We start from the raw sequence: 57,671 nt of genomic DNA, 5'->3' as shown, positions 1-57,671 counted from the left end.
CCACTGAAAGGTTTTTGGGTTCAGTTTTTTTTGGAAGAACCAGCCTAAACATATTGGTTCAATATCATTAAAAAGAGAACGGTGAGTCAATATATCTAAATGAGAAAGAAGGGAGTAAAGGCTTAAACCAAACATACTTTGTGAAAGAATCTCTGAATTATTATGGCTAATAGCTTCGTTCCAAAAATCGTCTAAAGTTTGATCTTGAATTTTTAAAAATCCAAAATTAGCCAAAAACATTTTCAATTTATTAAAGTTCTGCTGATTCAAATCATTATTAAGAGCATCAACTAATTGGATATGATCCCAAAATAAAGAAAATTCAATATCTCTAGGGAGACGGATTACTGTAAAAAAGTTACTAAAATTTGCATCTTTATTAAAAAAATTATCCAAGTCACTATTCAATAATTTGTAATTATTATTCAAAAACTTATCTATTGTTTTTAATACAAGATTCTTTTGATTTTGATTCAAGTCATTAAAATCGGTATTACCTAGATGTACCAGTTTTTTACTTTCATTTTTTATGAGAGCTGCCTGATGTTTATCTATATTAAGTAGGATCTGGTCTAGGAACCTTTGGGTCAGCGTCATTTAACGTCTCTAAATCTATTAGCTTATTTAATTTCGCTAAAATCAACATAATACACGTTATGCGTAATTTTTTTCATTAAAAATCAATTGTATAATTATATAACAAAAAGCCCAATTACACCAGATTGAGCTTTTTGTATGAATTATTGTTGTGGCATCAATAACTACTTGGACAGTAATGGCATGATATATACCAACGGTGCATATCATGCTGGGAGAATAAAAATGGAAATTACTAAAGTTTTTCAAGCAGGTCGAAGTCAGGCTGTTAGATTGCCCAAAGCATTTCGCTTTAATGGCAACGAAGTTGCTATTAAACATTTTGGTCGTGGTGTCTTGTTACTACCTATCGATAATCCCTGGGACATTATGTTCGAGGCAATTAACGAGTTTGAAGTAGGATTTCAACTGGAACGTGCTGATCAAGGTGAGCAATTGCGTGAGGACTGAATAGCTACCAGTTTTGTAGATATCTTTTAGTTAGTCCAATAATTATCAGAAATTAATAACTATTCAGCTCAGGCATGAGAACAGATCATCACTACAAAATATAAATTTATTTAAGATTGATAACCACATCATACACAGCATGAAGAACGGGGCTGCAGTGTCCACTACCTTATGAAAACAATCTGATTTCAAGCCAATATGTAATTTTTTGTAAAAAACCAGTACGGTCGAGCCTCTTCGAGCCGTTGATAGATTTATTTCTTGTTTTACCAATATAAGTTATTGATATTTATATATTTATTTGATTAAAACTATTCTTCTTGTTATCCTGTTTTTACTTTAAGAACAGGATATAAAAATGTCTGAACTAAATTCAGGTGATTTATTCTTTGAAGAATTACATGACCAAGCTAACCTCGTTCCTGAAACACAGCAAAACACAATTGATCATAAAATCGTAATTGATGAACATATTAAAAGAACAAGCTATGTGATCATTCAGCACTTAAGGAATGTTGTCTCTTTTCAAGATAAGGTAAAGATGCCCTGGGGATATCACTCCAGATTTATTGAGCGTTTGTTACATCCTGAAGATAAGCTGATTTATAAAGGAAAATCCCAGGCGCTATTCAATGACATGAACTTGGCTCGGAGAAAAGAACATATCGTTCCCATGAACTACTTAATGTATGAATTATGGAGGTTGATAGAAGAAGATAACCATACAGATCAGGAACTAAGTAGTCTTCTACAAAGTCATCTGGGGATCGCTTATATTACTCAAGATGAAGCTAAACGACTTGACGGGAAAGAAACAGGTCTAAAATGTGCCATGCCTACAGGATGGCATTTAGGAGTAGATGATCCATTAGATCGATTGAAAGCTATTGGAATTGTTTTATTTAATGATAATGGTCAGGAAGTAAAAACATTAATAAATGTATAAGTAATTGAAATTTTTTTAAATAATACTGTATTAAATGACCTAAACTGAAAAATAGATATGCTTCTATCTATATTAAAAAGGACATTTTTTAACCTTTAAAGATTCTGACCGTTAATACTATGAAAATGAAAAAAGTCAGCCTTTTGCATGGCGACATCACCACTCTACCGGTAGATGCTTTGGTTAATTCTGCCAATAAATCTCTGCTAGGTGGTGGTGGGCTTGACTATGTCATTCATAAAAAAGCAGGCGTTTTGATGAAAAATGCCTGTATCGAGCTTAACAAAGCAAAAGGTGGGTGCAAAACTGGTTCTGCAGAGGTGACTATTGCTGGCGATCTACCAGCAAAATTTGTCATTCATGCAGTAGGTCCTCGATGGTTAGACGGAACTAAGGATGAACCTCAATTGCTCTGCGATACCTATAGTAATGCACTACTTAGAGCTGAAAAAATCACAGCAAAAACCGTTTCTTTTCCAAACATTTCCACAGGAATTTATTCTTTTCCACCGCAACTTGCTGCTGAAATTGCGATAGGAACTGTTTTATCAACCTTGATGACATATAGAACAGTAGAACATGTTTTCTTCGTTTCTAAGGAAAGAGAACATTATGAAACGTACAGGAATATACTGCTGCAACTAGAAGATCCCCATATCGATATTTTGCTTTAAACAATCAAGGCAACTTTAGAGTTTTTACCGCATTCAATACTATCTGCTTTCATTTTAATTGGCTAATGACCAAAGCTCATTAACGCTAGTTCTAATAATTTAGTCTATGAATTTTAAATATCGGTAAACAGCCTGCCGGCTGATACCAAACGCTTTTGCCAGATCAGCTTTGGATGAATACTTCCCTTCTTTCCAGGCTTGTTGTAACGCTTTGGCCTGATCAGTGGACTGCCACCACTCTCCTAGACAAATTTCGTCTATTCTTGGACTGCCACCACTTTCCTTACCAAATAGATTGATCCAATATGAAAACATCAAAGACCCCTTACACGGCAAAAAGCTTGCTGATATTTTGGATGAGTTGCTAGATTACTATAGTGGCTTTGAAGGCTTGAATCGTAAAATTGAAATTAGATGCTTTTGGCATAGACCCAAGTTTTAAATCATCATTACGATTCTTGCGTACCACACCATAAGCACGTGAAAAAGTAGAAAGCTTATATTTGTACGTCTTACGCCAAAAGGCAAAACAGAAACGTAGACCCAGGCACCCCCTCTCTCATCATAAAATTATACCAGTCAGTAAAATACCTTTAGATTAAGCATTTCTATGTTGGTTATTATTGTTGATTACTATATTGCAATTAGTGACCAAAAATCAAAGTACCCTACCCTACCTTAAATTACACCACACAAAATAAAAACCCTATATAACTGTTATATATAGGGTTTATTAAAATACAAATTATGTTATTTAGTGTATTTTATGTCGGTGACTCTTGCCAAGGTTGGGGTCGGGAGTTCGAGTCTCCTTTCCCGCTCCAAATTCGAAAAAACCCTGAATTTTTATTCAGGGTTTTTTTTCGTCTGTATGCAGAATAAGCAATCAAATAAATGCGGCGTTTAAATGAAAATGACCAAGATATAGAGCGATTTGGACGCATCTGTTTGATTTTAGCCATAACTTTGCACTTTTTTTGCTATTTTTCGCATTTTTTATGCATTTTAATTCCCAAAACAGGCGTCATAATCGGCACAGTCTTTGCTCTGCCCCTTTTCAAATTGTAATGCGCTGTGTATAACAATGACCTTTAGGGAAAATCAATAAGCATAGTCAAAACACATCTAAAAGCGTTAGACTATGCCCCATAATCAATGTAATGCAATGTCCTTGATGGACAAACAAGAAGGTGAAGGTTGATGCCGCTCAATACAGTTGAAGAGCTTGTAGCAGATATCCGTGCAGGAAAAATGGTTATCCTTATAGATGACGAAGACCGTGAGAATGAAGGTGATCTTGTGATTGCTGCCACCCACGTACGTCCTGAGGACATCAACTTTATGATCACGCATGCGCGTGGCCTTGTTTGTTTGACCTTAAGTAAGGAACGTTGTCAGCAGCTGAACTTACCACTGATGGTGGATGCCAACGGTGCCCAACACGGCACGAATTTTACCCTGTCAATTGAAGCGGCAAATGGCATCTCTACCGGCATTTCACCGGCTGAACGTGCGCATACCATTCAAACTGCAGTAGCAGCACATGCTAAACCAAGCGACATTGTGCAACCGGGACATATCTTCCCACTCATGGCACAGCCAGGTGGTGTATTGCACCGCGCCGGTCATACCGAAGCCGGTTGTGATTTATCGCGTTTAGCAGGTTTAGAACCCGCTTCTGTGATTTGTGAAATTATTAATGAAGATGGCACTATGGCGCGCCGCCCCGATTTAGAAGTGTTTGCAGAAAAGCATGGTCTTAAAATTGGTACGATTGCCGATTTAATTCATTATCGTATGACCAATGAGCAAACTGTTGAACGTATTGATCAGCAAAAATTAGACACCGAATACGGCACTTTTGACTTATATCGCTACCGTGAACTTGGTAATCCTGATATTCATTTAGCTTTGGTCAAAGGCGAGCCTGCCGAAGGTGTAACCACTGTACGTGTACATGGTTTTAGCCCCGCGCGTGACTTATTAAAACTCAATAAACAAGATGGCGAGCCGGCTTGGAATTTAGATAAAGCACTAAAAACCATTGCCAATAGTGAACGTGGTGTATTAGTGTGGATTGGTCAGCGCCATTTACAAGATTTAGGACCTGCCTTAGACAGTTTAATCGCCCCCAAAAGCGTTAAATCTAATGCAGCCTTGTCACAGCAATACCAAACCATTGGTGTGGGTGCACAAATCTTACGTGATTTAGGCGTAGAGAAAATGAAACTGTTAAGTTCACCATTACGTTTTAATGCGCTTTCAGGTTTTAACTTAGAAGTGGTGGAATACATCACCGCAAATCAAACATCTTAAGAAATTATCGAGGTTATTATGGCTGTTCGCCGTATTGAAGGTATGCTGCATCTTGCAAATGAAGACCGTTATGCGATTTTAGTGGGTCGTTTTAACAGTTTTGTGGTCGAACATTTACTAGAAGGTGCAATTGATACATTGAAACGTCATGGTGTATCAGAGGATAATATCACTGTTGTTCATGCACCCGGCGCTTGGGAACTTCCAGTTGTGGCAAAAAAACTTGCTGCAACCAATAAGTTTGATGCAATCATTGCTCTTGGCGCAGTAATTCGTGGTAGCACACCTCACTTTGACTTTGTTGCTGGTGAATGTGCCAAAGGTTTAGGCGTTGTTGGTCTAGATACCGGTTTACCCGTAATTAATGGTGTTTTAACTACGGACAGTATCGAACAAGCGATTGAACGCTCTGGTACGAAAGCAGGCAACAAAGGTAGCGAAGCTGCCTTAACTGCTATTGAAATGGTTAACTTGTTAAAGGCTATTTAACGCTATGTCGCAAACACTTCAAGCAACTTATGCAGCAAAACGTAAAGCACGTCGCTTTGCTGTACAAGGTATTTATGAATGGCAAATGAGCCACAACCCTGTGCATGAAATTGAAGCACGCACACGTGCCGACAATGCTATGCATAAAGTGGACCTTGGCTACTATCATGAATTGTTGACTCAAGTGGTTGCAAACTCAGCATCTCTTGATGAGTTATTAATCCCTGTGTTGGATCGCGAATTAACTGCCTTAGATGGCGTTGAACTTGCGACACTTCGTTTAGGCGCATATGAACTTCAAGAACATCTTGAAATTCCATATCGCGTGGTTTTAGACGAAGCGATTGAGCTTGCTAAACATTTTGGCGGTGCCGATAGCCACAAATACATCAATGGTGTATTAGATCGCTTAGCAACGACTTTACGTGCAGCAGAAAAGCAACAAGCCAACTAATTGGTGTGTTGTCATGGCTGAGTTTTCCATTATCGAAACCTACTTTAATCGACAGAATAAAAATGCTGTCGATTTAGGTGTGGGTGATGACTCAGCCGTGCTTACCCCACCCCACGGTCAACAATTGGTGATTTGTGCCGATACCTCAGTGGCAGGTCGTCATTTTCCGATCAACACCCATCCTCACTCCATTGGTTGGAAATCAGTTGCGGTAAATTTATCTGATATTGCTGCAATGGGTGCCAAACCGCATAGTATTTTATTGGCCCTGAGCCTACCCCAAATTGATCATGCTTGGCTTAGCGACTTTAGCCAAGGTTTATATGATTGTTGCGATCAATTTGGGGTGAGTTTAATTGGTGGCGACACCACGCAAAGCCCACACTTAACTATTACCGTCACTGCTCTTGGCTGGATTGAACAAGGTCAAGCAGTACAACGCTCTGGTGCAAAGCCGGGCGATTATATTTGTGTCAGTGGCACCGTCGGCGACGCTGCTTATGGACTGGCGCATTTAGGTCATCCTCTACAACAGCGTCTTGATTATCCAACCCCACGTTGCGAACTAGGCTTAGCCTTAAAAGGCTTAGCATCGAGCATGATTGATGTGTCAGATGGCCTAGCCCAAGATCTAGGGCATATTTTAAAAGCCTCTCAAGTTGGCGCTTCAATTGAGCTGAATGATTTACCTTTGAGTGAAACTTTGCGTTATTTACAGCATGAACAGCGTTATCAATACGCCTTGGCTGGCGGTGATGACTATGAGTTATGTTTTACCATTAGCCCCGAGCACTATGTAAAATTAAAACAAAGAAATTTAACAACGAATTATCGTAAAATTGGTGTAGTACAATCTAAACTTGGGCTAGAATTTACCCAAAATGGATTAGCTTACTCTCTCGATTTTCACGGATATCAACATTTTGCCTAAAAAACCGATTCAATTTAGCCATATGTCACCTTTTGAGCGCTGCATTGTGTTTTGTGGAGTAGGTTTTGGCTCAGGCTTAATGCCTAAAGCACCGGGGACATTTGGTTCTGCCTTTGCGTTGATATTTGTGCCTATTTGGCTTGTATTTGGCTTTATAAACACTATATTAGCTGTCGTCCTCATGTCTTTGATTGGAATTTATATTTGCGGAAAGACAGCTCAAATCATGCAGGTACATGATGATGGGCGCATTGTCTGGGATGAGTTTGCAGGACAATCTATTGCTTTTTTACCTCTCATTTACTTAGAGCAAATGAGTCTATTCTGGATACTGATTGGTTTTGTGCTATTCCGAATTTTTGATATTTGGAAACCGTGGCCAATCAATGTTGTCGACCGCCAAGTCAGTGGGGGCGTTGGCATCATGCTCGACGATATTATCGCAGGTATTTGGGCAGCATTTTGTATCTGGGCATACTTACATTTTACAATGACATAGATCATTAAGTAGGATTTTTCATGTCTACGACTGTTATTATCTTAGCTGCCGGTAAAGGTACGCGCATGCGTTCTAGCTTACCGAAAGTATTACAACCACTTGCAGGACGTCCTTTACTCGGGCACGTGATTGCAACAGCAAAACAATTAAATGCCAATAATATTATTACCATTTACGGTCACGGCGGTGACTTAGTTCAAAATGCCTTCCAAACGGAACATATTGACTGGGTAGAGCAAGCACAACAGTTAGGTACAGGTCATGCAGTACAAATGACATTGCCTGTGCTTAAACAAGACGGTATGGCCTTAATTTTATCTGGTGATGTGCCTTGTGTCACTCAAGACACCCTACAACGCTTACTGGATGCTTCACAACAAACAGGCATTGGTTTAGTCACCTTGACCTTACCAGATGCTTCAGGCTATGGGCGCATTGTACGTAAAAATGGCGCAATTCAAGCCATTGTTGAGCATAAAGATGCCTCTGATGAACAACGCCAAATTCAAGAAATTAATACCGGCATTTACTGTGTCAGCAATGCTAAATTGCATGAATGGCTACCAAAATTATCCAATGACAATGCCCAAGGCGAATATTACTTAACTGATATCGTGGCGATGGCATTGGCTGATGGCATGACTGTAGCCTCAGTTGAGCCAAATTTAGCTTTTGAAGTAGAAGGCGTCAATGATCGTGTGCAATTGGCTGCGCTGGAACGAGAATTTCAAAATTTCCAAGCTAAGCAATTAATGCAACAAGGCGTACATTTAATTGACCCAAGTCGTTTTGATTTACGCGGTCATTTAACTGTGGGTCAAGATGTATGCATCGACATTAATGTGATTATTGAAGGTGATGTTACTTTAGGTGACAACGTTGAAATTGGTGCAGGTTGTGTGATTAAAAATACCACCATCGCTGCAGGCACCAAAGTGCAACCCTATAGCGTTTTTGACAATGCTGTGGTGGGTGAAAATGTCCAAATTGGGCCTTTTGCACGTTTACGCCCGGGTGCCAAATTGGCTGCCGATGTGCATATTGGTAACTTTGTAGAAGTGAAAAATTCTAGCATTGGTGTTGGTTCTAAAGCCAATCATTTCACTTATCTAGGTGATGCTGAAATTGGTTCGGGTTCAAACATTGGTGCAGGTACCATTACCTGTAACTATGATGGTGCCAACAAATTTAAAACCATTATTGGTGATGCCGCTTTTATTGGCTCCAATAGTTCATTGGTTGCACCAGTCAATATTGGTCATGGTGCAACAGTTGGTGCAGGCTCGGTGATTACCCGCGATGTTGCGAATCACAGCCTTGCTTTTGAACGTAATAAACAACTCACGAAAGAAAATTATCAACGACCCCAAAAGGTTAAGAAATAAGAGGATATAAATATGTGTGGTATTGTTGGTGGCGTTGCAGAGCGTAGTATTACCGAAATTCTAATTGAAGGTCTAAAACGCCTTGAATACCGTGGTTATGACTCAGCAGGTTTGGCTTTAGTTAGCCAAGGTCAAGTGTTACGTGAGCGCCGTGTAGGTAAAGTGGCAAACTTAGCTGAAGCAGTGAAACAATCAAAAATTAGTGGTTCATTGGGGATTGCACACACACGTTGGGCAACTCATGGTAAGCCGACTGAAAATAATGCCCATCCGCATGTATCGGGTGATGTAGCCGTGGTACATAACGGAATTATTGAAAACTACGAAGAACTCAAAGCCAACTTACAAGCATTGGGCTATATCTTCACTTCACAAACAGACACAGAAGTGGTTGCACACTTGGTGGCTGAAGCACTCAAGAAAACACCGAGCCTATTAGAAGCGGTAAAATTGGTGGTACCACAGCTTAAAGGTGCTTATGCTCTTGGCATCGTACACACTGCGCATCCCGATGAACTCATCACCGTACGTGAAGGTTCACCGTTGGTGATAGGTGTCGGAATTGGCGAGAACTTTATTAGTTCAGATCAATTGGCATTACTGCCAATTACCAATCGTTTTATTTACCTAGAAGAAGGTGATATTGCACGCTTAACCCGTAATACGATTGAAGTATTTGTCGGTGGTAATGCAGTTGAACGTCCAATCAAAGAGCTAGATGCCACAGTCAGCAATGCATCTAAAGGTGAATATAAGCATTACATGCTCAAAGAAATTTATGAGCAACCTGAAGCGATCCAACAAACTATTGCACAAGCTTTAGATGGCAATGCCCTACGTAGTGATTTCTTAAAAGAAGCTGTGGCTGATTTTGAGAATATTCAGCAAGTGCAAATCATTGCATGCGGCACCAGTTACCATGCCGCTATGATTGCAAAATATTGGTTTGAGCAAATTATTGATTTGCCTTGCCAAGTGGAAATTGCAAGTGAATTCCGCTATCGCTTACCAGTTGTGGTCGGCAACACTTTGTATCTATGCATTTCACAATCCGGTGAAACAGCAGATACTTTAGCGGCCCTTCGTGATACACAAAAACGTGCTGCTGCAAAACAATTAAACATCACCACCATGGCTATTTGTAATGTGGCAACCTCATCAATGGTGCGTGAAACTAACTATAGTTTACTTACCCTTGCAGGTCCTGAAATTGGTGTGGCATCAACCAAAGCGTTTACCACTCAGCTTGCAGCCCTCATGCTTTTGGTATTAAAAATTGGTCAAGTGAAGCAAAGCATCACTGCCGATAAAATTGCTGAAATTAGCGCTGAACTTTGGCATACGCCAAAAGTGATTCTAGATACTTTGCAAAATGACACTTCGATTTTGCGTTTATCTGAATTGTTTGTTGAAAAACAACACTGCCTATTCTTAGGTCGTGGTACACAATTCCCGATTGCTCTAGAGGGTGCATTAAAGCTTAAAGAAATTTCTTATATTCACGCAGAAGGCTATGCAGCGGGTGAACTGAAACATGGTCCATTGGCTTTAGTGGACAACGAGATGCCTGTGGTGATTTTAGCTCCACAAGATGACATGTTGGATAAACTCAAATCCAATATGGAAGAAGTACAAGCACGTGGTGGTGAACTGTTTGTCTTTGCCGATGAAAACAGTGGTATTGGCTGTAAAGACCGTCAACATGTGGTACTTGTACCAAGCATTAGCGCAATTCTTGCACCAATCGTGTATAGCGTACCTGTGCAATTATTGTCGTATCATGTTGCAGTCTTGCGTGGTACTGATGTTGATCAGCCGCGTAATTTAGCAAAATCGGTTACAGTTGAATAAATGAATAAAAGGCTGGCAAATCTGTGTTCATATAATTATGTTTGTATCAAATAATTAAGTTTCTATTTAATTATTTTAGTTTGCACATTGATGAAGCACAAGAATAGCCCATTAACCCTTTAGATATGGTACTTCTCTACCAGATCTAGAGGGTTTTTTAATGTAAAAAATCTAAATTAAAACCAATATCACAAAAAAAATTTCAAATATATAATAATATACAATTATTTAAACATATTATTTAACAACCTACTAAGTATCATTTTTTAAATTCCCCTTTACACATCATTCTTCTTAAAGGTATTTCTTGCCTTTGTGAGCAAAAAATAATTTTCTAAGTATGAAAACTTTCAGACAAACTTAATTACACTAATAATTTTATTTAAAAATTATCAAACAAACTTAATTTTAAAATTAAATAAAATCACAATAATAAATATCAATGACTTACATTAAAAATCTAAACAAACTTAATTAAATTTCAATACTTAAGCATAGAATTCAGCCATAAAATTAAAATCAGAAATAAATATCTATGTTTACTAAGAAGCATTGTGAATGATTTTGCCTATCAGCAATGCATCTAAGATTTATTAATTAAGTATAAAAATACCCGATTTAATTTCAAGTTATTGATTTATATAATTAAATTATAAAAATTTGTTTGTATATAAATATATTTAAGTTTGTATTTTTTTGCCAAATACAAAATTAACCCCCTTAAGATATGATTAATTATTAATCAAAATACATAGGTCTTCTGTATGGCAAAAATTATAAAAAACTATGAAGAACTAGTAACAGAAGGGTATGGTCAAGGCCATGGACGCGATTATCAACCTTGTAGAACTGTTCAAAACTTCAGTTCAATTGGTCGCTCTCACAGAGTATTGGGTCGTGTGAGTAAACGTCTTCACCACTTGTTTTCTGATCTAGAGTTGTCCACCTTTTTGCTACTTGATTGGAATCAAAACGTTACAGACATCCGTGAACATTATCCTTTGGATATTTATGATCTCAACTCCATCTGTTCTCGTTACCGGATGAAAAAGGTATCAGTTGATTATCTACCTTTTACCCTATCTTCAGATTTTTTAGTTGATTTTGGTAAGTTTTCTATAGCCCTCGACACTCTTTATAGCAAAGATTTGAATAAAGCCCATATTATTGAATCATTAGAAATTAAAAGACGTTATTGGGAAGAAGAACACAATACGCCATTCAAACTTATTACTGAAAAAGATATTCCTACTACGGTACTAGAGAACATTAAGTGGCTATATGTAGAAAAAAATGATCTTGAAATAACAAATTATATGATCGATCAAGCAATTTATTTGATGGAAGAAATTAGCAAATATCCTCAAAGCTCATTGATCACCTTTTGTAATCACACTGACCAAACTCAAAAAAAGGATATCGGAACGACACTCGCATTGTTTAGAAAACTATTTGCTCTGCGAATACTACAATTTAATCTAGAAATTTCGTACTTGGAGCTTAAACTCTCTGATATTCATACAAGCAATTTGCTCCAGAACGAGAATACAGTCTATGCAACTTATTAATTCAGTTTATATATTGAATTCAACCCAATACCGGATACTCAAATTCTTACCACAGTACACGGTATGGATTGCAATCGATAATAAAAATGCTTTTCCTGAGCTCATTTTGTCCGAGGAACTTAAAGCTCACTTAAATGATCAAAGCCTACTACCAGTGCAAGATCCCTATGAATACTTAAAACGATTAAACTTAAGTAAGGATTCAATTCAATTTAAAAAAAGAGATGAAAACTTTTTACTTATTCAAGACTTAATTAATGATGAACAAATCCTTGTCAATGCAAAAATCAGAACTGCAAAAATTAAGACTATTCATCTAGAAAAAAAAGTATCAATTAATAAAATCTTAAGATTACTAAGACGCTACTGGCAGCGTGGTCAAACTATAAATACTTTGGTACCGGACTATGAGAACTCAGGTGGAAAAGGCCAAAAAAGAGCTATAGGTGATAAAAAAATTGGCAGACCACGCATCTATGAATCGAATGAAGGTAAGAATGTCACTGAACAGGTTGAGTTGTACTTTAAAAAAGTCATTGAAGAATATTTAGTTCCTGTCAAAAAACAATCCATTAATGAAACTTATCTTCGTTTTAGAAATTTATTTTCTAAACATTTTCATCAAGTGCAAGCGGCAGATATTCCAACGTATGCTCAATTCTATTATTTTTATAATACGCGATACAGAAGTAATAACAATTCCAAGCACATTCTGACCAATCAGAAAACTCTGAAAGATCACAAACCTCTGACTTCAACAGCAACCAAGCATGCAAATGGTCCAGGTACACGTTATGAAATAGACTCAACAGTCGCCGATATTTATCTTGTATCATCACGAGATCCATCGCAGATTATTGGCAGACCTACCGTATATATTGCTATCGATGTATTTAGCCGGATGATTACTGGGCTTTATGTCGGTATGGAAAACAGCTCGTTTAATACAGCCATACAATGCCTCAGCGTCGCAATCCAAGATAAAGTGACATTCTGTCAAAGTTATGGCTTACAAATACAAGCAGAAGACTGGCCGATTTATGGTTTACCGAGTGCCATACTTGCAGACCGCGGTGAACTAATTGGCTATCAAATTGAACTTCTTGAAAAAAACTTTTCTGTTCGAATTGAAAATGCACCACCATATCGAAGCGATGCTAAAGGTATTGTGGAAAGAGCATTCGGAATCATTCAGTCGCGCTTTAAATCCTACGATAATATCGGTGTTGTTTCTGGATTTAAGGAGAAAAAGAAAGGCGGTCATGATTATCGGCTAGAAGCTTGTCTGACTCTAGAGGAGTTCAGAAAAATCATATTAAGTTGCGTCTTATTGCGCAATAATTTTGATGTCTTGACAAAATATGATCGTAGTGCCGATATGCCAACCGATCTCCCCTCTATTCCTCTGAAGCTCTGGCAGTGGGGCTTACAGCACCGCACTGGGATATTAAGACAAGTAGATAACAAATCACTATATGTTGGCTTACTCCCTAGGATCGACGCCTCATTAAGTGACAAAGGGCTTAAAGTCAAAGGATTGGTCTATCAATGTTTAGAAATGCATCAACAAGGTTGGTTTATTCGGAATACAACTAAATCTCGCCCGAAAAAGTTGCGGATTGGTTTTGACCCATATTCAGTAAATACCATTTATGTTTTCTTTGATGAAAACAAATTGGAATATTGGGAAGCTCACTTAAGTGACTTCTCTCGTCAATATCAACATCTGACTTGGTGGGAAGCTGAGCAGATTCAAAAAGCAATCAAAACTGTTGAAAAACAGCATACACAACTTAAGTCTGTAGCCATCAGCGAATTACAGGATTTTACTGACAACATCATTAAGTCAGCACAGAGTCGGCAGGCTCAAGCGGGAGTTTACCAACTTTCTAACGCGCAACGTACTCGAAATATCCGTCAGAACAAACAAGAAGCCATGCAGATGGAACGTGCGGAACACTTACAAAATAGGCCCGCTCATTCTATCCGGACCATCTATCCCAATCAGGATACTCAAACATCCCCATCGCAAACCAGCAATCTAGATCTGACGAGTCAACCAGATTTAATGAGACAATTATTTGAAGAGGACGATGAAGAATGAATAACAATGAAATCGCGATTAATACATCAATAGCAGACATCTATGGAGATAATCCTCTCATTACTCAATTGCCGCCCATTCTTGACACGAAGTCGGTTATTAAACATCTACGAGGGAAACTAAAATTCGTTCCAGAGCAGCGTTTTTTGCCTCAACCGGAAAGAATTCATCTCATTGCCCAACTGCCTCATGATTTTTTCCAACCACTCACCAAGCATCTCTCGCTTGAACAGAAAATTTCTATCATGATTCGGCAAGGCTACGTGAGTAGAAACATCAATAATGGTGACAGACACAGACATTTACACTCGGCTTTTCAAGAACTAGAACCTTCAAAGGAAAGCTCTTATCGCTACGCTCCTCCGGAATCGACAGCAACGAGTATGTCTATTATAGGATGTTCTGGGAGTGGGAAAACGACGACCATGAACAAGATTTTACGTTATTATCCACAAGTGATTGAGCATAAAGAACTCGGGCTAAAACAAATAGTTTATCTTAAAATTGATTGCCCACATGATAGCTCTTTGAAAAACCTATGCTCCAACTTTTTTAGAGCAGTAGATTTAGCGTTAGGAGATACTAACTTCGAGCATCGTTTCACCAGAAGCCGCTTAAATGTGAATGCCATGCTGCAGCAGATGAAAATCATCGCAAATAATTATTCAATTGGACTTTTAATCATTGATGAAATCCAGCATTTAAATACAAAAAAATCTGGTGGGGCTGAGATTATTCTTAATTTCTTTGTTACGCTTGTGAATGTAGCATCAATTCCAATCGTGATGATTGGGACACCTAAAGCCAATGAAATTTTACAAGAAGACTTGAGATCAGCTAGACGAAGCGCAGGATTAGGCTCTTTAATCTGGGAGCCTATGCGTAATGAGGCCCCTACCTCCGATCCTAGTACCCCAGATCAGATGATTATTTCCGAATGGCATGCTTTTACAAATAAGCTATGGCAATATCAATGGGTTCAACAACCGGCTGAACTGACCGATGAGTTAAGAAATACTTGGTATTATTACAGTCAAGGTATTCCCGATCTAGTCGTTAAGTTGTTCTGTCTGATACAAATTCATGCAATCACCATTGGTCTGGAAAAAATCACCTCAGAATTATTTAAAAAAGTCTACGAAGAACAATTGCAGCCAGTGCACGATATTCTAGATGCACTGCGTTCAGGCAATCCCGCACGTATTGCACGATATTCAGACCTCACTATTCCTCAAGTTCAAATTGAGGAGTATGTTGAACAACATCGTTTAAAAGCAGCATTAAAAGCAGAGAAACAACATGAAAATCTAGGCCCTCATTATTCTACCCTAATCGGCATGCTGACGGCCTTGGGTCATCCTGCTACGATAATAGAACCACATGTCACCTCTACATTAAAAAGATATCCAAATGAAAGCTTACAGGTACTACTTCAGCATATTCTAGAAGTATTAGACAGCTCTGATAAATTGAAACAACCTCAGACTGCAACACCATTAAAAAAGCCACGGACATCTCGCAAGGTCATGAAAGCAGAGGAATGGAAAGGGACTGAAAGCAATGACTTACGAAATTTTTTTAGTCAGGCACAAGAACAGGGAGTAGATGTTTATGAGTTATTAAAATCATCGCACTACTTGTTTGATCCAACTCGTCCTACTTTGCATTAACTAGAGGACATGGGAGAGTCAAACATTATGATTTCGAATTTTCCAACACCCTATCCAGACGAATTAATTTATAGTGTGATTGCGCGTTATGCTGTGCATAATGGGATTTTAAGTCCAAAATATCTCACCGAAGAGTTATTCAATAAAAGAAGCTTAACCCCAACTTATGATCTACCCTCTCATCTAGACAAGCTGGCTAGTTATTTACCAGCTCAATATGATGCACTTATTTTAATTAACCAACATACCTTATTACCTCTCTATCAACCCTTTCAACCTGAGACCGTCATACGTTATGCGGTGCAGGCACTAAAAAATGAGAAGTATCAATCATTACACACTAAATTGGGAAAAAATGCATCGCGCATCAAATCCCTAAGTTTTTTTCGATTCTGCCCCTTTTGCTGGGAAGAACAAATCGAGCAGTATGGGGAAGTGTACTGGAAACGTAGCTGGCAGATTACAGGATATGAGTATTGCACAAAACATCAGCAACCTCTTTTTTTGAGTTCAATTCCTTGTAACGGATTAGACCGAAAATTCTATATCGCTCATTTGAACGTACTTAAGGACTCTTCCCAACTTGTACTACATCACCAAGATTTACACCATCACATTGAACTTGCTGAACTCATCGAAGAACTAATGAGTCAGGCCTCCTGTGTTAATTTGCGGGATTTCTCCCTCTTATCAAATCTCTATTTTTTTATATTAAAAGACCACGGTTTGTTATCAGGTTGCAAAAATATTAACTACGAAAAAGTCCGTCAGCGTGTTATTGAGTATTGGGGTGAAAGCTTTCTTCAATATTATCACCTAGACGACCTATGCTCTGAAAACTGTTGGCTCAAGAATATGTGCCGGAAGCACCGTAAATCCTTTTCTTATCTTGAACATTTAATGGTGTTAAAGGCTCTTGTTCCTACACAAAGTGCAATGAACACCTATCAAAAATACCTTGGTCTAGCGGTAGCAATACAAGAGCCCGAAACGATTCTAGTCTCTGTCAAATATGAGGCAGAGCAACTCCTGTCGCAAGATCAATTGAAGTGGAGTCAGCTCATCCAAGAAATGCCAGTGAAACAGGCTCGCCAACGAGATGGCTCATTATATGCTCGTTTATATCGTAATCATAAAGATTGGCTCTTAAGTATCAATGAATCAGCTCTGACTCCCCTCACTTCTACTACTAAACCGCGTGTGAACTGGGAAAAGCGAGATCGGCAGTTCGTTAAGCAGCTTATTGCAATACGTAATAGCTTATTAGATGACCTAGACTCACCGCAACAAACTAAGAAGTTTTTCATCAAAAAATTAGGGTCTGTAAGTACTATTGAGAAAAACTGGAATGCTTTACCATTAACCAAAGCTTTTCTAAATCGTTATTCTGAAGCAGTCAGTTGTTACCAGATAAGAAGACTGACGAAAACTTTTATAAGGCAAAAAATGAGACAGCGATTCAGTTCTCCTAGTGTTTTTTTAAGAGAGTCCGGTCTAAGTCCAGCTCGACTAATGCCCGAAACAAAGCGTTTTTTTGATTATATTATGGGGGAAGTAAATAATGCGTGATTGTCGTAGTGGCTGTTTACCAGATCATTTAATCTATTTAATCGCGACCGAGATTAGTCGATATAGACAAACTCGTTTCAATATTAATACACATTTATTTGAACCTAACAACCAACGCTTTATCAAAACTCAACTACCTATTGAGAGCATCCTTCTTTACTCTTATAAGACCCCACTTTCCGATGATCGTCCAGAAAGATTGTTCAGTCATAAACTTGAGGGAATAGATTTTTCAGATTTTGCATCTTCTCATGAATCTGAGGACACTAACAATAAAGGACACGATAGTAGACGTCATTTTGTATTTGATTATTATTCGTCAACATTAGATAAAAATCTTAAGATTGTTTTACCTAAGCTGATTTTAGCTCGAGATTTATTTTTTTCTCATCCGTATCTTTTGCGTGCAGCCTTGTTTGCTGAAAATTATTCCACAGATCTTGTAGTAGACATGAATGATCCAACTGCAATTCACATTTTTATTGCAAAAAATAAAAAAATTTTAAAACAGGATATTGCCGACCCACATTTCTTAAAAAAATTGGCACTCATTTTATTACACCCTGATCTAAATCAAGCATTTCTTAGCATCTATAAGCGCACTATCGAGGATCAAAAAAATTTTAAAAGTTTTAGATTTGATATGGATGCTCCACAAATTAATAATATCAATTTAGCAGTAAATGGAATTTACAAACCAAGTACAGGTATTTACAAAATTGAGCGGATCACATCTTTCGCAAACCTGGAAACCCATATCAATCGCCCTATTCACTTCCATTTTTGCCCCAAAAAACTCATACAACTTGCCAAAGATTTTCAAGGACAAAGCTCAGAAAAATCAAAAATTGCTACGCAGGATAAAAGCCAATTACATCCAAAAGCAGATGCTAATATTGATAAACTACTGACCAAATTAAGAAATATACCTGGGGAAATATATACGGTAGAAGAGCTTAATATTGTATTAGACACTCCTTCGGGGGATATTCAGGCATATAGAAGACGCAAACAATTGGCAAAGGAAAGTGATCAAGAAGAAAGATTTGCTGGAGGAGAAGGCGATATAGAGGGGACGCTGCCTGGATTCACAAATGAGTCAGAAGTTCAATTAGAACGAGCTAGCCACCAAGATTTACTCAAGGTACTTAAAAAAATTGAGCAAAATGGATATGAGATTCAAGAGATCAGAAACTCGCCTTTTGATAGATATGAACGTTTTAGAGGGCACAAGTTAGCAAATCATCAGTCACGCTACTTCTATATCTATAAAATTTCACATACCCAAACTGATGAGCAATTTTATCTCTGTGAAATTGATACATCAGATGGTAAAAAGAACATTTCTACCTTATTACTCAAGTATGACGAAAAAACTCAATCACTAATGGAAAACAATTTGAAGAATTTCAATAATGCCATACTTGCTCGGTCGCTTAGTTGGCCAAAAACATTCTTATCCGAGGTATTGGGGATTACAACCTTTACCACTATTAATCATCCTTCAAAAAAGGAACAGGTCGAACAAGTAAATTATTATGCTGATTGGGCTAAACGGATTATCGAAAAGTTAAAATCCATATGATTTTCATTATAGATTAGCATATAAGACAATATGTTATAAGGTCTCAAGCCTTAAAACAACCAAATTAAAAAGCGCAGCATGAACTGCCCATTTTGGGGCCCATTGGTCAAAAGGAATGCATGGGCCTTACAATAGGATCTTCAATATCTGGAAAATTTCAGTACAGGCTTTGAGGCATTCAAACAAGTAATTTTTAGTTTAAATAATTCGCAGATCATTAGCCTCCCCCTTCAATCATATTATCCCAGCCTAACTCAAGTAGGTGCTAATCCACCCTATAACGAATATGCTTGGGTATTTTTACACTTTATGTAGTAGCCTCCAATTAAAAAGGACACTCAAAATTTAAAGCTAAACCAAGCCGATATTGATGAACTTACCCAATTATTTAAATTATTGATCTATGTTTGATAATTATGATGGTTCACGATATCCATTGGGATTGTTTTTTTGCCAATTCCAGCTATCGCGTAACATATCGGATAATCCAAATTTCGGTTGCCAACCTAGCTCGCTGACTGCTTTGCTATTATCTGCAAAACAAGTTGCGATATCACCATCACGCCGTGGCGCAAACTCATAATTGACTTTTACACCATTCACTTGCTCAAAGGCAGCAATGACTTCTAATACCGATACGCCTTTTCCAGTACCAATATTCCACGCATCGCAACCGGTTTGTTTTAAACGATATTGTAGCGCTGCTAAGTGTGCACTGGCTAAGTCAACAACATGAATATAATCACGTACACCCGTGCCATCTATAGTGGCATAATCATTACCAAAAATAGCCAATTTCTCTCTTAAACCTACCGCAACTTGGGTCACATATGGCATGAGATTATTAGGAGTCCCTTGCGGATCTTCACCAATTTGACCACTGTGATGTGCACCTACAGGGTTAAAATAACGCAATAAAGCAATGGACCAACGTGGCTCACTGAAAGCTAATTTTTGTAGCAGTTGCTCAACAATCAGTTTGGTATAACCATAGTTATTGGTGGTATTGCCCGTAGACATGCTTTCATTCAGCGGTGATTGATGCTGCTCACCATAAACGGTAGCAGATGAACTAAAGACTAAATTAAAAACCTGTGCCTTTTGCATTGCATTCAATAAAGTCACTGAACCTGAAATATTATTGTCAAAATATTCAAGTGGCTTGGTCTGACTCTCACCTACCGCTTTTAAACCCGCAAAATGAATGACGGCATCAATTTGATAGTCATTAAAAATTTGATCAAGCAGATAACTATCGCGAATATCACCCTCAATAAACGTCAGCACTTTATTCGCAAGGCGTTGTACACGATGAAGCGCTTCAATCGAACTATTGGCTAGATTATCTAAGACGACAACCTGATAATCTTGCTCTAACAGTTGTAAACAAGTGTGTGAGCCAATATAACCTGCTCCACCTGTAACTAAAATTGTACTCATATTGACCCTTAATTGACTCTAATCTCTTTGCCACGTTGATAACCATCAACATAATGCTCAAGCTGAGTAAGTGCCCATTGAATATCATCATCTACTGCAGTTAACTGATTTAAACGTTCAAATACAACGAGTAACTCATCTAAAGGATACTGTTTTTCAAATGAACGTAAAATTCGGCTGTGTTCAGTAATTTCGGTATCTTCCTGATCGATCAATAGCTCTTCATAGAGTTTTTCACCCGGACGTAAACCTGAATATTCAATTGCAATATCACCGCTCATACTGCCCTCTTCACGCACTTTTAAACCACTTAAAGCAATCATTTGGCGTGCTAGATCTTGAATACGCACAGGCTCACCCATGTCTAATAAAAATACATCACCGCCCGTACCCAAAGCACCCGCTTGAATCACCAACTGTGATGCTTCAGGAATAGTCATAAAGTAACGCGTCACATCTGGATGCGTCACAGTAATTGGGCCACCTTTGGCAATTTGCTGCTTAAATAATGGCACGACCGAACCTGATGAGCCGAGTACATTGCCAAAACGCACAATACTAATCTGCGTTTTTTGTTGTGCCGCTGCCATAGCCTGACAATAGAGCTCTGCCATACGTTTGGATGCACCCATCACATTGGTTGGACGCACAGCTTTATCGGTGGAAATGAGTACAAAAGTTTCTACACCTTTTTTAACCGCAGCATTTACGCTAAATGCCGTACCTACTGAGTTATTTTGTAAACCTGCAATAGGGTTACATTCCACCAAGGGTACATGCTTATAAGCTGCCGCATGGTAAACCGTTTGCACTGCATACTGTTCAATCACACGTTCTAATTTAGCTTGCTCAAGCACAGAGCCTAAAACCGGAATAATCTCAATTTGGGTATTTAAACCTAATTCTTTGTCGATACTATATAGCGCAAATTCAGTTAATTCATAGATAATTAACTGTTTAGGCTGGTTTTTAATAATTTGACGACACAGTTCTGAACCGATAGAACCACCCGCGCCTGTGACCATCACCACTTTATTTTTAATATTCTTAGTCAGCAAATGCTGTACTGGTGGCACAGGATCACGACCAAGTAAATCAATAATATCCACTTCTTGAATATCAGAGATACGAATTTCACCATCTACCAATTTGGTTAAACCTGGAATTTCGGTAATTTTGATATGTGCTGGTTCTAAAAATTTTACAATTTCACTTTTACGCACCCGACTAACCGAAGGTAGTGCAATTAAAATTTCATCAATATTTTGTTTTTCAAACTGTGCTAAAGCATCTTTAGGCGCATAAACACGTAAACCACCAATCATTTGACGTGCTAAAGATGGATTATCATCTAAGAAAAATACGGCCGTATGCTCATCAGAACGCTGTAGAGTTGCGGCAACTTGCTGACCTGCATAGCCTGCACCGTAAATAGCCACACGTTTACGCAAGGTATTACTATGCGTATAAGCGCGCACCAAAAAGCGAATGACACCGCGGCTCAACCAAATCCAAGCAAACATCATAAAACCAAACATCAATGGAATTGAAGTTGGAATAAAAGCATGGCTTAGATAAGCTAAAACAAATAAGCTAATCACCGCTAAACCCGTAGCCAAGGCTAAACGGGTAATAAATGCTTCGTTAAAGCTCCGTACAATAAAACGATAAATACCACAGATAGCCAAAGCAGACACTGCAAGTCCACTTACCCAACCTGAACCCAAAGCAAGGTTAGGTACGACTTCTGCCCCTAAGTTAAACGCTCTTAATGCATAACATAGCCAAATTAATACTGGAAAAATAGCTAAATCTAATAAAATTAAAAATAATTGTTTTGCTAAGCGTGGCGATTCTACCAAACGAATAATGATGGACTTCACAGAATTTTTCTACTCAATGCGGTGCATAAAAATTATAAGTCTTGCAACTTATGGATATAGCAAAATTTTAAATTAGGTCAGGTCTTACCTGACCCTATTGTTATATTGGATTTAGATACGAGCAATCACTTCATGAATTGCAGCTAAGGTTTTATCCATACTGTCAGTGCTTAAAGTTGGATGTACCAAGAACATTAAACTGCTTTCACCCAATTGTTGTGCATTGGCTAAACGCTGGGCTGGACGCCATGGTGTATCATCAAAAGCATGTTCTAAATACACTTCTGAGCATGAACCACTAAAGCATGGCACACCCAGTGCATTGATTTCCGCCATAATACGATCACGCGACCAACCTTGTGGCAATTGTTCAATATTCACTTGAACATAGCATTTATATGCTGCATGTTCATACTGCTCTGAAGGCTGATGCACCGTAAAATATGGGCTATCGGCAAATGCTGCATAGATGGTTTGCATATTGGCATTACGCTGAGCTGTCCATTCTGGCATTTGCTTTAACTGTAAACGACCAATGACCGCTTGCATTTCCATCATACGCCAGTTGGTACCAAACGAGTCATGCAACCAACGGAAACCCGGTGGGTGTTGTTTGTTGTAAATGCTGTCAAAGTTTTTACCATGGTCTTTATATGACCACATTTTTTTCCATAGGCTTTCATCATTGGTGGTGACCATGCCACCCTCGCCACCCGTGGTCATAATTTTGTCTTGGCAAAATGACCATGCTGCAATATGACCAATAGAACCCGCAGATTTACCTTTGTATTTAGCACCATGCGCTTGGGCACAGTCTTCAATCACATAAAGACCTTTTTCTTGCGCCAATTGCATAATTGGATCCATATCACACATCCAACCTGCCAAATGCACACAAATAATGGCTTTGGTATTTGGCGTTAATACTGCTTCAATAGTGCGACGTGAAATGTTTTGTGAATCCAGCTCTACATCGGCAAAAATTGGATTTGCGCCTGCGGTTACAATTGAACTTGCCGAAGCTAAAAAGGTACGTGAGGTAACAATCACGTCATCACCTGCACCCACACCTAATGCTTTTAAAGCCACATCTAATGCAACAGTACCATTGGCAAGTGCCACTGCATATTGAGTCTCGGCAAATTGTGCAAACTCTTTTTCAAACTCACGGCACTCTTGTCCCGTCCAATAATTAACTTTATTAGAGAGTAAAACTTGAGATACAGCATTAGCCTCTTGTTGACTAAAGCTTGGCCATGGTTCAAATGCAGTGTTTAACATGATGGTTCCTAAAATATTTAAAAGCTAAATTTATTTTTTCTCTAAAATTCGTGCGGGGTTACCCACAACAGTCACGCCTGCGGGTACGCTTTTGGTCACCACTGCGCCCATACCTACAATGGCGCCTTTACCAATGACTAAAGGTTTGTCTGGTGTACCTTGTTTAATCACGGCACCAGTACCAATATAGGCATGATCTTGAATATGAATATTGCCATTACATTTTACCCCTGGGGCAAAGGTAACATAATCACCAATGACACAGTCATGCTCAACATAGCTGTATAAGTTAGCGTGAAAACATTTACCAATTTTAATATTTGAAGTCACTGTAACAAATGGACTTAATGCCGCCCCTTCAGCAATATCTATATTATCCATAAAGATCACGTTATCCGCTGAGATTGACCACAGAAAAATATTATCTTGAGCGAGTTTATTGGCAATTTTTTCACGGACAGCACTATTAGCAATCGCAATTTGTACGTACTTATGGGCAGCGGGTTGGCTTAGAAATTGTTGATAGTTCATTGCACGATGACCATTGACCAAAGTGATTTCTGTTAATGCATCATCAATAAATACAATTTCAGCATTATTGTTTTCACGCAGCAATTGTTGCCGCGCAACTGGTATAAGGCTACGCCCACAACCTGAAGCTCCATAAATGGCGTATAGCTTAGTCATGTTTGGAATCCGGTGTCCCTGTAAACTTGGTCATAGTTGCCTCACCTTCGGCACTAATATCATCTTTAGCAATGACTTTATGTATGGTTTTAAACATGATTTTAAAATCAAGCCATGTAGAACGATTTTCGACATACCAGGTATCAAGTTTAAATTTTTCTTCCCAGCTAATGGCATTACGACCATTGACCTGAGCATGCCCTGTCATACCGGGGCGTACATTATGACGTTTGGCTTGTTCTGTATTATATAAAGGTAAATATTCCATAAGTAATGGACGCGGCCCAACTACGCTCATATCACCTTTAATCACATTCCAAAGCTCTGGCATTTCATCTAAGCTTGTTGCACGTAGCATTTTGCCAAATGGGGTTAAACGCTCACTATCTGGCAAGGGGTTACCCTGCTCGTCCACAGCATCTTTCATGGTGCGGAACTTGATCATTTCAAAGGGCTTGCCATGTAACCCGGGACGCACCTGGCGAAACAAGACCGGAGAGCCCAGATTTTTTTTCACTTTGTAAGCAACAAAGGCATAAAGTGGTGAAAGTAGGATCAGGGCGATGGAAGCAATGATAATATCGAGAAGGCGTTTTAGCATTTAGATCAAACCCATTTCTTGCATCATATGTGTGTTTACCTGATGTACATCGTATTTATGAAGTGCGATTTCTCGGGAGCGACTTCCCATTTTAGCGATAAGCTCTGGTTGAACAATCAGTTTCTCCATTGCTTTTACTAAACTTTCCACGGATTTTACTTCAACCAGAAAGCCGTTATCGCCATCGGTAACAGTTTCACGACAACCTGGTGCATCCGTGGTTATAATTGCCCGGCCCATTGCCATGGCTTCTAAAACTGTACGGGGTGTGCCTTCACGATACGATGGCAACACATACACCGAGCTTTCTGCAATTGCAGGGCGAACATCGGATAGTTTCCCCCAGTAGTTTAATGTGTTACTGGCCATCCATTGATCCAATTCTTGCTGGCGAATGGCCGAAGGATTTTCATCAATCCAGCCCACCAGATTAAATTCTACATGCGGATATTTATGTTTGATAATTTTTGCTGCTTCGGCATATTCACGGACACCTTTATCTACCAGTAAACGCGCAATCAGCAAGAAGGATATTTTAATTTCTTGATCAGCCGTTACAGGTAAAGGTAATACATTAAAGTCGGCAACATTAACCCCGGAACCGTTCACTACCACTGTAGGTGTTTGAGCATTTAAAAGCTTTAAATCCTGAAAAAGTTTTAAGTCATCCGGGTTTTGAAAAAATGCCTTATGACTGCGCGATAATGCCTGCTGGTATAAACCATGAACCAGTTTCTGGAAAATACTACGCTTAGTCTGAGTTTCTACATTTTGAAATGCATAACCTAAACCTGTAATTAAGGCATACCGATTTGGTACTCTTGCCAGCCACGCTGCGAGTGTTCCATAGATCACCGGCTTGATCGTATAAGATAGAACATAATCAGGTTTTATTTTTTTTATAAGCGTGTACATGCTCCCTAAAGTTTTTAAGTCTGCTACCGGGTTGGTACCTGTACGCTGCATGGAAACTTCATGTACGTAATAACCTAAACCTAGTAGTTTTTCATGCTCGGCAGGAAAAGAAGCCAAATCAGGGGCAATAATGTGGATTTCATAGCCTTGCTGATGGATGGCTTCGAGTAACTTTCCACGGAAATTTAATACTGAAGGTAAAAAACTAGATATTATTAAGAATTTCATTTTTTAGTACTATTCGTATGCTGAGATTGTTTGTAACGATAGAAAGCATAAACTAATAAATAAATTAAAATTGGCATAAACATCCATTTTTGACGAGTAGCAATACCTAAATTTGCTGTAGTAATTGCTAACATACTACATGTCAAAAATGCATAAATTAATAACCAGGTATTTTTACCCTCTACAAAATAATTTAGTCTAAACTTATTTTTAAACAAGACATATAAAAATAATATTAACAGTATAGTATTTTCAATACTGGTAAATAAAGCTAATGCACTATGAGCATCAAAAGGTAAAGGTCTAAATACATAAGTAAATATTTGTACAGGATAACTCATGGATTGTAAATCTATAGAAGAACCTCCACTTTGGTTATAGTTTTGACGCTGATCAACATAACTATTAACACTATCAATAGATGCTTCATCCAAACCTACATACTTCTGTACAAAACTAGAAGAAAAGATAATTGCAGAAAAAATAATTGGCAATGTTATAAACTTAACTAACAAATGGGCTCTAGAACGAATAATAAAATAAATTACAAATGAAACAATCATCATGAGTGCAATATGAGGCCGTACCATAAACATCGCAAAAAAAGATAATGGTAAGAAAATATATAGCTTTTTATTGGTAGTGATTGTATATAAAAACAAACAGACAGCAAAAAATGAAATAGAATCTTTACCTAATCCAGAACTCCAAAAACTCATAGATGGGATAAATAATAAAAATACCCAATACCAAGAAATTTTAGTAAGAATTTTTTTAAGAGAAAGATACAATAGAACAAGCCCTAAAGTACCAAAAAAGCCAAAATAGAGAGTTGTATTTAGATAGTTTGCATCTATTCCTTTAGAAAAAAGAGAAGAAAAATAATAAATAAAAGATGACCCTGGATAAAAGGTCAAGCCGTCTTCTGTCGAACGCCGATAATAAACCACAGCATCAGCGGCATTCGATAGTGTAAAAAAATAATAAAATATTGAGAAAAAAGTATGCCAAAAGAAAAGCGAGATAATAATAACAATATCTTTTTTTTGCTTACAACCTGAAATAAAAATAATTAAAAAACTTAAAATTAGTATAACTACGAATAACATTATTTGATAATAATCAATACTTAACATACTACTTACCAATTAAGTTCTTAACAATTCTAAATTTACCACTTTTTTCTCTTTCAATGGCTTCAACATATACAATATCTAATTCAATCTCATCCCCAATTCTTTCACGCAGTGAAGAAATGAAATTTAACTCTTGTTTTTTATTAAAATCTTTACTTGCTACAATTCTGACTTCAAGATGATCAATTTTATCTTGAATTAACTGAAAACAGACTATACCTGTAGTATCTTTAGTCGAATTACTGATATTGCCTAGGTTAACTTTACCGTGGGTGGGGGAAAGAATATAATCGTTTGTACGCCCTTCAATACGCTCAACTAAAGGAAAAATAGAACCACAATCACATTTTTTTGAGTTATCAGCCAAAGTGATTGAATCCCCAATTCTATATCTTATGAGTGGAGTTCCATGAGTAGTGAAAGAAGTCACTAACATCTGTCCAGATTGAGCAGGGCTTAAATCTTCATCGACAACTTCAAAGATGCCAGTTAAAGGATGAATATGTAAATGGCCTTTACTACATTCTAAAATAAAAGGTGCACCTTCTGAAGATGCATATTGATCTACCAGTTTACAACCCAGTATTTCGGATATTACTTCTCGATGTTCTGGTAAAACAGTTTCTGCTGTCGGGAAAAAAACTTTTGCTTTCCCTTTATATTTTAATCCCCTATCTCGAGCAATTTGACAAATCTCGAAAACACTAGAGGGAAAACCTACTAGAAATTCAGGCTGGAATTCATTTAAGGATTTCCAATAAACATCAAAGTTCTTTTCATTAATTAAGAAAGTAGAATAAAATCTGATTTTATTCACGAAATCATAATGAGAACAAATTCCCCTATCTATATCCTTTTGAGTAATAAGATTTTTACCAGAGAACCAAGCTGTTTTCTTACCCAGCTCATAACCATGCTGTGCACGAAAGTGATCCAAAATTGCAAATCTTTCTTGCATATCTTTTTTTGTATAAATTACTTTCATAGAGGCACCTGTAGTACCTCCTGTCAAACTAACAATACCTTCTGACTCACTTATTGTTTTTATCTTATCTAAATTATTAATTATATCTATTTTTTCAAGAGGATGAACTTGTTCAAAACCTTCCGAATTTTGACATTTATACCATTCTGATTTAGACAGAACATATGTAAAAAAATCTTCTTTCTTTTTAAGAATTTCATTATTTAAATCTTGCTGATTTAAATAATCTACTTTTCTATAAAATTTACGAAAGTAAGCATAATGGTCACCATGTCGTATCTTATATTGGTAAACGTTAAACAAAGTCACAGCAATATTTTGTACTAGATACGGACTTAATCTGATTAGACTTTCCTTCAAAGACATAATAATATACCTAAAACTGATTAATATAATTTCTCAAAATCTGAAACAATTTTTTCCAGAGAATATTTTTCAATAACCTCTAATCTTGCTGTATCTCCAACTTTTTTTAGATTATAGCCTTCTTTACTTAGTATATTAACCTCTATTGATTTAGCTATTTCATTAAATGTAAAACCATTGATATGATAACCACAGTTACCTAATATTTCTCTCGCATCCCCTGCATCTGTAGTTAAACATATTCTTTTAGTTGCCATCGCCTCTCCTAATACATTAGGAAATCCTTCAGTTATTGAAGATAGACAAAATACATCAATCGCATTATAAAACTTTTCTGGCTGATCAATTTCACCTACTAACTTAAAATTCTCTTTATCACCAACCAATTTCTTAATTTCAAGATTATTTAATGATATATCTCGTCCTGCCATAATAACATCAAAATCATAACCTTTATCTAGCAATAGTAAGCATGCTTTTATAAAATTCACTTGATTTTTTGCTGGAGTAAATCTACCAATATTTCCTATGACTAACTTATTATGCTGAATCTTCAATTCATCTCTATATCTATAACGTAATTCATTATCAACATTAAATCGGCGTATATCGAATCCATTAGGAATCACCAACATTTTCTCTTCGCAATAACCAACATTTCCATGTACAGTTTTTGCTTTACTAGCTACACATATTATTTTTTTTGGAATTTTATCAGATAGTAATGCACATGCTTTACGGATAGCTTTCTTTATAATCCCACTATTACTATCTAGCTCAGTATTACGAATACCCCAAATAACATTATTAATGCCCACACTTTTAGCAGCTAGACCACCTATTAAATCGGAATGATACATCCATGTTTGAACTACGTCTGATTTATTTTTTTTTAATATCTTTTTTAAAGAAATATATACTCTTAATAAGTCAAGACTAGACTTCATATTTAATATGTGTACAGGAATACCAGCTTGCTTCAGATCAAAGCCCAAAGTACCTAAGTCTGTAAGTGATATCACCTCATGTTTAAATTTCCCCTTAGCTTGACTAGTTAAAACCAACCTTTTTAGCATGAGTTCTGCACCACCAACATTTAAACCTATAATAATATGTGTAATCTTCATAATTAAGTCTTACATAACCTTTTCATAGGATTTAAAAATAACTGATTCAGAGAAGTCGCTAGATCTATTTAAAATATCTTCTTTATTAAATCTATTCGGGTTAGATAATAAATTATGAATTTCTTCAGATAAAGCTTTTGGATCATCTCTAGGTACTAAAACTCCAAACCTACCATCTTGTAAAATTTCTCTAGGTCCCACACAATCAGTAGATACGATATTTAAACCATAAGCCATAGCTTCTACAATCGCATTCCCAAAACCTTCACGTTCTGAAGATGATACAAATAGATCACAGGAATTGATCCAAACAAATGGATCTTTAACGAAGCCTGGCAAAATAACTTTATCCGTAAGCTTATTATCAATTATATAAGTCTCTAATAATTTTCTTTCTTTACCCTCACCTAATATTACTAATCCTAAATTATCATTTTCTAAATTTCTGAATGCTTTTAATAGATTAATGTAGTTTTTTTCTTTCTCCAATCTACCAATTGATAAAATAACTTTATGTTTTTTATTTTTAAAAAAATTATTAAAGTTTATTCTTAGCTCTGTTTTCACATTCGGATATACGGGATTATTGATAACAATAATCTTATTAGGATTAATATTTAGTGTTTTAGAAAGATCATCTTTAACACCTTTAGAAACTGCTACGATGTGGTCTGCTTGACTATAAAAAAAACTAAAAATGAACTTATATAGTTTTTTATTTAAAATAAAAGCATCAGAAATCGTACTATGTTCACTGATTATTAAGTTACAAGGATGTCTGCTAATTTTTTTAGCGAGAGCAACTGCTACATTCACATGACTTAATGCAGAAAAGATTACATCTGGCTTATTTAATCTAATCCAATTAGATAATGGTAATATACCTTTTAATACTCTATTTTGGTTAAGATTTACTATCTTAACTTTTTTATCAATAAACTCCCAATAGACACCTTCAGAGCGTAAAACAACTAAGAAAACTTCGGTATTTTCTTTCTTTGATAAAAAGTTAGCCAAAAGAGCTACAACTTTTTCTGCTCCCCCACCACCTAAAGAAGGAATAAAAAGACAATACTTTTTTTTCATCAATATATCTCACACTTAAATAGTTCGTAGTTTAAATTTTGGAAATCAAACTAAATTTCGGTTAAACCATTAAAAAAGCTATTAATAATTAAATCATCGCTTTTAAACATTCATCCACATTTTCTTTTACTTTACTTTCTAGTTCCCAACTAGAAATTGATAAAATCTTCGAATACTCAAATGATTTTTCTACTTTATTCCAAGGATTTTGATCCTTTAAAATACTAGAATCAATAACAATATCAGCACCTCCTATAGCGTTCCAAACATCGGGTATTTTCTGATCCCAAGCTAATGTTGCTACATTTTTTCCAAAAGCTTGTGCAATTATCCCAGCATGCATACGCATCGCAACTAAATAATCAACCATATGAATTTGCTTATAAAGTTCATTCGGTTGCTCCGGCCTATCAAATAGAGTTACATCAATATTACTCGCTAATAGAGATTGATAGACCATCTTTGCTTGTTCATGATCACCTGGATTACCATTAGTCATAATAGCAATTTTCATACCTGCATTAACGGCACCTTGTGCAAGTCTTTTCCAAAACAGCAAATATTCTGCTTCATTCATATCTTTTAAAGAAGAATCAAATTTTTTAAAAAAAGATAATGGTATTACATTAAAACCACAGAGGATATTTTGACTTAAAGTAATATTATTTAGCACTGGTTTTTTCAAAGCAAATGCCAAATCAGGATATACTTGTAATGAGATATTGTTATCAAGATAAGATTGCATTTTTTTTGCGGAACCGTTATCGCGAAAAGAAACATATTTAGCATTATTTAATATATTATTATATATCTTTCTTGCATAACTTCCAATATTATCACCCACCCCACATCCTACTATAGCAAACGGTTTATTATTTCTCTGAGCTATCTCTACAATTTTATTTAACTTTGGGTAAAAAAATGAGGTATTATCAGTTATTAATTGTCCTCCTCCAATAATCACTCCATCAGAATTTTTAATAAGACTTTCCCAGTATTGATCTGATTTTTCCTTAATTAAAAAATACCATAAAACTCGAGATATTAAATATTGAGTCAATTTAATGTTTTTCACAGTTTTTGGTAATCCTCTATTCCATTTTTTTTTATTTTTAGAAGATAAGGAAACATCCTTATTACTATTAGGTAAATTTTTTCTAAAGGAGATATCCAGGGGAATAACATTAATATCTTTTGATTTCAAAATTTTGCTAAGACTATCAAATATAGCGTAATCACCTAGATTTGAACTAAAAACCTCACCAGCAACTACTATTCTTTTTTTACTCATATATATTTTCTCCAAAAAAGCCAAATAAATGTACTATCAATTCCTATTTGATGTCGTATCGCCACCCACAAGTATAAATTCCATACAACAATTGATATTGATGCACTAATAGCAGCACCATCAATACCCATCTTAGGTATTAAAATTAAGTTTAAAATAGTATTAATAATAGCTGACCAAAACATACCCTTAATAACGAATTTTTCATTACCAGACATAGTTAAAATAGAAATTGAAGAGCCAAAAAAGGCATTTATTGCTTGACCAATAGCAATGATATAAAGTGCTCGATGACCTATAATAAACTCATTTCCAAAAACCAACTCAAGTATTCCTGAACCCCAAAAAAATAAAATAGGAACTAAAGGTAATGTAAAAAAGAAACTGACTAATGACCCAATAGAGGCTATTTTCTGTGCTTCCAAATAATTTTTTTTGGCAAAAGCACTAGCTAATCGCGGTGTAATGACTGTACTTACAATCTGCAAGCCAAATAGTGCTAAAGATGCACCTGATACTACAACCTTATATACACCAACATCTTTAATTGAGGCCAAAAGGCCTAACATTAGGATATCAATTTGACCACTTATTGATTGCATTCCTGTCATCACCGCTAAAGGTATGACTGTTAAAAACCAAGTACGTCCATGAATAACTGGTTGAACCTTTTGTAATTCTTTAGGTTTTGCTCTAATTAACAAGCATGCTCCAACAATAAAAGCTATTATTGCTGCAAAAAGGTGGAAACTCATCGCAACATTAGGACTTAGTTCAATATTTAAGATAACTGCGATTAGAAGAAAAAATGTTAAGCATAAAGGACGTATCAATCCTTCTGGTAGCTGCCCTTGTATTATAAAGCCCAGCCCCCTTAAAGCAGCTCCGCGTACATTTCCCATTGCCACCAAGAGCGACATAACAAGCCCAAGAGCGAATATTTCAAACCCACCAGAAATATCGTTAAAAAAAGTCTTATGTACAAAAAAAGCTAAAGTACAAATAAATAAAGAAAAAATAATTAACATAGAGCCCGCCCATACCCAAATGCCTTTCATTTGAGTCCAGTCACTTAAGGCTTTTGCTTTTGCAGTTTCTCTTAAAACCAATGTAGGCATTCCTGCCTGAGCCGGTAATGCCAAAATACTTACTAATGCAAATATATACGAATATATGCCAAAACCTTCAACTCCGAGTGTTCTAGCCAACAAGACAGAGCTTGCAAAAGTTGTACCCACGGCTAATATACGGAATAAAAAAGTTCCAAAAAACACCCTAAACAGTCCTGAATTTAATATCTTAGTGATATTCATAATAAAAGTTCAATCACTTTTAAAAAACCTTATATTTCATGGACTTCATCTTATATAATAAAAAATGAATAAAATTTCATTAACCAGAAAAGCGTCAAGTGATTAGAAAAAAGTATTTAATTCCTTGTTATACATTCATTACTTTTTCTACATACCATGACATTGCGTTTTTAAGACCTTGTGCAATTACAAATTCTGGTTTATATCCTAGTAAACTCTTAATCTTTTCAATACTGGCTTGTGAATGTCGAACATCCCCAGCACGGAAATCATGGTATACGGGCTCTTTCGTATAAGTCACATCATTTTCATTTAATGCAGCTTTAATGGCATTAAACAAATCATTTAGAGTCGTACGATCCCCTACTGCAACATTATAAACCTGATTTTTAGCTTCATCATTTTGCGTAGTGGCTGCCAGAATATTGGCCTGAACCGTGTTTTCAATAAAACAAAAATCACGACTGGTTTCACCATCACCATTAATAAACACATCATCACCGGCAATCATGGCCGCTGTCCATTTTGGAATCACAGCTGCATAGGCACCATTCGGATCCTGACGCTTGCCAAAAACATTAAAGTAACGCAGACCAATCGTTTTAAAACCATAAGTCCGTGCAAAGACTTCAGCATACAGCTCATTTACATATTTGGTGACCGCATAAGGTGAAAGTGGCTTGCCGATATTTTCTTCCACTTTAGGCAGTGCCGGATGGTCACCATAAGTTGAACTACTTGCTGCATAAGTAAAGCTTTTTACCTCTGCATCACGTGCAGCCGTCAGCATATTTAAAAAGCCGGTAATATTGGCTGCATTGGTGGTAATCGGGTCGGCAATCGAACGGGGCACAGAACCTAAAGCTGCTTCATGCAAGACATAGTCCACTCCTGCACATGCTTTCTGGCAGTCTGCAAAATTACGGATATCACCTTCATAAAACTTGAAGTTTGCCCATTGCTCAGGTTTGACCAAACTTTGCACTTCATCCAGATTATGCTGATGACCTGTCGCAAAATTATCCAGACCCACCACGTTTTGGTTTAGCTTTAATAAGGTTTCCAGTAAATTTGAGCCAATAAAGCCTGCCACACCGGTAATTAACCAGGTTTTTGGTACTTGTTGTAATTGCTCGCATACAGTTTGATATTGGCTCATGTTTAAAGTCCCTATAATTACAGACGAAGGTCAGATTCAGATTGATCCAGTACATATTTTAGGTCATATAAAATATGTGCGGACTTGCCCAAGGCACGTAATGCTTCAGCACCCATGGCTTTAAACTGATCATGGGCAACGGCCAGAATCACAGCATCATACTGACCTTGCTCTAACTGCTGTACTGGCGTGATGTTATATTCATGCTCAGCTTCTGCGGCATCTACCCAAGGATCATAGACGTCAGCTTGAATATGGTATTCTTGCAATTCCTGCACAATATCAATAATTTTCGTATTACGAATATCTGGGCAGTTCTCTTTAAAACTCAAACCAAGCACTAAAACTTTAGCGCCTTCAACTTGAATTTTTTTCTTAATCATGCCTTTAACTAGCTGAGTGACCACATAAGCCCCCATCGCATCATTTAAACGACGACCGGCTAAAATAATTTCTGGGTGGTAACCAATGGCTTGTGCTTTATGGGTTAAGTAATACGGGTCTACACCAATACAGTGACCGCCAACCAAGCCCGGACGGAAAGGCAAGAAGTTCCATTTGGTACCGGCAGCTTTAAGCACCGCTTCGGTATCAATCCCCATTTTATTAAAGATCACCGCCAATTCATTAATTAAAGCAATATTGACATCACGTTGCGTGTTTTCAATGACTTTAGCAGCTTCAGCCACTTTAATACTTTCGGCTTTATGTGTACCGGCTTCAATAATAAGGTTATACACCTCATCCACAAAATCGGCTACTTCAGGGGTAGAACCTGAGGTGATTTTTAAAATATTGGTCACGCGGTGTAATTTATCACCCGGGTTGATACGCTCAGGGCTATAACCAGCAAAGAAGTCTTGGTTAAATTTTAAACCTGACACTTGCTCTAACACAGGAATACAGGTTTCTTCTGTCGCACCCGGATAAACCGTGGATTCATACACCACAATATCACCAGCTTTAAGTACCTGACCAATACTTTGTGAAGCTTTAATTAGTGGCGTTAAATCGGGTTGTTTAAATTCATCAATCGGTGTTGGTACAGTCACAATAAAAAAGTTACATTGTTTTAAGTCTTCTAAATTGGCGCTATAGCTTAAATATTGTGATTGTGCTAATTCCTCTGGAGACACTTCTAAAGTGTGATCTTGGCCACTTTTCAGTTCATCAATACGTTTTTGATGAATATCAAAACCAACAACGGGTACTTTTTTCCCAAATTCTACTGCCAAAGGCAGACCAACATAGCCCAAACCAATAATTGCAATTTTAATTTCTGATAGTTGTAACATCCGACAGCCTTTTATTTATCGAGTCAAGCAGCTAAATCCGCGCATAATATAGCAGAAATTATATTGAGTTTTACTTTATTGAAAATAAAATCACATCAACAGAGTATGTGTATAACAAGCCATTCTGATTAAAATACAACCCACAAAAACTATTGAAAAATTATTTTTGCGTATATCTTTAGGATTTATATAAATATTTTAAATGAAAATATTTTGTTACTTTTTCTGTTTAAATATTAAACGCTTCGATTATTTAAAAGATAAACTTGATCTTATGAAAAGACACTATATGATTAAGCCTTAAGAAGAATGCGCATGCCAAAAGCTTTCGTTAAAAATTGAAAAATTAATGATCTATATAGGACTTCGAGTGAAACTTTACCAATCTTTATTTCTACTCACTTTTGGTGTAGCCGTAACAGGTTGCGCAGTTACTTCTGGTCTGCAAACCTATGATTTACCTCAACAAGGTATTTATCAAACCGAACTTGGCTCACAAGTCAATGTAGTGAAAATTACTGCTGAGTCATTACCTAGTGTACAAACTGCACAGGTCAATATTCGTCAAAACTACGCGCATCTTTTTAATAACAGCCATAAAAATTACCGTCTAGGTAGTGGTGATATTTTATCGATCTATCTTTGGGCACACCCAGAACTCTCGAGCAGCGAAAGCTCTGGCTACCAAATTGACTCGCAAGGCTATATTCAGTTTCCGATTATTGGGCGTTATAAAGCCAGTGGTAAAACTATTCAGCAAGTCAACCAAGAATTACGCAGTCAATTGGCGCGCTATTTAAAGACTCCCGATGTGATTGCACGGGTATTGTCTTATGAAGGACAACGCTACTCTGTTCAAGGCAACGTCATGAAAGGTGGTCAGTTTTATTTAAATGATCAACCGACCAGTGTCTATACTGCATTAGGTCTTGCTGGCGGTATCAACAACCAATTGGGGGATAACACCTCAATTACCCTGGTGCGCCAAGGTCAAAGCTACCAACTCAATAGCTTAGAACTTGAAAAACAAGGTTTATCGCTGCATAAGTTGTTGATCCAACCTAATGACACACTGTATGTCAATTCACGTGAGAATCAAAAAATTTACGTCATGGGTGAAGCAGGAAAAAATCAGTCTTTGCCTTTACGTGATCAAGGTATGAGCTTAGGTGATGTGTTGGGTGAAAGCCAAGGCTTAAATCCCTTGTCGGCAAGTCGTAGTAAAATTTATGTGGTGCGTAGTCACCCCACAGATGGTAGCACCGAAGTCTATCACTTAGATTTAAGCAGTCTTGGTGACTTTGGATTGGCCAATCAGTTTAGTATGCGCTCCAATGATATTGTTTATATTGATGCCTCTGGATTGGTGCGTTGGCAACGTGTTTTGAACCAAATCATTCCATTTTCAAACGCCTTGTATAATTTAGATCGTTTGGGTCAGTAATGCAGATCAATAATATTTTAGTGGTCTGTGTGGGCAATATTTGCCGTAGTCCAATGGCAGAATATTTACTCAAACAAGAATTTCCAGAGCTACAGATTCATTCAGCTGGTATTCAAGGCTTAACAGGTCATCCTGCTGATGAAAAAGCGCTGCTGTGTATGCAGCGTTTAAATCTTGATATGCACAATCATATTGCCAAAAAGCTCGATGCTCAGATGCTAAAACAAGCCGACTTAGTTTTGGTGATGAGTCAAAATCAACAAAAACATATTGAACGCACTTGGCCTTTTACAAAAGGGAAAACCTTTCGTTTAGGACATTGGCAACAGTGTGATGTTGCCGATCCTTATCAACATGACCAAGCCATGTTTGATCAAACCTGTCAGTTGATACAGACCTGTATTGCTGATTGGAAAAACTATATTTAACTTTGATAATTTACGATTATGAGCCAAAGCGATAAAACTGAAGATACGATTGATCTAAAAGAGCTGTTCTTTTCTTTAATAGCGCAGTGGAAATTAATCGCGCTATGTACAATTTTAAGTTTGGTGTGTGCCTTACTGTATTTACGTGCTACACCTGATACTTACGCAGTCAATGCTTTGGTACAAGTTGAAGAAAGCAAAGGGGCTTCAGCAGCATTGCTTGGCGATTTATCCAGTATGGTCGAGCAAAAACAGCCTGCTCAAGCTGAGATTGAAATTCTAAAATCGCGCTTGGTTTTAGGTTCGGTCATTCAAGATTTAAATTTAGATATTCATATTCAAGGTTTAGAAAATGGTTTGATTGACCGTTTAGCCACTAAAAATCAGTACCATGTCGAGCATCATAAAGATGCGGTGATGTTTCGTGATAATCAATCACGCTTTAATGTACGTGAATTTAAAATACCGGCAAATTTTATTGATACCAACTTATTACTCAATATTGATGGGCAAAATTTCAGTTTAAGTGATAGTAATAATCAGCAAGTACTGGTACAAGGTAAGCTCAATCAAAATAATGAATTAAGTTCTGAATATGGTGTTTGGAATATTTCCATTTATAGCCAAGACCAGATTAATAATAGTTATTTAATTAAAAAGATGTCTTTACCTGCTGCCATGAATCAACTGACTGCCCATTATTCAGTGGCTGAAAAAGGTAAAATGACGGGTATTTTAAGCTTAAATTATCAAGGTCAAGATAAAGTACAAATCACACGTATTTTAAATGAAATTTTAGCGGCCTATAGCAAACAAAATATTGAACGTCGTTCTGCCGAAACTGCACAAACCTTAAGTTTTCTTGACGAGCAATTGCCTGAACTCAAAGATAAATTAGACACAGCCGAACGTGCTTTTAACAGTTTCCGTGAACAATCTAACACCGTAGATGTAACCAAAGAGTCTGAGTTGTATTTAAGTCAAAGTATTGCCTTAGAACAACAAAAAGCGCAATTACAACAGCGCCAAGCAGAACTTTCAGCCAAATATACCAATGAACATCCTGCCATGCAGGAAATTAATGCACAGCTTGGAGTAGTCACACAAAAAGTCACTGAGTTAGAAAGCACTTTAAAGCAACTACCTGATTTACAACGTCGTTATTTACAACTGTATCGCGAAGTTGAAGTGAATCAGCAGTTGTATACTGGTTTATTAAACTCATATCAACAACTTCGTATTGCTAAAGCAGGCGAAATTGGTAATGTGCGTATTATTGATCAAGCCATTGCCCCAATTCAGCCGATTGCACCAAAAAAATTACAGATCTTAATTTTAAGTATTTTCTTAGGTGGCTTTTTAGGTACTTTACTCGCCTTGTTACGTAATATGCTACGTTCTGGGGTTAAAGACTCAACCCAAATTGAGACTGAACTGGACTTGCCTGTTTATGCCACTGTGCCACGTTCTGAAATTCAAGAAAGTCACTTTAAATTATTAAAGAAAAAGAAATTCTTACCAATTTTAGCCATTAAAAATAGCGATGACCTTGCAATTGAAAGCCTACGTAGCATGCGTACCGCAATTCACTTTGCCTTGAGCAATGCTAAAAATAACGTGATTATGGTGACAGGTCCGGCTCCTGAAGTGGGTAAATCATTTGTTTCTGTCAATTTGGCGACCATTTTAGCGCAAAGTGGTAAATGTGTATTATTGATTGACGGTGATATGCGCCGTGGTTATATGCACCAATATTTTAAAGAATCAACTAATCAGTACGGATTGGCCACTTATCTAAATGGACAAAATAGCGATTTAGAACAATTGATTCAAAAATCAGAAGTGGTCAATTTAGACTTTATTGCACGTGGCAAAAGCCCAAGTAATCCATCTGAATTATTAAGTACAGAAACTTTTGCCAAGTTTATTGAAGAAGTTTCACAGCGTTATGATCATATTATTATTGATACACCACCTGTATTGGCAGTGACCGATAGCGTGATTATTTCTCAATTTAGTGGTGTCAATTTAGTGGTGGCCCGTTATGCTAAATCACAAATGAAAGAGTTAGAGCTAGTAGTGAATCGTTTTGACCAAGTAGGCGTTAAGGTCAATGGTTTAATCTTAAATGATGTACAACGTGAAGTTGGCTCACCTTATGGTTATGGCTATAACTATGCTTATACCTCTAAAAAAGATTAAGCAAAATACAACATAAAAAACCCGCCAATGGCGGGTTTTTTTTAAAGCTTAATGTTTAGGTTTTAATATCATTAAAACCTAACACATCTTTCATATCGTATTTTTTCGCATCACGACCGACCACCCAAGCCGCAGCACGCACTGCACCTGAAGCAAAGTTCATACGGTTGGTGGCTTTATGCGTAATCTCTACACGCTCACCTTCACCAATAAACATGGCAGTATGTTCACCCACAATATCGCCACCACGAATGGTTTGAAAACCAATGCTTTGACGCTCACGCGGACCAGTATGCCCTTCACGGTGATATACGGCATCTTGTTTTAAGTCACGCCCTAAAGCATCGGCAATGGCTTCACCCATCATTAGAGCTGTACCTGATGGTGCATCAACTTTGTGACGGTGATGCGCTTCAATCACTTCGATATCTACCGTGTCACCAAATACTTTAGAGGCAAGTTCTAATAGTTTAATCGACACGTTGACACCGACTGAGTAGTTTGCCGCATACACGACAGGTGTTTGAGCTGCTGATTCGTCTAAGTAAGCTTTTTGCTCATCGTTCATGCCCGTTGTACCAATGACAATCGCAACACCATGCTCACGGCAAATTTTTAAATGGTTGATGGTTGCAGCAGGTGCAGTAAAATCAATCACCACATCGCAGTTTTTTACCACTTCTTCTAAGCTGCCAACAACTTTAACACCTAAAGTGCCAACGCCTGCCAATTCGCCTGCATCTGCGCCAAGCAAAGTGCTTTCAGGGCGTTCAACGGCAGCTGCCAATTGGTAACCTGCTTCTTGCACAGCTTGAATTAAAATACGGCCCATACGACCGCCGGCACCCAAGATCCCAATACGTGGAGTTGCTGACATCACATTTTCCTAATGTTGCGTTTTAATGCGTTTAACTATAACAAAACTCGCGCCCAACACTCATCATAATTGAGCAATTCTTAATATAAAAAAGGCATCTATAGATGCCTTTTTTAAGTTCAAGCTTTAGTCAAATAAACGATCAAAGAATGATTTCTTCTTTGGCGATGACTTACCACCTTCTTCACCTTCAAATGTGGCTTGTAACTCTTTGAGCAATTCACGTTGACGCGAAGTTAAGTTGACTGGCGTTTCCACCACAATACGACACAGCAAATCACCCTGCATATTATGACGTACAGGTTTTACCCCTTTACCACGTAAACGGAACAGTTTGCCCGTTTGTGTACCTTCAGGTACTTTCAGGCTCACACGGCCATCGAGGGTTGGAATTTCAATTTCTTTACCCAACGCAGCATCAACAATAGACACGGGTACGTCCATATACAAATCGGCGCCGTCACGCTGGAAGATTTCATGCTCGCGCACTTGTACTTCTACATATAAGTCGCCTGATTGACCGCCACGAATCGCTTCACCTTTACCAGTTAAACGTACGCGGTCGCCATTATCTACGCCCGCAGGAATAGTCACTTCTAAAGTCTGTTGACGATCAGACACCCCTAAACCATGGCATGAGTTGCATGGGTTTTTAATGACCTTACCTTGACCACGACAAGTGCTACAGGTTTGCTGTACTGCAAAGAAACCTTGCTGCATACGCACTTGACCTGAACCATGACAGGTCTTACAGGTTTCTACATCATTCGGTGACTGTGAACCTTGACCATTACACGGCTCACACGGTGCAGGTGCAGTAAAGGTAATGGTTTTCTTTACGCCACGCACAGCCTCTTCAAGGGTTAACTCGGTGACATAGCGTAAGTCCGAACCACGGCGTTGACGTTGTTGCTGACGACCGCCACCACCACCGAATGCCCCACCGAAAATATCACCAAATTGGCTAAAGATGTCTTCGGCGCTAAAACCGCCGCCACCACCACCGCCACCCATACCACCTTCAAAGGCTTGATGCCCCATACGGTCGTACATGCTACGCTTTTGACCATCTGATAATACTTCGTAAGCTTCAGATGCTTCTTTAAACTTTTCTTCAGCCTCCGGATTGTCCGGATTACGGTCTGGGTGATATTTCATCGCCAACTTACGGTAGGCTTTTTTAATTTCATCATCACCAGCGGTTTTAGCAACACCTAAAACCTCATAATAATCACGTTTAGCCATAGCAGGCGATGCTCCTCACGGAATAATTAAAATACTGAACTGAGCTTTCAAATTGGGGTAGTCAGGCGCTTTTACAAGGGGACGTACATAAAAATTTATAGCTGCTTAAAAAACTGGCTTATTTTTCATAAAACGTACAATGCCTTTTAACCAAGCATTGAGTAAATATAAAAAGGCAATCAGTGCAAAGACCACACCAATCACAGTACAGGCTGTCACCCATAAATAGCTATCCCAATAATAAAAATTAAGTGGAATAAACCAAAGTGATGCAAACGCTGCCAAGATTAAATACAGCAAGGTACTGCGCATCACCCATAAGGCTTGGGCATTAAGCCAAACTTCAGTTTGTGGGGTTTGGCTAACATTACGTGCCAAAAAATAGGCAATCACGCCGCTAATGAGTGTGAATAATGCGAAAAACATCAGTACGTAAGCCACGGCGATCTTACGACGCTGTTGTTTTAAACTGTCTTGAGACATTTAGATGAACCTCAGAAAACGGCATCTTGTTATTATCGATGTCGCCTATTTGCCGATGTGTTGCAAGCATGCGCGGCTACTATATTGAAATTTTCAATCTTTCGCACGCAATTATATAAAATTCTCTAATACAAAGAAGCATTTATTTTTTGAAATATGCTATAAATTGGCTACTTTATGCACGCGCCCTGCAATCAATGCACTTGTCAGCTCAAGTCATAAAATAAAAAGCCATTCTCTTACAATATATAGCCATTAGACTATCGACTTTTGTAGGACACGGCTATTTTCAACAATAAATCAAGCTATATTCAAGACAACAAGAACAAGGAGAACACAACCATGGTTCAACAAATTGACGCTCCTTTGCGTGAAGATGTACGTTTACTGGGCAATTTACTCGGTGAAACTTTAAAAGAACATGCCGGACAAGATTTGTTTAATCAGGTTGAGCAAATTCGTGCTTTATCTAAAGGCGCACGAGATGGTCAAGTTGAAGCCGAAAAACAACTCGAACAACTGTTATCGAGTTTAGATGACCATGAAATTTTACCGCTGACGCGTGCTTTTACCCATTTCTTAAACTTTGCCAATATTGCCGAACAATATCATGTGGTGCGTAGCCGTCGTCAAAGTGAATTTGATGCCAATGCACCCTCGCCTAATCCGCTTGATCATTTATTTGAAAAATTTAAACAACAACAAATTTCAAGCGAGACCTTATTTGAGCAAATTTGTCAGCTGAAAATTGAATTGGTGCTCACCGCACATCCAACCGAAGTCAGCCGCCGAACTTTAATTCAAAAATATGATGGCATTAATGACTGCTTAAGCAAATTTGATCAGCAAAAGCTGACTCCGCGTGAGCGTCAAGCCACCTTAAATGAACTAAAACAATTAGTTTGCTCGGCTTGGCAGACCGATGAAATCCGTCAGCATCGTCCAACGCCTGTGGATGAAGCTAAATGGGGTTTTACCACCATTGAGCAAACCTTGTGGAATGCGGTACCTAAATTTATTCGTGAACTCGATCAAATGGTGGTAGAGCATTGTGGGCAAACTTTACCTTTAAATGTTGCCCCAGTACGTTTTGCCTCTTGGATGGGCGGTGACCGTGATGGCAACCCGAATGTTACGCATAAAATTACTCAAGAAGTGCTGTGGTTGTCACGTTGGAAAGCTGCTGATTTATATTTACGTGATATTGAAGCGTTGCGTTGGGAATTATCGCTTAAAGAATGTAGTCCGGAATTACGCAGCATATTAGGCAAAGAGCATGCCGAGCCATACCGCGAAGCCTTACGTGATATTCGTGACCGTTTAAAAGCCACCCGTAATTGGTTGGCGCAAAAACTCCAAGGCAATGATGTGGTGGATGATCCACGGGTGATTTTAAGTAAAGAGCAAATCTTAGCGCCTTTATTGCTGTGTCATCGCTCTTTAATGCAATGTAATTTAGCTGAAATTGCCAATGCGCAATTGCTTGATTTTATTCATCGCGTGAATTGTTTTGGGATTGAATTACTCAAACTCGATATTCGCCAAGAATCGGGTCGTCATCGTCAAGCTATCTCTGCCATTACCGAATATTTAGGTTTAGGTAATTTTGAAACATGGACTGAACAAGCGCGTCAAAATTTCTTACTCCAAGAGCTACAAAGCAAGCGTCCTTTGTTGCCCAAACATTTAAATGAACCTGCGCAAAGCCTAATTGAGCATCCCGATGTGCAAGAAGTCTTTGCTACGATGCGTACCTTGGCCGAGCAACCAAGTGAATCTTTGGGCGCTTATATTATTTCTATGGCGGAATATCCAAGTGATGTTTTGGCCGTGTTGTTATTGCAAAAAGAAGCTGGCATCAAAAAAGCCTTACGTGTAGTCCCTTTATTTGAAACCTTAAAAGATCTAGATGGTGCGGCCACCACCATGAATACCCTGTTTAATATGCATTGGTATAAACAGCATATTCAGGGCAAACATGAAGTGATGATTGGCTATTCTGACTCGGCCAAAGATGCAGGCTTTATGTCCGCCAATTGGGCACAGTATCGTGCCCAAGAAGAATTAACCGCAGTGGCAAAAACCCACGGCGTACAATTGACCTTGTTCCATGGTCGTGGCGGTTCAATTAGTCGTGGCGGTGCACCAACCCAACAAGCTTTGTTTTCACAACCACCAGGGTCTATTTCAGGTGCTATTCGTGTTACCGAACAAGGTGAGATGATTCGCTTTAAGTTTGGTTTAGAAGGCATTGCGCTACAAAACCTTGAAATTTATACCGCAGCCACCTTAGAAGCGACTTTGTTGCCACCACCAGAACCCAAACCAGAGTGGCGCGAGTTGATGCACAAAATGACCGATTTATCGGTGCAGGTGTATCGTCAAACCGTACGTGAAAATCCGCACTTTGTGCAATATTTACGCACCGTGACGCCTGAGCTTGAGTTACAGATGTTGCCACTGGGCTCTCGTCCGGCAAAACGTAAAGTCAGTGGCGGTATTGAATCTTTACGTGCTATCCCATGGGTGTTTGCATGGACTCAAATTCGTTTAATGTTACCGGCATGGCTTGGTACAGGTGCTGCCATCAATCAAGTCACCGAGCAAGGTCATAAGGCTTTACTGGATGAAATGTTGCAACAATGGCCCTATTTCCAAACCTTGGTGGATATGTTGGAAATGGTCTTGTCTAAAGCCGATGGCAACATTGCCTTATATTATGAAGCTCACTTAACAGATGACGAACATTTAAAAATTTTAGGTGAAGAGCTACGTCAGCGTTTACGTGATGCTGTAGAGAGCTTATTGAGCTTAAAAGGTGAGTCGAAATTACTCAGCAGCAATGATGTACTTGATCAATCCATGAAAGTACGTAAGCCGTATATCCTGCCGTTACACTTGTTACAAGCTGAACTGATGAAACGTCGCCGTGAATATTTAGTCAATAATGCCGCCGAACATACCCCTGTCGATCATGCTTTAATGGTCAGTATTGCCGGAATTGCTGCCGGATTACGTAATACCGGTTAAGTTTTTTTTAGCCACATCGTGAAGCACATCTAATTGATGTGCTTTTTTTTGTTCAATAAAACAACAAACCCATCTTTTTTTTATAAGTATGATTAAAGAAGATTATAAGTGAATCTTCTATAGAAAAATTCGATTAATGCACTGATTTTGGTGAATTTTTAACAAAAATTACTTTTACCAAGCGGTAAAAATATAATAAAAGTCATAGAATTAGTTTTACTCAATCACGCAAAATCACCCTAGAAAATTATAAAAATAGGCGTATGATGTGTCCAATTTGTCTATTGAGTGTACATTTTATGACCAATTGGTTTCCCAAATGGCGCCCTTATGAGGGCAGTATCGATGCACGACCAGTAGGCACAAATGAATATCTCCCAATCTCCCAAAGCGTTTTACTCGGTATTCAACATGCCTTTGCAATGTTTGGTGCGACCGTTCTTGCACCTTACTTAATGGGCTTTGACCCCAACTTGGCAATTTTAATGTCAGGTCTATGTACCATTTTGTTCTTTTTTATGACAGGTGGTCGTGTGCCGAGTTATCTCGGTTCTAGTTTTGCCTTTATTGGTGTCGTAATTGCCGCAACTGGCTATGCTGCATCAGGTACAGGTGCACCAAATGCCAATTTAGGTGTGGCGGCTGGTGGCATTATGGCCTGTGGCGTACTGTATGCATTGTTTGGTTTATTGGTCATGGCAACCGGCACCCGTTGGATTGAAAAACTCATGCCACCCGTGGTCACAGGTGCCGTGGTAATGATCATTGGTCTTAACCTTGCGCCGGTCACAGTGAAAGGGGTCATGGGTGACAACTTTAATATGTGGATGTCTTTAGTCACTGTGATGTGTATGGGGACAATTGCGGTATTTACCCGTGGCTTATTACAGCGTTTATTGCTAATTCTTGGTTTGTTGTCGGCATATTTAATCTACTTTATTGTGGCCAATGTTTTAGGCTTAGGTAAAGCGATTGATTTTGCTACGGTACAACAAGCGGCATGGTTTGGTGTGCCTACCTTCCATTCACCGGTGTTTGATGCCAATGCTATGCTGATTATTGCCCCAATCGCTTTAATTTTAGTGGCGGAAAATTTAGGTCATATTAAAGCAGTAAGCGCCATGACGGGTGAAAATCTTGATCCACATATTGGTAAAGCCTTTGTGGCCGATGGTGTTGCCACCACTTTAGCAGGTGGTGTCGGTGCACCGGGCATGACCACCTATGGTGAAAATATTGGTGTGATGGCAGTGACTCGCGTGTATTCCACCATCATTTTTGCCATTGCTGGGATTTTTGCTGTGTTTTTAGGTTTATCGCCTAAGTTTGGTGCAATTATTCATACCATTCCGACTGCCATTTTAACCGGTGCATCTATTGTGGTATTTGGTTTAATCACCATTGCTGGTGCCAAAATTTGGATTGAAAACAAAGTCGATTTCTCGCAAAACAAAAACTTAATGGTCGCTGCGGTTACCATTATTTTAGGCACAGGTGACTTTGCTCTACAAATTGGTAGCTTTAATTTAGGTGGTATTGGTACCGCAACCTTTGCTGCTTTATTTTTAAATTGGTTCTTTAGTTTAGCCGATAAAAAATAAACTAGATTGCTATAAAAAAGCAGCCCACGGGCTGCTTTTTTTGTCTTGGCTTTATACAGACTACAAAGCTCAAGCTAATGATGTTGTGAGTGTTAAGGACGAATTTCTTTGAGTTCACGTTGAATAATATGTTCGGTAATTTGTTGATAAATACGCTCAACCAAAACTGGATCTAAAGCATAACTTTGGGCTTCGGCACGAACTTTATTCAGTACTTGTTCGGTACGCTCTGGTGATTGTAGTTCATAACCACTACGTTTAAATTTTAAGGCGCGATCCACATAAAATTGACGCTTGGCCAACAATTCTACTAAGGCGGTGTCAATCGCGTCGATCTGGGCGCGGGCTTGTTCGAGAGTTTGAGGCTTTTCTTTGTTCATTATCGCTTTCATTTTCACTCTTATATAATTCTTCTAACACATTACTAAAAATACTTTCAATCATCCATACCCGATATAAACTATTAAATACATAGCTTTGTCCGGCAATTCTTAATTCAAGTACAGGTAAACTAGGCTGCGATTTCATTTCACAGTACATATCATTTTGCTGTAAACGTGAATGAATATCCTGTGGCTGTAACTCAACCAGATCTAAGTCGCGACATAATTGCTGCATATGTTGGGCATAAGATAAATCTCGACCCTTGGTCCATACTTGACGCAACATTTCATACATCACATCGACTTGCTGTTCCGGTGCAACGCTATAAAACAACTTGGCCATTTGTAGGGTTGCTGCTTCAGTTGGACGGCAAAATGGCGTGAATTTAACTTCGCTACGTTTAGATAAACGTGTGGCAAGGCTCCAGTCAAATTGATCTCGTCCTTGATAACTTAACGGATAAATATTCAATTGAATATTATAATAATCTGCCAATTCTTCTTTAATATACGCCAATAACAACCAAGAAATCGGATCTTCTAAGGCAATATATAAATCAAGCTCTGGATCAAGCGCCTGAATTTCATTGAGTTCTTCGGCATCACTAATTAAATGCTCACGCCATTCGATATGATTAATTAGAAAAATGGGATTATCAGTTAAAAGTTTTTGTTGTTTTAAACGACGTGCTAAACGCAATAAGTCATCTACAGCATGATACTTGCGATCGGCCAATTCAAAATAAGCACTTAATACAGGTGTGTCATTAAAAATACGTTCTGGAAAATCTTGGGTTTGCGCTTGGCGGCTGGCCATCGCATATAAGGTAGCCAATTTACCTTCTTGTTTTTGCCACAACATATGAAATACATCTTCAAGCAAATACAGAAAATCTTGGCCACGTAAGGGCGTGTGCCGCAAAATAGTTTCGGCTTGTTGTAAGGCTTCTTGGGAGGGTTGTTCTGGAGTGTCGTGAAAACTAAAACGATGTTGCTTAGATAAAATTTTGGCATCATTTAAACAATAATTTTGCCATTCTAAAGCTGACATTTGGTTGGGTGGTTCGGCACTTTCATTTGAGATCACCACTTTAAGCGGTTTCATCTCTTCGGTTAATATTTCTTCTAATTGTGGCAATTGTTGTGCGGCTAAATAGCTATACACGTCATCAAGGCGTAAATAAATGCTTAAACCCTGATCCGTAGGCAACAACTCTTGGCGAACTGGTTTTTGATAAAACCAACTCGATCGGAGCGGATCGAACCAACGGCGCAGCAGTGACATGTAACTAGCCTCAACAATAAAAATGCAAGCTTAAAACTCAAAACAGCATAGCACTTGGTGGTGCAATGATGAAAATATAATTTTCATTTGCTGGCAAAATTTATAGCAAGTTCAGCTTCTATGTTCAATGCTTTGACCTTGCAACTTAAGTCCATGTGACATACAAAAAAAAGCACCCCATTTGGAGTGCTTTTTTTATTTATAGATTAGATATCGCGAACTGCGCCTTTAGCTGCACTGGTTGCATGCATGGCATACGCTTTAAGCGCTTTAGAGATTTTACGTGGACGCTCTTTGGCTGGCTTCCAACCTTTGGCTTCTTGCACTTCACGGCGCGCTGCCAATACATCCTCAGCAACAGCAAGGTGAATAGTACGGTTTGGAATATCAATTTCGATACGGTCGCCATCTTCAACTAAGGCAATTGCCCCACCTTCAGCCGCTTCGGGAGACACGTGACCAATAGACAAACCTGATGAACCACCAGAGAAACGACCATCTGTTACCAGCGCACAATCTTTACCTAAACCTTTTGATTTTAGGTAACTGGTTGGGTACAACATTTCTTGCATACCCGGACCACCTTGTGGACCTTCATAGCGAATCAGTACCACATCGCCTGCCACGATTTTGCCACCTAAAATGGCTTCTACTGCATCATCTTGGCTTTCAAATACACGTGCTGTACCGTTGAATTTTAAAATCGATTCATCTACACCCGCAGTTTTTACGATACAACCATCTAATGCAATGTTGCCGTAAAGTACTGCTAAGCCACCATCTTGTGAGAAAGCATGTTCAACATTACGGATTACGCCCTTTTCACGGTCGCCATCAAGACGTGTGTAGTAACGGTCTTGTGAGAATGCAGTTTGCGTTGGTACGCCACCCGGTGCTGATTTAAAGAAGTTATATACATCTTCATCTTCGGTACGGATAATGTCCCACTTATCTAAAGCATCTTTTAAAGTGGCTTCATGTACGGTAGGTACAGAAGTGTCTAATAAACCACCACGGTCTAATTCGCCAAGGATTGACATAATGCCGCCCGCGCGGTGGATGTCTTCCATATGTACATTTTTCACCGCAGGTGCAACTTTACAAAGTACAGGTACTTTACGCGATAAACGATCAATGTCGTCCATGGTAAAGTCAACTTCTGCTTCGTGTGCAGCAGCCAATAAGTGAAGTACAGTGTTAGTTGAGCCGCCCATTGCGATGTCTAAAGTCATGGCATTTTCATACGCAGCTTTTGTTGCAATGTTACGTGGCAACACGTTGTAATCATTTTGTTCGTAATGACGTTTGGTGATTTCAACGATCAACTGACCCGCTTTTTCAAATAATTTTTTACGGTTGGCGTGTGTTGCAAGTGTTGAACCATTACCCGGTAACGATAGACCTAAAGCTTCTGTTAAGCAGTTCATTGAGTTGGCAGTGAACATACCTGAACATGAACCACAGGTTGGACATGCAGAACGCTCATACGCTTTTACTTCTTCGTCGGTGTAGTTGTCATCTGCCGCAACAATCATCGCATCAACAAGGTCAATCGCTTGTTCGCCACCGCGGATTTGTACTTTACCTGCTTCCATTGGGCCGCCTGAAACAAATACTACTGGAATGTTTAGGCGCATTGCTGCCATCAACATCCCCGGTGTAATTTTGTCACAGTTAGAAATACACACCATCGCATCAGCGCAGTGTGCATTGACCATGTATTCTACTGAGTCTGCAATCAAGTCACGTGATGGCAATGAATACAACATGCCGTCATGACCCATTGCAATACCGTCATCAACTGCAATGGTGTTAAATTCTTTTGCTACGCCGCCTGCTTGTTCAATTTGACGTGCCACCAACTGACCTAAGTCTTTTAAATGCACGTGACCCGGTACAAATTGCGTAAATGAGTTGACCACTGCAATAATTGGTTTACCGAAGTCTTCATCTTTCATACCAGTTGCGCGCCATAAGCCACGCGCACCAGCCATATTTCTTCCGTGTGTCGATGTTTTTGAACGATAGTCAGGCATTGTGTAGTTCCAACAAATGTTATGCTTGAGATGAATTGAACATTCACTCTGGCTAAATAGACTGCTTGTAATAAAGATCAGTCGGAATAATAAGTCATACGCTTGTATTGAGATTAAAGCAGCGTCACACGCAGATGACTAGCCTTAAGCGCACTTTTATTCCAAAAAATATTACACGCGTCAGCAAAAGAATAAAATCTACTATAAACCGAAGATTAATTTTTAAATACAAAACTTCTATGAATATTTTTACTTTTTTACATAAATTTTATTTATACAAATCTAGCTTTCTTGATCTTTAAAGTTTGGCCAATCATCGAGCCGCTTGCAATAACGACATCTTTTCATCACTCATTGGCATACCACAACAATTTGCTTTACACGTATAGTTTTAATAAGAAACGCTAAGCATCTGATCGGCTTATAAATTCACTCGTGACTAGTCTTTGCTCAGATAAAATTGCCCGTGAATTTTCGCAATTTGCTATAATTTACAAAACCACTGTACGGGCTGTTGAATTGAAAATCATCTTTGCGGGCACACCAGAATTTGCTGCCACTGCATTAGCGGCATTATTAAAGACTGAACATGAAATTGTTGCGGTGTATACACAACCTGACCGCAAAGCAGGTCGTGGGCAAAAACTCAGCGCATCTGCGGTAAAACAATTGGCTTTGGCACATGATTTACCGGTGTATCAACCTCTACATTTTAAATCATCGACTGAAGAAGGTTTGGCAGCTCAAGCTGAGTTAAAAGCACTAAATGCCGATGTGATGGTAGTGGCTGCATATGGTTTAATTTTACCGCAAGTGGTTTTAGATACACCTAAATATGGCTGTTTAAACATTCATGGTTCATTGCTGCCACGTTGGCGTGGTGCAGCACCCATCCAACGTGCCATTGCCACAGGTGATCAAGAAACGGGCGTGACCATTATGAAAATGGCCGCAGGTTTAGATACAGGCGACATGATGTTTAAAACATTGTGCCCTATTGAAGCCAGCGACACCTCAGCCACTTTACATGACAAATTGGCGGTTCAAGGTGCTGAAGCGATTGTGGCTGTGCTTGAATCAGAACAAAGCTTACAGCGCTATTTAGCCGAGCGTGAAGTGCAAAACGAAGATGCAACCGTATATGCACATAAACTCAGTAAAGCTGAAGCACAAATTGATTGGTCGCAATCGGCAGTACAAATTGATCGAAACATTCGTGCCTTTAATCCTTGGCCGGTGGCATTTATTCGTTTAGATGAAGAAAATAACTTACGCGTTTGGCATTGCACAATTTCTCAAGAGCAAGTGACTGCTCAAGCGGGTGAAATTATTGCAATTAGCAAACACGGCGTGAGCGTGGCATGTGGCGATGGTCAGGTGATTATCTTGACCTCATTGCAATGGCCGGGCGCAAAAGCCTTAAATGCAGTACAAATTCTACAAACTCAAAAATTGACTATTGGACAAATTTTATAATGAAGCAATCTCCCCACGCCTCAGCTAAAAACCTTAATTTACGTGCTCAGGTGGTGAAGACGTTATTGGCTGTCCAAAATGGTCAATCATTACAGTCTGTTTTGGCACAGCACATCAATATTGTCTCGGACAAAGACCGTGCGTTGTATCATGAATTGGTGTTGGGCTGTTTACGCCAATGGCATTCATTAAAGCAATTGACCTTACCACTTTTATCTAAACCCTTAGAAAACCAAGTGGTTGAAACTTGTCTTTACCTTGGTTTATATCAGCTTTTATGTACCCGTGTTGCAGCGCATGCTGCCATTTCAGAAACGGTAGAAGCATGTAAACAGTTGGGCATGGAAAGTTTAAGTGGCGTGGTCAATGCAATTTTACGTCGTGCCACACGTGAAACCGAACAATTCTACGATGTACTTGAAAATGCACCGGGCTTACCAAGTTGGTTATCAAAACGCTTGAAAAAAGATTGGGGCGAACAACTGGCTGAAATCAGTTATGAACTCAAACAGCTTGCACCACTGACCTTACGTGTCAATACCCGCCAAGTCAGCCGTGATGAATACTTAGATATCTTAGAAGATGAAGGCATTGAAGCGCATCGCTGTGAGATTTCTGAAGTAGGCATTGTCATGGACGAAAGCCTACATATTCCAAGCCTACCGGGTTTTGAAGCCGGTGGTTTTTCTGTTCAAGACGAACATGCTCAACTGTGTGCAACCTTATTGCCAAACTTAGATGGCAAGTTTGTGATTGATGCATGTGCAGCACCGGGTGGGAAAACTGCGCACATCTTAGAAACCTTTGATGTGAAAAAGCTGATTGCGTTAGATCAAGACGAAAAACGCTTAAAACGCCTCTCTGAAAACTTAGAGCGTTTGGTATTAGACGGTGAACATGTTCAAGTGATCACAGCAGATGCCATTAAGTGGCAAGCCCCTGAATTGGCAGATTGCATTGTATTAGATGCACCATGTACTGCTGTAGGTGTGATTCGTCGTCATCCAGACATTCGTTTACTGCGCCAATCAACAGACATTAAACAAACTGTAGAACTGCAAAAGCAGATTTTAGACAATATGTGGCAGCAGCTTAAAGTGGGCGGCACGCTGCTTTATATTACCTGCTCAATTTTAAAAGCTGAAAATGAACAGCAAATGGTAGAGTTCTTTAGCACCCACAGCGATGCTCAAGAAATTAAGATTGATGCAGATTGGGGTGTCGAGCAAATCCATGGTCGCCAATTGTTCCCAAAAGTGGGACGCGGTGATGGTTTCTTCTATTGCTTAATGCAAAAAACTGCATAATTAAAAAGGTGGCTTAAGCCACCTTTTTTATAATTTCAAGACTCCACTCATTCAAAATTCTATGAATAGATCCTCAAATGAGTAGAATCTTGATCAGCCAGTATCCTCGTAATCATGCAAAGTATGCAGCGATATTAATCTTCAGCTTCATCTGGATTTTTGACCAAATGAATAGTTGCCAAAATCAGACCACCCCATAGTAGGACTATAGAAATAATCATCATCATTAAAGCAGATGTATTCATATTATTTCTCCTCAGGATGACGGTCTTTTAACAAGCTTAACGCAATGGCACCCACAACAAAGAATGCCAAAGTACCACCGCCAACAATCCATAAAATATGTGCAGGGTAACCACCATAACCTTCTGAAATAATCGAGTTAATGGTCAAACCTAACGCCACCAATAAAGACACAGGGGTCACAATGGTCAATAAAAAGTTCCAACTTGCGCCTAACTGAATACTGGCATATTGGTTAATATGCGCTTGCAGTTGTTTCAGTAATGGACGACGTAACCACGACACCAAAATAATAGACACTAAACCACCACCTACAATACCAATATTGTTGGCAAAGTAATCAATGATATCAACAAAGGTAATTGCGCTATGCGTTGAGAACATTAAAGTGGATATTACCGCAGAACCACCAGCAATAATGCTGACTGACTTTTTATGTGACCAACCGAGTTTGTCTTGGAATGCAGCAATCGGTACTTGCAAGATACTCACCATTGAGGTGATGCCTGCTACGGTCAGTGATGCAAAAAATAAGAAACCAAATAAATCGCCACCCGCTCCTAAGCTTGAAATAATCTTAGGAAAAGCAATAAAGGCTAAACCAATACCACCAGAGACAACATCCTCAACTTTAGCACCTGAACTAAACGCCATAAAGCCAAGCGCCGCAAATACGCCAATACCCGCTAAAATTTCAAATGATGAGTTAGCCAAAGCCACTACAACACCTGAGCCAGTTAAATTGGTTTTACGCTTTAAGTAAGATGCATAGGTTAACATAATCCCGAAACCAACCGATAACGAGAAGAAGATATGACCAAAAGCGGCCAACCAAACTTTATAATTGCCCATCGCTTCCCAATTTGGGGTAAAGAAGGCATTTAAGCCGTCGACAGCGCCGGGTAAACGCACCGCTTGAATCACAAGAATAGAGAATAAGATTACCAACAATGGCATAAAGATTTTATTGGCCAGTTCTACCCCACGACGTACACCGCCATACAGGATCAACATCACCGCAACCCAAACACAGACTAAGCCCCAAAATAGCGTGGGTACAAAGCCTAAACTCAAGCCTTCGCCATTTTGTAAGTAAGTATTGAAGAAGAAGGCTTGGGTATCTGCACCCCATTGTTGCCCAAATGAGTAGAACATATAGCTGCCTGCCCATGACAATACGCTGGCATAGTAAATCCCAATCATCAGGGTGACCATCACTTGCCACCAACCCAAAGACTCAGCATTCATGAGCTTTTTATATGCCGTTGGCGGTGCTTTACGAAACTTATGCCCCACTGCATAATCTAAAAACAAAAGCGGTAAACCGGCTGCAAAAATAGCCACTAAATACGGGATTAAAAATGCCCCGCCACCATTTTCATAGGCTACATATGGAAAACGCCAAATATTACCTAAACCTACAGCCGAGCCAATCGCAGCAATAATAAAGCCGGATCGCGCTGACCAATTCTCACGAGTATCTGTCATAGAACACCTAAACCTTGGTGATTTTTTTAGCATTTGTTATAGGATTAATTACTGCCAAAAAAATACCATTTCAATATTAATCTTGTTGTGTTTGAAGTTAGATTTTTCACCTTTTGGGCGTTGCGTTCTAAATTTCAAACAGAGAAACATCACGCCAATTTTTTTGAAATCTGACGCCATTTTTCTCCTTTGATGGAACCACAATACCGATTTTTGCTGTGTTTGGCTTAGACTTCTGTCGCCTTTGTTGTTTATTTATCCTTTATTTTTTGTCATTTGTTCAAAATATGATTGTTTGTCTACAACCACAAGCCTATTAGTTATTATTAATAGTTTATTAATGTAATTTAGCTATTCTATTTTTTTATCAATTTAGCTAGTTTTTTTATACGACTTGAGCATAAAAAAAGCCCCCATACGGAGGCTTTTTCTAGATTAAAGATTATGTAGTTTGTTTAATCGGTTCGATTGAAGCTTTGGTAGTGACCACTTCTTCTTGCTCTTTTGCAGGACGAATAAATGCAATTGCAATCACCGCCAATACCGCAGGAACAGCCACAGCCAAGAAGTTAAATTTATGTGGTAACTCTAAACCCAGTAAGAAGCCAATCACGATTGGGCCTACAATCGCACCCATACGACCCACACCCGATGCCCAACCTAAGCCAGTAGAACGTACTGCCAATGGATAGAATTGCGCAACATAGCTGTATAGCAAGATACTACAACCTACTGAGGATGCACCTGCTAGAGAAACTAGGAAGTAAATCACAGGTTGAGGTGAGTTAAAGCCAAGACCAATGAGTGCCAAAATACCCACAGTTAACATCGAGATAATTACGGGTTTAATATGGAAGCGGTCAGCTAACATACCACCACCCGCTGTCCCAATAACTGCACCAATATTCAGTGCAAGTAAGAAGGTTAAACTGCTACCTAAAGAATAGCCCGCTGCCATCATCAGTTTTGGTAACCAACTGCCTAGAGCATACAGCATTAATAAACACATAAAGAAGGCAAGCCAAAACAACAATGTACCTGGTAAACGACCTTGTTTAAAAAGTGCAGAGATTGATGCAGCAGGTACTTTGCTTTCGTTAAAGACCAACACTGTTTGCGGAGTCACTTTATCTTCAGGCGAAAGTTTTTGCACAATCGCAAGTGCTTTTTCAGTTTTTTGTTGTTTAACTAAAAATGCTAATGATTCTGGTAAGAAAATAAATAAAAGTGGTAATACCAATAATGGAATACCTGCAATCCAGAACATGATTTGCCAACCAAAACTTGGCGTCAACCACGTTCCTAATAATGCTGCCATAATACCGCCCATGGCATAACCACTGAACATACCAGTCACAAGTGTACTACGTAGCTTTTGTGGGGCATATTCCGATGTTAAAGCCACAAGGTTAGGTAAAACACCACCGATACCTAAACCAGCAATAAAGCGTAATACACCAAATTGCGTTGGATTTTCAGCAAATCCACCTAAAAAAGTGAAACCACTAAATAACGTAACGCAGATTAAAATAACTTTTTTACGACCAATTTTATCTGCAAGCATGCCAAAGAACATGGCACCAAACATCATACCTGCCAGTGCAGTACTGGCCAGCATACCTGCTTGTACTGCTGACATGCCCCATTCTTGCATCAGCAATGGCAGTACTACACCATTAATTGCAAGATCGTAGCCATCAAATAGTACAACAAAGAGACACCAAAGCACGACTGTCATATGAAAAGGCTTAAACTTGGCCTTATCGACTACAGCATTAACATTCATTGTATGCGCTGTCATTTTTACTCACCTCCAAATGTGAGATCTTTTTTTATTTTTTATATAAAATGAACAATCATTCATTTTTTCATAACATAAGAATGGACATCAAATTAGACTTTGTCCAAAACCCTAAAGGTATAAATTTATCTAAATAAGGTATATTAAGCTTAATTTTTGAATAAAAATTACTCATAAAACTTTTTTGAGCAAATCTGTTTTTATAAAATATTGAATTTTTTTTAAACTATCCTATATAAATTAGTGAGTTAGAGAATATTCATACCAATATGCGACTAAAGATTTAAAAGTTAAGAAAATTTAATGTCTTTCATCGGAAAAATTTTGTTTCAATAATAAATTTCAGGCATAAAAAAAGCCCCCCTGATCAATGATCAGGGGGGACTTTTTAGAATAATGAGCTGGCGATGACTTACTCTCACATGGGTAACCCCACACTACCATCAGCGCTAAGAGGTTTC

General features: G+C 38.3%; 46 protein-coding genes and 2 pseudogenes (1 of these 48 running past the window's edge). 23 read left to right on the top strand and 25 right to left on the bottom strand.

Annotated features, from left to right (window positions below; all coding sequences use genetic code 11):
- Nucleotides 1–597, bottom strand: the 5' portion of a protein-coding gene (locus Q0017_RS03960; protein ID WP_298142979.1) for a hypothetical protein. The gene continues 549 nt to the left of window position 1, outside the view; only the first 597 of its 1,146 coding nucleotides appear in the window; the start codon lies at nucleotides 595–597; its stop codon lies off the left edge, out of view.
- A gap of 225 nt (nucleotides 598–822) precedes the next feature.
- On the opposite strand from Q0017_RS03960, the gene Q0017_RS03955 reads away from it, so the two are divergent.
- The 3 genes from Q0017_RS03955 to Q0017_RS03945 all read left to right on the top strand — a co-directional run bounded on the left by Q0017_RS03955 (nucleotide 823) and on the right by Q0017_RS03945 (nucleotide 2,667).
- On the top strand, nucleotides 823–1,047 hold the full coding sequence (locus Q0017_RS03955; RefSeq protein ID WP_004668032.1) for an antitoxin: 225 nt from the start codon (nucleotides 823–825) through the stop codon (nucleotides 1,045–1,047).
- A gap of 358 nt (nucleotides 1,048–1,405) precedes the next feature.
- Nucleotides 1,406–1,993, top strand: coding sequence for a hypothetical protein (locus Q0017_RS03950; RefSeq protein WP_004668031.1), 588 nt, complete (start codon nucleotides 1,406–1,408; stop codon nucleotides 1,991–1,993).
- A gap of 125 nt (nucleotides 1,994–2,118) precedes the next feature.
- On the top strand, nucleotides 2,119–2,667 hold the full coding sequence (locus Q0017_RS03945) for a macro domain-containing protein (protein WP_034595341.1): 549 nt from the start codon (nucleotides 2,119–2,121) through the stop codon (nucleotides 2,665–2,667).
- Between the two features lie 99 nt (nucleotides 2,668–2,766).
- Here the strand turns inward: Q0017_RS03945 and Q0017_RS03940 are convergent.
- Nucleotides 2,767–2,889: pseudogene (locus tag Q0017_RS03940) on the bottom strand (helix-turn-helix domain-containing protein); the annotation flags it as partial.
- A 91-nt stretch (nucleotides 2,890–2,980) separates the two neighbouring features.
- Between Q0017_RS03940 and Q0017_RS03935 the strand changes: the two are divergent.
- The 13 genes and pseudogenes from Q0017_RS03935 to Q0017_RS03875 all read left to right on the top strand — a co-directional run bounded on the left by Q0017_RS03935 (nucleotide 2,981) and on the right by Q0017_RS03875 (nucleotide 19,088).
- Nucleotides 2,981–3,269: pseudogene (locus Q0017_RS03935) on the top strand (VF530 family DNA-binding protein).
- Nucleotides 3,270–3,867: 598 nt separating this feature from the next.
- Entirely contained in the window at nucleotides 3,868–4,983 is a 1,116-nt protein-coding gene (ribBA, locus tag Q0017_RS03930; protein ID WP_297426862.1) for a bifunctional 3,4-dihydroxy-2-butanone-4-phosphate synthase/GTP cyclohydrolase II, read from the top strand.
- An 18-nt stretch (nucleotides 4,984–5,001) separates the two neighbouring features.
- Nucleotides 5,002–5,472, top strand: a complete 471-nt coding sequence (ribE, locus tag Q0017_RS03925) for a 6,7-dimethyl-8-ribityllumazine synthase (RefSeq protein ID WP_122900914.1) — start codon at nucleotides 5,002–5,004, stop codon at nucleotides 5,470–5,472.
- Between the two features lie 4 nt (nucleotides 5,473–5,476).
- Nucleotides 5,477–5,926 carry a transcription antitermination factor NusB gene (gene nusB / locus Q0017_RS03920; protein ID WP_297426867.1) on the top strand — a complete coding sequence of 150 codons (450 nt, stop codon included), beginning with the start codon at nucleotides 5,477–5,479 and terminating at the stop codon, nucleotides 5,924–5,926.
- A gap of 13 nt (nucleotides 5,927–5,939) precedes the next feature.
- The gene (gene thiL, locus Q0017_RS03915) at nucleotides 5,940–6,857 is read left to right on the top strand and encodes a thiamine-phosphate kinase (RefSeq protein ID WP_297426870.1); all 918 of its coding nucleotides are present in this window, start codon (nucleotides 5,940–5,942) and stop codon (nucleotides 6,855–6,857) included.
- Between the two features lie 22 nt (nucleotides 6,858–6,879).
- Entirely contained in the window at nucleotides 6,880–7,356 is a 477-nt protein-coding gene (locus Q0017_RS03910; protein WP_298142985.1) for a phosphatidylglycerophosphatase A, read from the top strand.
- A gap of 20 nt (nucleotides 7,357–7,376) precedes the next feature.
- A complete protein-coding gene (gene glmU / locus Q0017_RS03905) occupies nucleotides 7,377–8,741 on the top strand; it encodes a bifunctional UDP-N-acetylglucosamine diphosphorylase/glucosamine-1-phosphate N-acetyltransferase GlmU (protein WP_298142972.1) in 1,365 nt (454 codons plus the stop codon).
- A gap of 12 nt (nucleotides 8,742–8,753) precedes the next feature.
- Nucleotides 8,754–10,592, top strand: a complete 1,839-nt coding sequence (glmS, locus tag Q0017_RS03900) for a glutamine--fructose-6-phosphate transaminase (isomerizing) (protein ID WP_298142969.1) — start codon at nucleotides 8,754–8,756, stop codon at nucleotides 10,590–10,592.
- 764 nt (nucleotides 10,593–11,356) lie between these two features.
- Nucleotides 11,357–12,160: a TnsA endonuclease C-terminal domain-containing protein gene (locus Q0017_RS03895; RefSeq protein WP_298142965.1), complete on the top strand. Its 804-nt coding sequence runs from the start codon at nucleotides 11,357–11,359 to the stop codon at nucleotides 12,158–12,160.
- On the top strand, nucleotides 12,147–14,264 hold the full coding sequence (locus Q0017_RS03890; protein WP_298142962.1) for a Mu transposase C-terminal domain-containing protein: 2,118 nt from the start codon (nucleotides 12,147–12,149) through the stop codon (nucleotides 14,262–14,264). The genes Q0017_RS03895 and Q0017_RS03890 overlap by 14 nt, the downstream gene beginning before the upstream one ends.
- Nucleotides 14,261–15,934, top strand: coding sequence for an AAA family ATPase (locus Q0017_RS03885; RefSeq protein WP_168401708.1), 1,674 nt, complete (start codon nucleotides 14,261–14,263; stop codon nucleotides 15,932–15,934). The genes Q0017_RS03890 and Q0017_RS03885 overlap by 4 nt, the downstream gene beginning before the upstream one ends.
- Before the next feature lie 27 nt (nucleotides 15,935–15,961).
- On the top strand, nucleotides 15,962–17,503 hold the full coding sequence (locus tag Q0017_RS03880; protein WP_298142955.1) for a TnsD family Tn7-like transposition protein: 1,542 nt from the start codon (nucleotides 15,962–15,964) through the stop codon (nucleotides 17,501–17,503).
- A complete protein-coding gene (locus Q0017_RS03875) occupies nucleotides 17,496–19,088 on the top strand; it encodes a Tn7-like element transposition protein TnsE (protein WP_298142952.1) in 1,593 nt (530 codons plus the stop codon). Before Q0017_RS03880 ends, Q0017_RS03875 begins: the two co-directional genes overlap by 8 nt.
- 414 nt (nucleotides 19,089–19,502) lie before the next feature.
- Here the strand turns inward: Q0017_RS03875 and galE are convergent, their stop codons facing one another.
- The 14 genes from galE to tviB all read right to left on the bottom strand — a co-directional run bounded on the left by galE (nucleotide 19,503) and on the right by tviB (nucleotide 35,881).
- Nucleotides 19,503–20,528, bottom strand: coding sequence for a UDP-glucose 4-epimerase GalE (gene galE, locus Q0017_RS03870; RefSeq protein ID WP_298142949.1), 1,026 nt, complete (start codon nucleotides 20,526–20,528; stop codon nucleotides 19,503–19,505).
- Nucleotides 20,529–20,536: 8 nt separating this feature from the next.
- Entirely contained in the window at nucleotides 20,537–22,411 is a 1,875-nt protein-coding gene (locus Q0017_RS03865; RefSeq protein WP_298142947.1) for a nucleoside-diphosphate sugar epimerase/dehydratase, read from the bottom strand.
- Between the two features lie 111 nt (nucleotides 22,412–22,522).
- Nucleotides 22,523–23,692 carry a DegT/DnrJ/EryC1/StrS aminotransferase family protein gene (locus Q0017_RS03860; RefSeq protein ID WP_298142944.1) on the bottom strand — a complete coding sequence of 390 codons (1,170 nt, stop codon included), beginning with the start codon at nucleotides 23,690–23,692 and terminating at the stop codon, nucleotides 22,523–22,525.
- Between the two features lie 30 nt (nucleotides 23,693–23,722).
- Nucleotides 23,723–24,379, bottom strand: coding sequence for a NeuD/PglB/VioB family sugar acetyltransferase (locus Q0017_RS03855; protein WP_298142942.1), 657 nt, complete (start codon nucleotides 24,377–24,379; stop codon nucleotides 23,723–23,725).
- On the bottom strand, nucleotides 24,372–24,980 hold the full coding sequence (locus Q0017_RS03850) for a sugar transferase (RefSeq protein ID WP_298142937.1): 609 nt from the start codon (nucleotides 24,978–24,980) through the stop codon (nucleotides 24,372–24,374). Before Q0017_RS03850 ends, Q0017_RS03855 begins: the two co-directional genes overlap by 8 nt.
- On the bottom strand, nucleotides 24,981–26,123 hold the full coding sequence (locus tag Q0017_RS03845) for a glycosyltransferase family 4 protein (RefSeq protein ID WP_298142934.1): 1,143 nt from the start codon (nucleotides 26,121–26,123) through the stop codon (nucleotides 24,981–24,983).
- Entirely contained in the window at nucleotides 26,120–27,259 is a 1,140-nt protein-coding gene (locus Q0017_RS03840; protein ID WP_298142930.1) for a hypothetical protein, read from the bottom strand. The genes Q0017_RS03845 and Q0017_RS03840 overlap by 4 nt, the downstream gene beginning before the upstream one ends.
- Before the next feature lies 1 nt (nucleotide 27,260).
- The gene (locus Q0017_RS03835) at nucleotides 27,261–28,610 is read right to left on the bottom strand and encodes a phenylacetate--CoA ligase family protein (protein ID WP_298142928.1); all 1,350 of its coding nucleotides are present in this window, start codon (nucleotides 28,608–28,610) and stop codon (nucleotides 27,261–27,263) included.
- 20 nt (nucleotides 28,611–28,630) lie between these two features.
- Nucleotides 28,631–29,737 (bottom strand): glycosyltransferase, encoded by a 1,107-nt coding sequence (locus Q0017_RS03830; RefSeq protein WP_298142925.1) that lies wholly within the window; start codon nucleotides 29,735–29,737, stop codon nucleotides 28,631–28,633.
- A 9-nt stretch (nucleotides 29,738–29,746) separates the two neighbouring features.
- Nucleotides 29,747–30,823 carry a glycosyltransferase gene (locus Q0017_RS03825; protein ID WP_298142922.1) on the bottom strand — a complete coding sequence of 359 codons (1,077 nt, stop codon included), beginning with the start codon at nucleotides 30,821–30,823 and terminating at the stop codon, nucleotides 29,747–29,749.
- Between the two features lie 88 nt (nucleotides 30,824–30,911).
- Nucleotides 30,912–32,114: a polysaccharide pyruvyl transferase family protein gene (locus tag Q0017_RS03820; protein ID WP_298142920.1), complete on the bottom strand. Its 1,203-nt coding sequence runs from the start codon at nucleotides 32,112–32,114 to the stop codon at nucleotides 30,912–30,914.
- Nucleotides 32,111–33,427: a polysaccharide biosynthesis C-terminal domain-containing protein gene (locus Q0017_RS03815; protein WP_298142918.1), complete on the bottom strand. Its 1,317-nt coding sequence runs from the start codon at nucleotides 33,425–33,427 to the stop codon at nucleotides 32,111–32,113. The genes Q0017_RS03820 and Q0017_RS03815 overlap by 4 nt, the downstream gene beginning before the upstream one ends.
- 127 nt (nucleotides 33,428–33,554) lie before the next feature.
- Complete coding sequence (locus tag Q0017_RS03810) at nucleotides 33,555–34,586, bottom strand: NAD-dependent epimerase/dehydratase family protein (protein ID WP_298142916.1); 1,032 nt, start codon at nucleotides 34,584–34,586, stop codon at nucleotides 33,555–33,557.
- A 17-nt stretch (nucleotides 34,587–34,603) separates the two neighbouring features.
- A complete protein-coding gene (gene tviB, locus Q0017_RS03805) occupies nucleotides 34,604–35,881 on the bottom strand; it encodes a Vi polysaccharide biosynthesis UDP-N-acetylglucosamine C-6 dehydrogenase TviB (RefSeq protein ID WP_298142914.1) in 1,278 nt (425 codons plus the stop codon).
- A 370-nt stretch (nucleotides 35,882–36,251) separates the two neighbouring features.
- Between tviB and Q0017_RS03800 the strand changes: the two genes are divergently transcribed.
- Genes Q0017_RS03800 through Q0017_RS03790 form a run of 3 tightly spaced genes read left to right on the top strand, consistent with a single transcriptional unit; the run spans nucleotide 36,252 to nucleotide 39,955 of the window.
- Nucleotides 36,252–37,325: a polysaccharide biosynthesis/export family protein gene (locus Q0017_RS03800; RefSeq protein WP_298142911.1), complete on the top strand. Its 1,074-nt coding sequence runs from the start codon at nucleotides 36,252–36,254 to the stop codon at nucleotides 37,323–37,325.
- Complete coding sequence (locus Q0017_RS03795; protein ID WP_298142907.1) at nucleotides 37,325–37,753, top strand: low molecular weight protein-tyrosine-phosphatase; 429 nt, start codon at nucleotides 37,325–37,327, stop codon at nucleotides 37,751–37,753. Before Q0017_RS03800 ends, Q0017_RS03795 begins: the two co-directional genes overlap by 1 nt.
- Before the next feature lie 18 nt (nucleotides 37,754–37,771).
- Nucleotides 37,772–39,955, top strand: coding sequence for a polysaccharide biosynthesis tyrosine autokinase (locus Q0017_RS03790; RefSeq protein WP_298142903.1), 2,184 nt, complete (start codon nucleotides 37,772–37,774; stop codon nucleotides 39,953–39,955).
- 55 nt (nucleotides 39,956–40,010) lie between these two features.
- Here Q0017_RS03790 and dapB read toward each other — a convergent pair whose 3' ends face one another.
- The 3 genes from dapB to Q0017_RS03775 all read right to left on the bottom strand — a co-directional run bounded on the left by dapB (nucleotide 40,011) and on the right by Q0017_RS03775 (nucleotide 42,560).
- The gene (gene dapB, locus Q0017_RS03785; RefSeq protein WP_298142900.1) at nucleotides 40,011–40,832 is read right to left on the bottom strand and encodes a 4-hydroxy-tetrahydrodipicolinate reductase; all 822 of its coding nucleotides are present in this window, start codon (nucleotides 40,830–40,832) and stop codon (nucleotides 40,011–40,013) included.
- 126 nt (nucleotides 40,833–40,958) lie between these two features.
- Complete coding sequence (gene dnaJ / locus Q0017_RS03780) at nucleotides 40,959–42,077, bottom strand: molecular chaperone DnaJ (RefSeq protein ID WP_298142896.1); 1,119 nt, start codon at nucleotides 42,075–42,077, stop codon at nucleotides 40,959–40,961.
- 105 nt (nucleotides 42,078–42,182) lie between these two features.
- Nucleotides 42,183–42,560 carry a hypothetical protein gene (locus Q0017_RS03775; protein WP_298142893.1) on the bottom strand — a complete coding sequence of 126 codons (378 nt, stop codon included), beginning with the start codon at nucleotides 42,558–42,560 and terminating at the stop codon, nucleotides 42,183–42,185.
- A gap of 342 nt (nucleotides 42,561–42,902) precedes the next feature.
- Here Q0017_RS03775 and ppc point away from each other — a divergent pair, with 342 nt between their 5' ends.
- Both ppc and Q0017_RS03765 read left to right on the top strand, forming a co-directional pair.
- Nucleotides 42,903–45,590 carry a phosphoenolpyruvate carboxylase gene (gene ppc, locus Q0017_RS03770; RefSeq protein ID WP_298142890.1) on the top strand — a complete coding sequence of 896 codons (2,688 nt, stop codon included), beginning with the start codon at nucleotides 42,903–42,905 and terminating at the stop codon, nucleotides 45,588–45,590.
- 299 nt (nucleotides 45,591–45,889) lie between these two features.
- Nucleotides 45,890–47,191: a solute carrier family 23 protein gene (locus Q0017_RS03765; protein ID WP_298142888.1), complete on the top strand. Its 1,302-nt coding sequence runs from the start codon at nucleotides 45,890–45,892 to the stop codon at nucleotides 47,189–47,191.
- Nucleotides 47,192–47,283: 92 nt separating this feature from the next.
- Here the strand turns inward: Q0017_RS03765 and Q0017_RS03760 are convergent, their stop codons facing one another.
- The 3 genes from Q0017_RS03760 to ilvD form a co-directional block, all read right to left on the bottom strand.
- Nucleotides 47,284–47,571 carry a chorismate mutase gene (locus tag Q0017_RS03760; protein ID WP_298142885.1) on the bottom strand — a complete coding sequence of 96 codons (288 nt, stop codon included), beginning with the start codon at nucleotides 47,569–47,571 and terminating at the stop codon, nucleotides 47,284–47,286.
- Nucleotides 47,513–48,859, bottom strand: coding sequence for a hypothetical protein (locus tag Q0017_RS03755; RefSeq protein ID WP_298142883.1), 1,347 nt, complete (start codon nucleotides 48,857–48,859; stop codon nucleotides 47,513–47,515). The genes Q0017_RS03760 and Q0017_RS03755 overlap by 59 nt, the downstream gene beginning before the upstream one ends.
- A 206-nt stretch (nucleotides 48,860–49,065) precedes the next feature.
- Entirely contained in the window at nucleotides 49,066–50,895 is a 1,830-nt protein-coding gene (ilvD, locus tag Q0017_RS03750) for a dihydroxy-acid dehydratase (RefSeq protein ID WP_298142881.1), read from the bottom strand.
- Nucleotides 50,896–51,414: 519 nt separating this feature from the next.
- Between ilvD and fmt the strand changes: the two genes are divergently transcribed.
- Together fmt and rsmB are read left to right on the top strand one after the other, a co-directional pair.
- Entirely contained in the window at nucleotides 51,415–52,371 is a 957-nt protein-coding gene (gene fmt / locus Q0017_RS03745) for a methionyl-tRNA formyltransferase (protein ID WP_298142982.1), read from the top strand.
- Entirely contained in the window at nucleotides 52,371–53,678 is a 1,308-nt protein-coding gene (gene rsmB / locus Q0017_RS03740; protein ID WP_298142878.1) for a 16S rRNA (cytosine(967)-C(5))-methyltransferase RsmB, read from the top strand. The genes fmt and rsmB overlap by 1 nt, the downstream gene beginning before the upstream one ends.
- 134 nt (nucleotides 53,679–53,812) lie before the next feature.
- On the opposite strand, the gene Q0017_RS03735 is transcribed toward rsmB, so the two are convergent.
- From Q0017_RS03735 to Q0017_RS03725, 3 genes are all read right to left on the bottom strand, one after another.
- Nucleotides 53,813–53,923 (bottom strand): methionine/alanine import family NSS transporter small subunit, encoded by a 111-nt coding sequence (locus tag Q0017_RS03735; RefSeq protein ID WP_298142875.1) that lies wholly within the window; start codon nucleotides 53,921–53,923, stop codon nucleotides 53,813–53,815.
- 1 nt (nucleotide 53,924) lies between these two features.
- Nucleotides 53,925–55,409 carry a sodium-dependent transporter gene (locus tag Q0017_RS03730; RefSeq protein WP_298142871.1) on the bottom strand — a complete coding sequence of 495 codons (1,485 nt, stop codon included), beginning with the start codon at nucleotides 55,407–55,409 and terminating at the stop codon, nucleotides 53,925–53,927.
- Nucleotides 55,410–55,851: 442 nt separating this feature from the next.
- Nucleotides 55,852–57,210 (bottom strand): MFS transporter, encoded by a 1,359-nt coding sequence (locus tag Q0017_RS03725; RefSeq protein ID WP_298142869.1) that lies wholly within the window; start codon nucleotides 57,208–57,210, stop codon nucleotides 55,852–55,854.
- Nucleotides 57,211–57,671: the final 461 nt, after the last annotated feature.

This window comes from uncultured Acinetobacter sp. (assembly GCF_947624825.1).
GTDB lineage: Bacteria > Pseudomonadota > Gammaproteobacteria > Pseudomonadales > Moraxellaceae > Acinetobacter.
The sequence above is the reverse complement of the archived record's forward strand: the minus strand, read 5'-3'. Positions and strand labels throughout refer to the sequence as shown.

Excerpts from the sequence above, each read along its gene's own strand:
- Q0017_RS03955 (WP_004668032.1), top strand. The coding sequence starts at position 823 with ATGGAAATTACTAAAGTTTTTCAAGCAGGTCGAAGTCAGGCTGTTAGA.
- Q0017_RS03950 (WP_004668031.1), top strand. The coding sequence starts at position 1,406 with ATGTCTGAACTAAATTCAGGTGATTTATTCTTTGAAGAATTACATGAC.
- Q0017_RS03945 (WP_034595341.1), top strand. The coding sequence starts at position 2,119 with ATGAAAAAAGTCAGCCTTTTGCATGGCGACATCACCACTCTACCGGTA.
- ribBA (WP_297426862.1), top strand. The coding sequence starts at position 3,868 with ATGCCGCTCAATACAGTTGAAGAGCTTGTAGCAGATATCCGTGCAGGA.
- ribE (WP_122900914.1), top strand. The coding sequence starts at position 5,002 with ATGGCTGTTCGCCGTATTGAAGGTATGCTGCATCTTGCAAATGAAGAC.
- nusB (WP_297426867.1), top strand. The coding sequence starts at position 5,477 with ATGTCGCAAACACTTCAAGCAACTTATGCAGCAAAACGTAAAGCACGT.
- thiL (WP_297426870.1), top strand. The coding sequence starts at position 5,940 with ATGGCTGAGTTTTCCATTATCGAAACCTACTTTAATCGACAGAATAAA.
- Q0017_RS03910 (WP_298142985.1), top strand. The coding sequence starts at position 6,880 with ATGTCACCTTTTGAGCGCTGCATTGTGTTTTGTGGAGTAGGTTTTGGC.
- glmU (WP_298142972.1), top strand. The coding sequence starts at position 7,377 with ATGTCTACGACTGTTATTATCTTAGCTGCCGGTAAAGGTACGCGCATG.
- glmS (WP_298142969.1), top strand. The coding sequence starts at position 8,754 with ATGTGTGGTATTGTTGGTGGCGTTGCAGAGCGTAGTATTACCGAAATT.
- Q0017_RS03895 (WP_298142965.1), top strand. The coding sequence starts at position 11,357 with ATGGCAAAAATTATAAAAAACTATGAAGAACTAGTAACAGAAGGGTAT.
- Q0017_RS03890 (WP_298142962.1), top strand. The coding sequence starts at position 12,147 with ATGCAACTTATTAATTCAGTTTATATATTGAATTCAACCCAATACCGG.
- Q0017_RS03885 (WP_168401708.1), top strand. The coding sequence starts at position 14,261 with ATGAATAACAATGAAATCGCGATTAATACATCAATAGCAGACATCTAT.
- Q0017_RS03880 (WP_298142955.1), top strand. The coding sequence starts at position 15,962 with ATGATTTCGAATTTTCCAACACCCTATCCAGACGAATTAATTTATAGT.
- Q0017_RS03875 (WP_298142952.1), top strand. The coding sequence starts at position 17,496 with ATGCGTGATTGTCGTAGTGGCTGTTTACCAGATCATTTAATCTATTTA.
- galE (WP_298142949.1), bottom strand. The coding sequence starts at position 20,528 with ATGAGTACAATTTTAGTTACAGGTGGAGCAGGTTATATTGGCTCACAC.
- Q0017_RS03860 (WP_298142944.1), bottom strand. The coding sequence starts at position 23,692 with ATGTTAAACACTGCATTTGAACCATGGCCAAGCTTTAGTCAACAAGAG.
- Q0017_RS03855 (WP_298142942.1), bottom strand. The coding sequence starts at position 24,379 with ATGACTAAGCTATACGCCATTTATGGAGCTTCAGGTTGTGGGCGTAGC.
- Q0017_RS03850 (WP_298142937.1), bottom strand. The coding sequence starts at position 24,980 with ATGCTAAAACGCCTTCTCGATATTATCATTGCTTCCATCGCCCTGATC.
- Q0017_RS03845 (WP_298142934.1), bottom strand. The coding sequence starts at position 26,123 with ATGAAATTCTTAATAATATCTAGTTTTTTACCTTCAGTATTAAATTTC.
- Q0017_RS03840 (WP_298142930.1), bottom strand. The coding sequence starts at position 27,259 with ATGTTAAGTATTGATTATTATCAAATAATGTTATTCGTAGTTATACTA.
- Q0017_RS03835 (WP_298142928.1), bottom strand. The coding sequence starts at position 28,610 with ATGTCTTTGAAGGAAAGTCTAATCAGATTAAGTCCGTATCTAGTACAA.
- Q0017_RS03830 (WP_298142925.1), bottom strand. The coding sequence starts at position 29,737 with ATGAAGATTACACATATTATTATAGGTTTAAATGTTGGTGGTGCAGAA.
- Q0017_RS03825 (WP_298142922.1), bottom strand. The coding sequence starts at position 30,823 with ATGAAAAAAAAGTATTGTCTTTTTATTCCTTCTTTAGGTGGTGGGGGA.
- Q0017_RS03820 (WP_298142920.1), bottom strand. The coding sequence starts at position 32,114 with ATGAGTAAAAAAAGAATAGTAGTTGCTGGTGAGGTTTTTAGTTCAAAT.
- Q0017_RS03815 (WP_298142918.1), bottom strand. The coding sequence starts at position 33,427 with ATGAATATCACTAAGATATTAAATTCAGGACTGTTTAGGGTGTTTTTT.
- Q0017_RS03810 (WP_298142916.1), bottom strand. The coding sequence starts at position 34,586 with ATGAGCCAATATCAAACTGTATGCGAGCAATTACAACAAGTACCAAAA.
- tviB (WP_298142914.1), bottom strand. The coding sequence starts at position 35,881 with ATGTTACAACTATCAGAAATTAAAATTGCAATTATTGGTTTGGGCTAT.
- Q0017_RS03795 (WP_298142907.1), top strand. The coding sequence starts at position 37,325 with ATGCAGATCAATAATATTTTAGTGGTCTGTGTGGGCAATATTTGCCGT.
- Q0017_RS03790 (WP_298142903.1), top strand. The coding sequence starts at position 37,772 with ATGAGCCAAAGCGATAAAACTGAAGATACGATTGATCTAAAAGAGCTG.
- dapB (WP_298142900.1), bottom strand. The coding sequence starts at position 40,832 with ATGTCAGCAACTCCACGTATTGGGATCTTGGGTGCCGGCGGTCGTATG.
- dnaJ (WP_298142896.1), bottom strand. The coding sequence starts at position 42,077 with ATGGCTAAACGTGATTATTATGAGGTTTTAGGTGTTGCTAAAACCGCT.
- Q0017_RS03775 (WP_298142893.1), bottom strand. The coding sequence starts at position 42,560 with ATGTCTCAAGACAGTTTAAAACAACAGCGTCGTAAGATCGCCGTGGCT.
- ppc (WP_298142890.1), top strand. The coding sequence starts at position 42,903 with ATGGTTCAACAAATTGACGCTCCTTTGCGTGAAGATGTACGTTTACTG.
- Q0017_RS03765 (WP_298142888.1), top strand. The coding sequence starts at position 45,890 with ATGACCAATTGGTTTCCCAAATGGCGCCCTTATGAGGGCAGTATCGAT.
- Q0017_RS03760 (WP_298142885.1), bottom strand. The coding sequence starts at position 47,571 with ATGAACAAAGAAAAGCCTCAAACTCTCGAACAAGCCCGCGCCCAGATC.
- Q0017_RS03755 (WP_298142883.1), bottom strand. The coding sequence starts at position 48,859 with ATGTCACTGCTGCGCCGTTGGTTCGATCCGCTCCGATCGAGTTGGTTT.
- ilvD (WP_298142881.1), bottom strand. The coding sequence starts at position 50,895 with ATGCCTGACTATCGTTCAAAAACATCGACACACGGAAGAAATATGGCT.
- rsmB (WP_298142878.1), top strand. The coding sequence starts at position 52,371 with ATGAAGCAATCTCCCCACGCCTCAGCTAAAAACCTTAATTTACGTGCT.
- Q0017_RS03735 (WP_298142875.1), bottom strand. The coding sequence starts at position 53,923 with ATGAATACATCTGCTTTAATGATGATGATTATTTCTATAGTCCTACTA.
- Q0017_RS03730 (WP_298142871.1), bottom strand. The coding sequence starts at position 55,409 with ATGACAGATACTCGTGAGAATTGGTCAGCGCGATCCGGCTTTATTATT.
- Q0017_RS03725 (WP_298142869.1), bottom strand. The coding sequence starts at position 57,210 with ATGACAGCGCATACAATGAATGTTAATGCTGTAGTCGATAAGGCCAAG.